We start from the raw sequence: 56,143 nt of genomic DNA on the forward strand, positions 1-56,143 counted from the left end.
CAACACCATGACCGGTCCCGGCACCGACAAGGGCGGTACGTCGCTCGGCCACGGGCTGCTCGAACACCAACGGGCGCTGCTCGACTGGCTCGACGGCCTCCAGACACGCCACCCGGACCTGCTGATCGAGAACTGCGCCTCGGGTGCGATGCGGATGGACTACGCGATGCTGTCCCGACTGCACCTGCAATCGACCTCGGACCAGGAACATCCGTTGCTCTACGCACCGATCACCGCAGCGGCCCCAGCCGCGGTACTACCGGAACAGGCCGGCCACTGGGCCTACCCGATCAGCGGCACCACCCAGGAGGAGTTCACGCTCGCCCTGGTGAACGGCATCCTCGGCCGCCTCTACCTCTCGGGCCACCTCAACCAGATGACGGCCGCCGAACTGGACCTGATTCGATCCGCGCTCGCCGCGCACCGCGCCGTACTCGACGATCTCGACACCCTCGTCCCCGCCTGGCCGCTAGGTCTCCCAGCCTGGACGGACGAGTGGATCGCACTGTCACTCAACGGTCCCGACGTCTCGTACCTAGCCCTCTGGCACCGCGCTCCCGGCCCATCCACCATCACTCTCCCCATCCGCCGAGCAAGGATCGATCCTCATTTCCCCACTCGCCTCACCGACTGGACCTACACCTGGACCGACGACGCACTCATCATCACCACCAACACTCCCGAACCCTCCGCCCGCGTCCTCCGCCTGACACCCACCATGGAGCGAACGTGACCGACTCGTCGCGCGGTCCGGCAACTCCGTCAGCCAGCTCTCGACCAGCTCGACGAACTGCGTCGGGCGCTCGTGATGGAGGAAGTGTCCGCAGCCGTTCCACAGGACGACTCGCGATCCGTACGGCAGTGAAAGGCTGAGGTCCCACGCGGCCATCGAGGGAACCGGCCGGACGCAGAGCAAGGGCCGACTCAACGCCGCGAGCCGCGCGGCAGCGGCCGAACGCGCACCGAAGGCGTCTGGATCCGTGTACATCCCCGCATAGCTCTCGGCCAGCACAGGTCCCGGCGTCGCGAGCAGCTGGTCGCGAACCTCGCCGGTGAGCGTCTCCAACTGACGGAGAGCTGCCTGTGGTCCGTCCTGCCTGAGCGCTGCCAGGCGCTGCCTGAACGTCGCTGCTTCTTCCTCATCCGCGCCGTACGCAGGATCAACGACGACAACCGCTGCGACCAGCTCCGGGTACTCGAGGGCGAGCTCGGCGACGATCTGCCCACCCATCGAGTGCCCGATCGCCACGACCGGACCAAGATCCAGCCGTTCGACGAGCGCCGCGAGGTCTCGTGCGTAGTCCGATGGCCGATACCCGTGCCCGGGTACGGGCGAGCGTCCGTGACCGCGCAGGTCGACCGTGACGACCCGGTGCCGCGCGAAGCTCAGGCCGCTCCAAGCCCGGCCGTCACCACCCCAGCCATGCACGAGCAGCAGCGGGTCACCGGCGCCGGTGTCGGTCAACCAGAGCGGGACCGTGACGGGATCCGTCATCAGGACTCACGAGCTTCGACAACCGCCGTCATGAATGGCAGCATAGTTAACGTTTTCTACGCGGTGCCAGGACAGAAATTTTCGACCGGGACAAAGGGGTGGCGCGTGGCCAGAGTGAGCCTCGGGAACCGTCCGACGGTGAAGGACGTCGCCGCGGCCGCCGGCGTCAGCGCCACGACGGTTTCGAGGGTGCTCGGCGGCACCTATCCGGTGAGCGCCTCGACCCGCAAACGGGTGCTGCGGGCCGTGCAAGACCTCGATTACGTGATCAACGCGCAGGCCCGCGCCCTGGTCGGTGGCTCGACCCGAACTGTCGCGTTCGTGGTCCGCGATCTGGTCGGCCCGTTGTTCGCCTACATCGGGCAAGGCGTCGAGCAGCAGGCCACCGCCGAGGGCCGGCTGTGCCTGGTGTGCACTCATCACGGCGATCCGGACCGCGAACTGGAGATCATCGAACTGATGCGCGAGCAACAGGCCGAGGCGGTGGTGCTGGTCGGCGGCGGACTGCGTACTGCGGAACACATCGAGCGCATGGCACAGATCGCTCGGTCCCTGGAGCGGGTCGGGTCCCGCCTGGTGCTCTGCGGACGTCCGCCGATCGGCCCGGATGCCCCGGCAACCGTCGTCGAGTACGACAACGAAGGCGGAGCGTTCGCGGTGACGAACTACCTGCTCTCGCTCGGTCATCGCCGCATCGCGTTCGTCGGAGCCGCGGAGCCTGAACACACCACCACCAGCGCGCGTTTCAACGGCTTCAGCCGCGCCCACGCGGCACACGATCTGGCCGTCGATCCCGACCTCGTTGTCGGCGGCAACTTCGATCGCGAGTCCGGTTACCGTCACGCCAAGGCGTTGCTGGCCAGGGACACCGGCATGACCGCCGTCATCGGCATCACGGACATGGTCGCGACCGGTGTCCTCGCCGCGCTCCGCGAGGCGGGCCTGCGGGTTCCCCAGGACATCTCCGTCGCCGGGTACGACGACATCCCCCTCAGCGCCGACCTCAGCCCAGCTCTGACGACGGTACGCATCCCCCACGAGGAGCTCGGGCGTGCCGCCGTACGGCTCGCACTCCATCGCGACGAGTACGCGCTGGATCAGCACATGATGCTCGGGACCCACGTGGTGATCAGAGCGTCGACCGCTCCGCCCAACGGTCAGACGCGAAACTAGACTCGGCATGGACGGCACGGGAGAGCGAGGACCATGGCACGCAGGAGTACGGCGGGGACGGGCGCCGACGACCGCACCGTCAGCCGTCGCAAGTCCTCGACCTCCCCCACACTGGCCGATGTCGCCGCGCACGCCGGAGTATCGCCCGCGACGGTTTCCCGCGTTCTGGCCGGCAACTACCCGGTCTCCCGTTCGGCGAACCAGCGCGTCATGCGATCGATCCGCGAGCTCAACTACTCCGCCAACACCCACGCCCGAGCCTTGGCCGGAGTGCAGTCGAAGACCATCGCCTTCATCCTCGCCGATGTCCGCGGGCAGTCTTTCGCGGACGCGGCACACGGGGTCGAGCAGGAGGCGTCACGCCGTGGATGGCTCAGCCTGATCGGAACCACCCAAGGCGATCCGGTGCGTGAGCTCGCCCTGGTGCAACTGATGCGTGAACAGCGCGCCGGCGCTGTGATCCTCATCGGTGGTGTGACCGCTGAAGCCGCTGATTACCGCACGAAGATGAAGGATCTGGCCCGCTCACTACACTCCGCCGGTTCGCTTCTCGTGCTGTGTGGACGACCTCCACTGGGCGAGGACGTGCCCACCGCCGTGATCGAGTACGACAACGAGCAGGGCGCCTACGCGATGACCAGCCATCTGTTGTCCCAGGGCCACCGCCGGATCCTCTTCCTTGCCGGTCCCGAGCGCCAGAGCACCAGCATCCAGCGGCTGTCGGGACATCGGCGAGCCCTCCTCGACTTCGGCGTACCGGACGCCGCGGGGTTGGTTGAGCACGGTGTCTTCACCCGGGCGTCCGGCTATCAGCTGACGAAGGCCAGGCTGACCGCGGGTCAGGACTTCACGGCGGTTTTCGCGGCCACCGACGTCGTGGCCGCTGGTGTCTACGCGGCTGCTGCCGAGTGCGATCTGAGCGTCCCCGGGGATCTCTCGGTGGTCGGTTACGACGACGTCGAGCTGGCGCAGGACCTCCGCCCCCGCCTGACCTCGGTCCACGTGCCTTACGAGGAGCTCGGACGAACGGCGGCGAAGATCGCGCTGGACTCCCAGCACCAACAGCCCGACTGGACCGGAGACCACCGGCTCTTCAGGACCCATGTGGTGGTCCGCGACTCGGTCAGCAGGCTCGGCTGAACGGGCGACCGTTCAGCGCCTTTGCCGCAGGTCAGCCAGCGGCCATGGATCGTGCCGGAGGCGCGCCGTCGAGGATCGCCGCGAGGACGTCCGAGAGCGACAGTTCGGCACCGGCGTGGAGTATGACGCACGGGATCTCATAGGCCGCGAGATACGCCCGCTGGCCGTCGGTGAAGTCGACGTCGATGCCGATGACGCCACGGGTGCCCCGGGCGAAGAGCTGCTCCAGCCACAGCCGGGGTACCGGCTCCCCGGCATCAACCGTGGTGACGACGACGGCCAGCCCCGGCTCCCGGGCGAGCCCGGCCAGGCCGGCGAGAACCTCGCCGGCCCAGCCGTTCCGCTGAGTCGCGACCACAACGTCGACCAGGCTCGACTCGTCGCGCCGGTTGCTCGTAGCACCGGATTCCAACGCGTACCCGGCACGGCGCAGTGCGTCACGCACCCGGGCCCTGGTCGCCGGCGCGACGTCCGGATAGGCGCGCAAGACTTTCGAGACCGTCGAGATCGACACACCGGCGTCGCGGGCGACCACTGCGAGCTTCCTCCGTGGGGCGGACATCGAGAACGACCTCACTGACCCTTGAGATACGCGTTCGCCTGCTTCTCCATCTCAGCCTGAAGGTCGGCGAGTCCGGCCTTGTCGACCGCCTTCTTCAGCGTGTCGAGGCCCTTGTCGACGTCGACCGCGCCGATCCACAACGGATTGCCGTACTGCGTCATCGCCGCGCTGACCTGACTGTCCTGCCGTTTCACCGCGGTCACGTCCGGGACGAACGACGCGTACGGATCGAGGGTGAAGTTGCCGTAGCTCTGCGCCCATTCGAACCACGCATCCTCGGTCGGCGTGATGTCCTTGATCTTGAGCTCGAGCTTCTGTCGCCAGCACAGCGCGTAACCGGGGAATCCGTACTGCGAGAGCTGCTCGAACTTGTCCGGCCCGGCCGGCTTCCAGTCCTTGCCCTCGACACCGTAGCTGAGCAGATCGTGGTTCTCCTTGATGGAGACCCAGTCCTCCAACTGCATCGCGCGCTCGTTGCTCTGTCCTTTGGCGTTCAGGACCACGAAGTTGTCGGCCTGGAAGGTCTGGTTGGGCTTGGCGTCCTTGCCACCGCGCAGTGGTACGACGTTGGCGATCTGCGCCGCCGGGACGGCCTTGCGCAGCGGGGCCAGCGACTGGGACGACAGGCCGTCGGTCATCGCCCACCGGGTCGCGATGCGGCCGGCCTCGAACTGCGAACCGATCGTGCTCGAGTCCACGTTCAGTGCGTCCTTGTTGATGATGCCGTCGAGGTAGTACTGGCGTACCTTGCGCAGCGCGTCGACGACCCCCGGAGCCTCCCAGAAGGGAATCGGCCGGGCCGAGCCGGTGCTCTTGCCGTCCTGCGCCAGGAAGAACGGGAAGGAGCCACCGCTGAAGGTCTGCACGCTGACGTGCGGGTTCTCCCAGTCGTGCTGATTCAGCCAGCCGACCGGCGCGAAGGCGACCAGCAACTTGGGCATGTTGGAGGAGATACCGACCGGCGTGATCTTCTCCTTCTGCTTGACGTCGTACCAGTACTTCTCCAGCTGGTCGTACGTCGAGATCTCGCCGAAGCCGAGCTTGTCCGCCAGGTCCTGGCGCACTGTGAAGTGGTGGAACCGGGCGGCGGAGTTCACCTGTGGGATCCCGTACAGCTTGCCGGACCACTTGTTCTGCTCGAGCAGCTGTGGATCGAGGTTCTTGCTCAGGTTCGGGTACTTCTTGATCAGGTCGCCGACCGGAACCAGCGACTTGCTGGCGACCAGCTGGATCATGTTCAGCCAGCGCGCTTGCAGCGCGGTGTCGAAGTTCTCGCCGGCGGTGAACTTCAGCAGCGCCTGCTGCTGATAGTTGGACCACGCGATGAACTGTGGCGCGATGGTGAAGCCGAGATCCGTCTTGAGCTTCTCGTTGACCTTCGCAAGGACTGCGTCCCAGCCGGTGGGGGCGTCACCGGGCAGCAGCAGCGCGAGTGTGTCTGTGGTCTTTCCGGAGCCGGTCGACGAGTCTCCACAACCGCTCAGACCGAGCATGGCTGCGAGGGACAGGCCACCACCGGCGGCCAAGAAGCCGCGCCTACTGAGGCCGGCTGGAGATGTGGCGGGCACAATGCCTCCTGAAGAGTGGTGGGAACCATCAGCCTTTGGTGGCTCCCAAGGTGATGCCTTTGACGAAGTAGCGCTGCGCGAACGGGTACGCGAGCAGGATCGGGCCGATGGTGACGACCGTGAGTGCGAGCCGGAGCTGGTAGACCGGCGTCGTCTGTTGCGCCGCTGTGGGCAGCATCTGCGAGAACGACACGTTCGAGATCAGGTTCTGCAACAGCAGCGGTAGCGGGTACTTGTGGACGTCCGACATGAACAACAGTGCGGTGAACCACTCGTTCCAGTAGTGGACCGCGTAGAACAGGCCGACGACGGCCAGGATCGGCTTCGACAACGGCAGACCGATCCGGAAGAAGATCTGCATCTCCCCCGCACCGTCGACCCGCGCCGAGTCGAGGATCTCCTCCGGCAACTGGCGGAACGCCGACACCTGGATGAACACCAGGAAAGGTGCCACCAGCAACGGCAGGATCACTGCGAAGTAGCTGTTCTGCAGTTTGAGGTACTGGGTGACCAGCAGGTACAGCGGCACGAGCCCACCGCTGAACAGCATCGGGATGTAGGCGAAGATCGCCAGCGGCCGGCTGACGTACGGCAACCGCCGCGCGATGACCCAGCTCAGCCCGGACGTGAAGCTCAGCGCCAGCATCGTGCCGACGAGGGTGATGAAGATGCTTGCGACGTATGCGCTGACGAGTGTCGGACCGGTGAAGATCAGCTGGTACGCCGCGGTCGAGAACGGGTGTGGGAGCAGGCTGTATCCCTTGACTGCCAGGGTCTGCTCGTCGGTGAACGATCCCGAGACGATCACCCAGAACGGAACCAGGCAGACGAGCATGAACAGGCCGACGCCGACGATGCTGATGACGGTGAACGGTTCCAGGCGACGGGAACGTCGCTTGACCGAGGTGCGCTCGGTCGCCTTGGCCAGGCTCGAGGTCATGGTGGTCACAGCAGACTCGTCTCCTTGGAGTACCGGCGCTGGATCAGCACCGCGGTCGACACCAGAACGAAGCCGACCACCGACTGGAAGAGGCCGATCGCCGCGGTGGTGCCGAAGTCACCGATCTGGCGCAGGGACCGGAAGACGTAGGTGTCGATCACGTCGGTGGTCGGGAACAGCGTGCCGTTGTCCCCGACAATCGCGTAGATCGTGCCGAAGTCTCCGTAGAAGATCCGGCCGACGCCCAGCACCAGCAGGACCGCGGCCGTCGGCTTCAGCAGCGGGAGGGTGATCCGCAGCGCCATCTGCGCGCGGCTCGCACCGTCGATCTGGCCGGCTTCGTACACGTCCTCGGGTATCGACGTGATCGCGGCCAGGAAGATGACGCTCATATAGCCGCCCAGCTGCCAGACCTTGACGAACGTCAGGATCCACGGCCATGGTCCCGGCTCCGTGTACCAGCTGACCGTCGGTAGACCGAAACCGGCGAGCGCGTCGTTGACGACGCCCCCGGATCCCGCGGGCCCCGACAGCAGGACCTGGAGCATGATCGCGATGACGACGGGCGAGACGAAGTACGGGAAGAAGATGGTCGACTGTGCCGCTCGCTTGAAGAAGCGGCCGCGGATCTCGTTCAGCATGATGGCCAGCGTCACTCCGGCGGCGAGCGTCGCGGCGAGGAACAGGACGTTCAGCACGATGGTGTTGAGGAGGATCCGCTGCGCATCGCCGGAGCTGAAGAAGTAGCGGAAGTTGTCCAGCCCGTTCCACGGACTCCCGAAGATGCCCTTGCGGATGTCGAACTCCTTGAACGCCACCACCAGGCCGGCCAGCGGCGCGTAACTGAAGACCAGGAAGAACGCGACCGCGGGCACTGCCAGCAACCCCAGCCAGAGGCTGGAGCGAACAGGGGTCCGAGTGGTCATGGCAAGGGCTCCTTCAGCGGAAGATCTAGAAAGCGCTTTCCATCTGCCGAGAAGGTAGCGCTGGCATCTAGACGTGTCAAGGCGTAGCAATCGTTGTCTTTTGTTCTCAGGCTGCGCGGTCGAGATCGGCAGCGCCGATCCCGAAGCGGAGCGGCTCGCCCGCCACGAACCGGCCCAGCTCATCCGCGACGCAGAGGCCGAGACGCGCAAGTTCGTTGCCGTGCGAGCCGGCGATGTGCGGGGTGACGAACGCGTTCGGCAGCGTGAACAACGGTGAGTCGCCCGGCAGCGGTTCAGGTTCCGTGACATCGAGGACCGCCGTGATTCGCCCGGAGATCAGCTCCGCGGTCAACGCCTCGGTGTCGACCAGTTGCCCCCGCGCGGTGTTGATCAGCGTCGCACCGTTGCGCAGCAGGGCGAGTTCGGATCGCCCCAGCATCTGGTGCGTTTCCATGGTCAACGGGGCGTGCACGCTCACGATGTCGCTGGTGCTCAGCAGTGTCCGGAGATCGACGGCCGGTACGCCGAGATCCTCGGCGTACGGGTCGTACACCTGGACCCGGAACCCGAACGGTTGCAGCAGATCGAGCACCTGCCGGCCGATCCGCGAGGCACCGATCAGTCCGACCGTACGGCCATGATTGCCGACGTGCGAATGGATGTAACCGAGCTGGAAGGTTCGATCGCGGCGATATCGCTCCCGCAGGCCGAAGGCACCTTTGCCGGCGAGCAGGATCGCGCCGAGCGTGAACTCCGCGACCGGCACGGCGTTCGCCGCCGCGGCGGACGAGACCGCGATGCCACGCTCCCAGACTTCGCGGCTCAGGTGACCCTTCACGCTCCCGGCGGCGTGCAGCACGGCCCGCAGCTTCGGGGCCGACTCCAGGAACCGGTGATCGACGACCGGGCATCCCCATCCGGTGACCAGAACCTCCACGTCGGCCAGGCGATCCAGGACCCGAGGGTCGTCGAACCGGTCGACGGGGCCGGCCGGATCGAAGAACGCGAACTGCTCGAGGCGCCGGCGGACGTCCTCGGGGAACAACAGCGGCCAATGCTCAGCGGACATGGCGACGAGCGCCGGCAGTTTTTCGGCTACGGGAGGCATGCCGTCAGGTTGGCATAGAAAACGTTAACTATCAGGGGAGCAAAAATTTCGGGAGCTGCTGCGCGCTGGCGGCCGCGGGGCGCCGGTGCGAGGCTCCGACGCGTCCGATCCCTCCCGCTTCCGGGCCGTCACAACGCTGGAGAGTGTCCCGATGGCTTTTCTGAGATCGACCGTACTGGCCGCCGCCCTCGCGGCGCTGCTCGCAGCCGTCGGCGTCGTACCGGTCGCCGCCACGCCCTCGGCGCCGACCGATGATCGGTTGCCGACGCTGACGCCGGTGACATCAAGCGCCGGCTTCGTCCATCCCGGGCTGGCCGTGAGCGCGTCGTCCCTGGAGCTCGCTCGCAAGCAGACGCGTGCCGGGGTCGAACCGTGGGCCTCGTACTACGCCGCGATGACCGCCACATCGTACGGCTCCCGGACCTTCAGCTCCCGCAACCTGGGGACCGTGGTCGACCGGCCGGCCGGCAGCGCCTTCAATTCGCAGGGCATCGAGTCGCGATTCATCGACGACGCGTTCCGTGCCTATACGCAGTCGATCCAGTACTTCATCACCGGCGATCCGGTCTACCGCGAGAACAGCCTCAAGCTGATCCGGATCTGGGCGCACATGGATCCGAACGCCTACGTCTACTACCCGGACGCGCACATCCACAGCGGCGCGCCGCTGATGCGCATGCTGGCCGCCGCCGAGATCCTGCGCTACTCGACTGTCACCGGACCGGCCGACGACGGTTACGACCTCCGATGGAGCGACAGCGACACCGCGGATCTCACCAGCAACCTGATCGTGCCGCTCACCCAGACGTTTCTCTACCGCAACCGCAACTTCATGGGCCAGCACAGCTACTCGCTGATCGGCGCGATCGCCGGCTACATCTTCACCGACAATCTCGCCCGCTATCGCGAGGCGGTCGAGTGGTTCTCGGTCAACTCCGGCAACCCCGACGACGACACCAACGGTGCGCTCAGCAAGGTCATGCCGGTGATCGCCAAGGACGATCCGCGGAACCCGTACCACAAGTCGTTCGTCCAGTTGCAGGAGATGGGACGCGACCAGGCCCACGCCTGGGACGACGTGACCATGCTGACCCAGCTCGCCCGCGTCATCGACGTCCAGGGAACCGAGCTCGATCCGGTCCGCGGCACAGTATCGACGCGGCGCGACGCGGTCTCGGTCTACGCCTTCGGCGGCAACCGGCTGCTGCGTGGCTCCGAACAGTTCTTCGCGTTCATGATGGGCAAGACGATCCCGTGGATCGACACCACCCAGCGCGGCGGCGTGCTGTCCCAGGCATACCGCGGACGGATCTTCGACCCGACCAACGAGCTCTACACCATCTACAAGCAGAAGCTGGGTCCGGCCGTCGCCGCGGTCGCGCCGAGCATCACCGAACTGGCCACCACCCAGGACGCGGGCGCGCAGTTCTACTGGGGCACTTCGCCGTACAACTTCTGGAACAGCAACCCGGACTTCAACCCGGACTCGTGGCTGTCCTTCCCCGCCTCCATCGCCGGATCGACTCCTCCCGTCCAACACGACGCACTTGTGCAGGCGGAGACACGGACGACTCCCCTCACACCTGGTACGTCGGTTGGCGGCGGGTTCGTCCGCATGCGACCCCGCTCGACCGGCACGACGATCGCCGTACGGACGTTGCTGTACGACAATCGCAATGGCTACAGCCCAGTCGGCGTCCGGATCCGCACGAACGGCACAGCCACCCTGCAGATCCGGAAAGAACAGGGACTCGATCCCTACTACACGCTGACGCTCCCGGACACGCACGGCGCCTGGCGGTACATCACCTACGACATGGACACGAGCAAACTCCGCGGAAGCACCGGCGGTGAGTACCTCGCGTACTACACGGTCGTCGGATCACCTGCGGTCACCGTCGACATCGACGCGATCAACCTTCAGGCGAAGACGCAGCTCTCGCCTCCACGGTTCACGCAAGGCTCTGACGTCCGGCTGCTCGCGATCGCCGGTGAACCGCTCTCTTCGACGCTGCCGGCTGCCGACTCCGACCAACTGTCCTATGCCGCCGGGACGGGGCTACCGGCGGGCGCAACTCTCGACCAGACAACCGGCGCCCTGACCTGGCAGCCGACCGCAGGACAGGTCGGTGATCACGACACGTTCGTCGTCGCATCCGACGCAACCACGGACGCCGTCCTGCGCGTGCGACTGACCGTCAGCGCGACCCGCCACGACGCCGTGAACGCCGCGCTGACGGGATACGACAGCGGTACGACGTACGTCCGATCCGCACGCTCTGCCGTCGACACGGCGAGGGCGGCCGCCGAGGCAGACATCGCAACCGCGGACCCGGCGACCTTCGCAGCAGATCTCGTCACACTGCAGACCGCGGTGGCTCGGCTGGAGAAGCTGACGCCGACCATGGCCGACGACGGCTCGTTCGACTATTGGGGCCGTGCCACCTCCCCATCGCTGTCTCAGGTTGCCCTGGGCAACATGCTTGACGGCGACTTCAACACCATCTCCGGCGACCTGACCGCTCCGGCGATCATCGACCTCGGTGCCGGCTTCCGGGTCACCGCCGACGCATTCGGGCTGCAGGCCCGGTACAACTTCGGCAACCGCACCCAAGGCGCCAACGTGTACGGCTCGAACGACGGCAGGACCTGGACCCTGCTCACGTCGCGCGAGACCACCGACACCTCCGATCAAGGTTTCGCGCTCGAGAAGATCCCGGTCCGCGACGAGGCCAAGGGGATGAGCTTCAGGTTCCTCAAGATTCAGGTCGACCATCCCGGCGTGCCCACGGACCCGGCGTACCCGGGACTGTCGAGCTTCAGCGAGTTCCGGATCTACGGCCAGCGGCTCGAGATGAGTACTGCGATGAACTCGGTGTCGATCGCATCCGACGACAGCGACCCGAAACGCGCCCAGAACCGCGACACCGTCACACTGACGATGACCGCGACCGAACCACTGAGCCACGTCGAAGCCTCGGTCGAGGGTCTTGAAGCTCAGGTCACCGTCCAGGACAGCCGGCACTGGAAGGCGATGGTCACGCTGCCCGACGACGTCGCCTACGGTCGCACGCTTCGCTTCACCGTCGACTACACGACCGTGGCCGGCCAGACCGGCGCAACGATCGTCGACACTACCGACGGCACGTCGCTCGATCTCTGGAACACGCGCGTCCGCACAGTCGAGGTGCAGCAAGGCTGGGTGGTCGCCTCCAGTCCGGCCTTTCCCGGCGTAGGCACTCCGGAGGCCAACGGCTGGCGGATGTTCGACGGGAACCTCAACACTTTCACCGACACGACATCCGGCAACGGATGGGTCTGCGTCACTCCCCCGACCGGCACGAACCTGACCTTCGACACCGTTCGGCTCCACCCCCGTAGCAATCTCCCGGGCCGCGCCAACGGCGACCTCGTCCAGGGGTCGGCCGATGGCGGCACGACCTGGACGACCCTGACCACGATCAACGGCATCACCGACGGCAACCAGTGGTACATCTTCCCGCTGGCCAGTCGGGCGTCGTACCCGATGATCCGCATCACCGACCCACACGGCGGCTTCACCAACCTCGCCGAGGTCCAGCTCCTCGTCGGCCCATAGTCTGCCCCGACCACTACGCGAAAGCCGCCGCGGTGGGCGCTGGGATTCGCCGCAAGATGACCAGCGGGATCGGGCGGTCCGTCCGCGAGCCGAACCGTCCGACATCCGGGTAGCGGGCCACCACCTGCTGCCAGAGCTCGTCGCGCTCGACCCCGCCCGCTTCTGTCGCGTGAACCGCAACGACGTCGGTGCCGATCTCGACTGCGGCGTCCGGATGGGTTCGGAGATTGTGCAGCCAGGCGGGATCGCTCGGCTGGCCTCCGTTGGACGCGACGATGACCACGCGGTCGCCGGCATGGCAGGAATACACCAAGGGCGTGACCCGCCGCGTGCCGGTTCGCGCCCCGACGTGGTGCAGGAGCAGGACGGGCGTTCCAGCCAGGGGCCCGCCCAGCCGGCCGCCGTTCGCGCGGAACTCGGCGACCACCTGGCTGTTGTCCGGACCTGTCATGAGGCGAATCCGTAGGTCAGCGCGACCTTGCCACGGTCGAGCTTCCGCACCTCGAGCAGCTCGGCACTGCGTCGTGGTGAGGTCGCGAACAGCGCGGTGCTGTCCGTACCGGCGACGAGCGGGTACGTGATCAACCGCAGCTCGTCGACCAGGCCGGCGTCGATCAGGGACGCGGCGATGCGCGCTCCACCGACAAGGTAGATGTCCTTGCCCGGCTCCTGCTTGAGCGCGGCCACGTCGTCGACCGAACGCAGGAAGGTCGTGTTCGGCCACGACGTGGTCTGCAGGGTGCTGGACAGCACGTAGTGGGGCGTCTGCTTGATGAAGTCGGCCCACTCCCGCTCGGCCGGCGTCGGCGGCTCGCTGGTGAGCCACGCCGGCGTCTGTGGCTTGGTCTGGATCCCGGTCCAGTACGACTCGTAGCCGGGGTACATGCCTCCGCCGAGCAGGCAGGCGTCGATCTGCGGCGTCAGGCCGTAGTCCTCCGACCAGGCCTCGACCCAGTCGGCGGTGCCGTCCGGGCCCTCCACCTTCGCGTCGAGTGACATCTTCATGGCGGCGATGAGCTTGCGCATTGTGTCCTCCGTCTGTGGTGCGGCCGCCCGTCCGTCGGACGGCCTACACAGACAGACCCGCACCGGTCCGCCGATTCGTCGCGCGCAGCGAAAGTTCTATTCGGACGGCAGTCCGAACGCCGGGAACAGGCCGGGATCCTGGAACGCGACCATGCGCGTAATGCCGGTGGGAGAGACGCTCAGCACGATCACCGCGTGCGGGTGGTGGACACCATCGGGACCGCGCGAGTACACGCCCAGCGCGTCCTGATCGTTGGCCCGGGTCCGGACGGTGCGCAGACCACCAGGCTCGAGCAGCAGGGTGGCACCGAGGAAGCGGGCTGCCGGATCGCGGCCGGCGAACCAGGTCAGCAGCGGCGGCATCTCCAGGACGGCGTCCACGCGCAGCAGCTCGGCGACCGCCGAGACGTCCGCACGCTCGATCGCTGCCGCGAACCGCTCGACGAGTCCACGCCGCTCCGCCTCGCCCGGCTCCGCGACGTCGTCGACGGCCGGCGTCGAGCGGGCCACGTCGGCACGCGCCCGCCGCAGTGCGCTGTGCACGGCGGTCGGGGTCGTCTCCAGCAACTCGGCAACCTCGGCAGCCGACCACTGCAGGACATCGCGCAGGATCAGGACGGCGCGGGACCGCGCCGAGAGATGTTGCAACGCGGCGACGAACGCGAGCCGGATCCCCGCTCGCGACATCGCAACCGCCGCGGGGTCGTCCGGGAGGTCACCGAGGAGAACGTCCGGGTACGGCTGCAGCCACGCCACCTCCGGTCCGGCCACCAAGGGCACGTCCGGGTCGGTGCTCGGTGCGCCGAGACCCGATGGCAGCGGCCGACGGCCACGGCGCTCGATCGCGGTCAGGCAGGCGTTCGTGGCGATGCGATACAGCCACGTCCGAGCCGATGACCGGCCCTCGAAGCCGTCGTACGACCGCCAGGCCCGCAGGTAGGTCTCTTGCACCGCGTCCTCGGCCTCGTCGATCGAACCGAGCATCCGGTAGCAATGCGCGAGCAACTCGCGGCGGTACGTCGCGGTGAGCTCGGTGAACTCGACACTCGTCGTCACAACTTCCCAGGCTACTGGGGCTCAACGCCTCCCCGATCCGACCCGCCTTCACGCGAGTACTCGAACCGCCGCGATCGAGGACGGCCCGATCGTCGAGACCCACGTCTACAGGCCAGGCTTGTTCCCGCCACACCTATAGACCGGTCGACCATTTGCACCGCCAAGTTTCGGACGGCCAGCGCCTCACGCCGGGCGGTCCGCGCCGCGCTCGGCCGCCGGGGCAGGCTTGACACTCCTGCCTCGGGAGTCTCGCAGCAACGCGAGGGCGATCGCGGGGAACACCAGCACCGAGAGCAGTCCGGCGCAGACCAGTGCGGCGGCGGTCACTGGTCCCATCAGACCGGTGACGACGCCGATCTGCGTCGCGGTCACGATGAACGGCAGCGACGTCGCCTGCAGGAGGGCTGTTGCCGCAGTCGCCCGGCCGCCCAGGGTGCGCACAGCCAGGTACGCCGGTACGCCGCGGACGACGAGCAGCGCGATCAGGAACAGCGGGACGCGAGCCAGCGCGGCCGGGTCCTCGAGCAAACCACGCAGGTCCAGCCGCAGCCCACTGGTCACGAAGAACACCGGGATCAAGAAGCCGTAGCCCAGGGCCTCCAGCTTGATCCGGAACCTTGGATGTGACGAGGCGTCCCGATCGACCAAGCCGACGACCGCACCGGCCAGGAAGGCACCGAGGATCGTCTCCAGACCGAACCGCTCGGCCAGCGCGACGAATGCGACCAGCAGTACGACCGCGGCCCGGACCCGGATCTCGGCGGTGGTGTCCTGCAACCGCACCAGCACACTGCCGAGCCGTCGCGACCGTCCGGCGGTAGCGACCGCGAGTCCGGTGACAACTACGAGCAATGCGAACAGACCGACCATCACCAAGCGCTCACCAGCACTGCCGCCCTCGGTCGAGAACACCAGTGACAGCACCAGTACGGCGGCGAAGTCGGCGACTGATGCGGCTGCAATGGTGAACTGCCCGACTGCGGTGTCCGCCTTCCGCGCGTCCTTGAGCACTGGCACCACCAGACCCAACGACGTCGCCGACAGCGCCACCGCGAGCAGCAGTGCGCTGTTTACCCAACCAACTGCCGAGAACACCGCACTGGTGATGCCACCCAGCACGAGTGTGACCAGATAGCCCAGTACGGCGAGACGCAGGACCTGTCCGCGCAGTTGGTGGACGTCGATCTCCAGCCCGGCCAGGAACAGCAGAAAGGCCAGGCCGAGCACGGCGACGATCTGGACCGGCAGGTCGACCTCGACCCATCCGAGGCCGTGCGGTCCGACCACGATGCCCGCCACGATCTCGAGGACCACGGCCGGCACCCGGAGCCGCGGGGCCAATCCGAGCAGCAGCGGCGCGAGAAGTGCGATCAACACGACCGCGAAAAGGTTGGTGAACTCCACATCCGGCATATCGGATCAGTGCCGGCGCACCAGGCGGACGTTACAGCTCAATCCCGCGGGAACGTGCGGAACGCGTCCAGCAAACGGTCGCGAGTCGTGGCCGAAAGGCTCTCCGGCTCGACCTCGCCGACCTCGGCGATCGTACGGCGCATCTGCTCGACGTAGATGTCACAGCCGTCGCAGAGCGCGAGGTGTTCGACGAAACGCTGTTCGGTGTCCGGATCCAGGGCACCTTCGAGGTAGGCGGTCACCAATTCGACCAGTTCAGCGCATGTCATGAGTCGTCTCCGGCCGTGCTGAAGTACCGCTCGAGCCGGCCGCGGACTGCTGCGCGTGCCCGGTGGAGAAGGACGCGCTGATTGGCCATCGAGATATCCAGCAACGCGCACACGTCTTCCGCCTTCTGTCCGTCGATGTCACGCAAGGTCAGCACCACCTGCTGCCGGGCCGGCAGGTTGTCGATCGCCGCTGCCACAGTAGCTCTGACCTCGTGCGCGAGTACCTCGGTCTCGGTGGTCGGCCAGCGTTCCGGAAAGGCCAGCCAGCCGCCCGGATACTGGTCGTCCGGACCTCGGAAGCGGCTCGGATCGACGGTCGGATCGTGGTCCGGTCCGAGGCTGGCCCACGGCATGGTCCGCTGCTCCGCGGACTCTCGCTTGCGAGCGATGTTGACCAGGATCCGGTAGACCCAGGTCCGCAACGACGAGCGGCCCTCGAACCGTTCGATGCCCTGGAAGACCGCCAGCCAGGTGTCCTGCACGACGTCCTCGGCGCTCGCCGCGGTCGACACGAACGAGCGGGCCAGTCGCAGCATCGAGCCTGACCAGCCGTTCAGCAGGCACGCGAACGTCTCCTCGTCCCCGGCCCGCAGCCCGGCGACGAGGACGTCGTCCGCCGGCAGAACCACCCCCACAAGCCGACGGTACAAAAACAACAGGCTCAGCGGTACTCCGGGTTCTCGAAGTCGAAGCGGCAGCCCGCGTCCCACTCGGACCGCTGGTTGCCGTACGCCGGGACGCCGCCGGCGTCCTTCAGCATCCTTGCCAGATGCAACAGGTTCCAGGTCATGAAGGTCGTGTTCCGGTTGGTGAAGTCGTTGTCCGGCCCGCCTGATCCGTCGTCCAGGTACGACGGACCCGGCCCGGCCTCGCCGATCCACCCGGCGTCGGCCTGTGGTGGGATCGAGTAGCCGAGGTGCTGCAAGGAGTAGAGGATGTTCATCGCGCAGTGCTTCACGCCGTCCTCGTTGCCCGTGATCAGGCACCCGGCGACGCGTCCGTAGTACGCGTACTGCCCGTGTTCGTTGAGAATCGAGGAGTTGCCGTACAAGCGCTCGATCACCTGCTTGGTGACCGAACTGTTGTCACCCAGCCAGATCGGCCCGGCGATCACCAGGATGTCGGCCGCCATCACCTGCTCCTGGATCGCCGGCCACGCGTCCGTGGCCCAGCCGTGCTCGGTCATGTCCGGCCAGACGCCGGTGGCGATGTCATGGTCGATCGCCCGGATCACATCGACCTGGACGCCCTGCTTCTCCAGGATCTTCCGGCTGACGTCGATCAGGCCCTCGGTATGGCTGACCGCGGGTGAGCGCTTCAAGGTGCAGTTGACGTACAGCGCGCGGAGGTCGTCGTACTCGGTCATGGTCTCTCCTTGGTGGTCAGAGCAGCTCGGCGTCCTGCTCGACGCAGAGCAGGGCGGGTCCCGTGGCCGCGAACAGGTCGGTCATCGCGTTGTCGAGCTCGCCGCGGCGGGTGACGCGGATCCCGGTCGCGCCGCAGAGTTCGGCGTACGACGCCCAGTCGGGGTTGCGCAGTGAGGTGTGCCAGACGGGGTAGTCGGCGGCGAGTTGTTCCTTGCTGATCTTGCCGAGCGAGTGGTTGTCGAGCAGCACGTGCTTGATCGGGATCCCGTACTTCACCGCGGTCGTCAGCTCGGCCGCGTACTGGCCGAACCCGCCGTCACCGGTCACCGCGACGATCTGTCGCCCGGGCGCCGCCGCCCAGGCGCCGAGGGCGGCCGGATAGCCGAAGCCGATCGAACCGAGGTACCCGGACATCAGCACCGGCTGCCCCTTCGACTCCAGGTACCGGCCGAGCGAATAGGCATGGTTCCCGACGTCGACGGTCACCACCGCGTCCGCAGGCAGGTGCCGGGACAGCGCATCGAACACGGCGGCCGCCGAGACGCCCCGGCCGCGGTCGTCGTTCACCCGTCGCTGCTTCTCAGCACGCCAGATCGCCCAGCGTTCGGCGACGTCGGGCCGCTGGTCCTCCGCCTTGGTGTCCGCGAGCCGGCCGGTGAGAGCGGAGAGGGTGAGTGCGGCGTCGCCGAGTACATCGACGGTCACTGCGTCGAAGCGCCCGATCGCGGCGTGGTGGTCGTCGATCTGCACGATCGGCTTGTACGCCGCGATCCCGGTGTGGTTCGAGAACGACGCGCCCACCACGATCAGCAGGTCCGACTCGTTCATCAGCCAGCTGGCCACCGGCGTGCCGCTGCGACCGAGCACGCCCGCGCCGAGCGGATGGGTGTCGGGGACGAGCCCCTTGGCTTTGAAGGTGGTCAGCACCGGTGCGCGCAGACGCTCCGCCAGCTCACGGACCTCGTCCTCGGCGCCACGTGCGCCGTGTCCGGCAATCAGCACCGGGCGCCGGGCGTCGCGGATCAGCCCGGCGGCCCTGGCAAGGGTGTCCTCGTCAGCGCGGATCCTTCGCCGGGACAGCCGGCCGGTCGGGTCCTTGGCCTTGGCGTCGGCCGGGAGGATCTGCACCTCATCGGGCAGGACGAGGTGCGCGACGCCTCGGCCGTCGATCGCGTGCTTGACCGCCAGCGCCGCGAGTTCGGCGTGATCGCTGCCGGCCTGGACCGCCGTACTCGACACTGCGACATCCTTGAAGACTGCGGTCAGATCGAGGTCCTGGAAGGCGCCGCGGCCGAGCACCTTGGACGGGACCTGACCTGAGATGGCGACCACGGGCGCCTCGTCGAGCTTGGCGTCGTACAGACCGGTGAGCAGGTTGGTCGAACCCGGTCCGGCGATCGCGAAGCACGCGGCCGGCCGGCCGGTCAGCTTGCCGTAGGCGCTGGCGGCGAAGGCGGCGGCACCCTCGTGCCGGATGCCGATGTAGGTCAGCTCACCGCGTTCCTCCGCCCGGCGCATGGCCTCGGCGAACCCGAGGTTGGAGTGCCCGACCATGCCGAAGACATGACTGATGCCGTGGGCAACCAGCGTCTCGACCAGGACGTCGGCCACCGTCCGGGTCCGCTGCGGCAGCTCCGGCAGCTGCACGTAGATGCCATCCTGCCGCTCGTCCACCGGGTACGACGTGACGCTGTCGGAGAAGCCCTCCGGCGGCTCACCGGTGATCGGGTCGTAGTCGTACCCATGCCATGGGCATCGCAACAAACCTTTCTCGATCGAGCCTTCGCCGAGCGGGCCGCCTTGGTGCGGACACCGGTTCTCCAACGCGCCGAGCCGCGCGCCGCACCGGGCGAGCGCAATGCTCCGGCCATCCACCACGACGCTGCGGACCCGCCCGTCCGCCGGTACGTCGACCTCGTCCACTCGATGCCAGTTCGCGCTCATGTAACGTCTCCCACCCTCTGCGACACGGACCCTCTGGATGATCAGTGCCGGCCGTCGGGCAGGCGTTACAGGAGGAATCGCAGCCATGGACGAACGTTCGCTCGCCGTAACCCGCCGGTCCCTGCACGGAGTCGCCGAGTTGGTCCTCGCCGGACCGCAGTACCACCAGGGCGGCGGCATCAGGTTGCGTGTCGTGACGGGAGGTTTCGCCACGGTCGTGTCGCCAGGCCTGCGCGTCGACGGCGACCGGCTGGTAGCGCCATCCGGATCGATCCCGCTCACGGGCAGCTACGCGGACCTGGCCGCCGCGGCCGGAGTCGAGGCCAGCCGCCTCGACGACGTGTACTCCGGCGGGCCCAAGATCTCTCCGGACGACGAGCTGGAGGTGGACCCGTCGGCCGCCCGGTTGCTCGCCGACGCCTTCGCCAAGGGCGAAGACGCACTGCGAGTACTCGCGCCGCAGCAGACACCAGTGCTGTGGCCCGAGCACTTCGACGTCGGCATCAGCGTGGGAGAGGTGAACTACGGTGTCTCGCCGGGTGACGATGCCATCCCCGAGCCTTACGCGTATGTCGGTCCGTGGACTCCGCAGACCGGTTCCTTCTGGAACGTACCGTTCGGCGCGGCGCAACCGATCGCGGCGCTGGACGACGCGTCCGCCGTCGTGCAGTTCTTCCGGGCCGGACGAGACGCGGTTCGCTGACATGCTGATCCATCGCTATGACGGGGAGCAGGAACTGCTGCGCCCGCTCTTCCGAGAGGCCGACGACTCCGAGCAGCAGATCGACACCTACATCGACCTCGGCACCGTGTTCGTGGCCGAGGACGACGGCGAGATCATCGGACACCTCCAACTGATCGCCCGCGACGACACCGTCGAGCTCAAGAGCATGGCGGTCGCCGAGAATCGACGAGGCACGGGCGTCGGGCGGGCCCTGGTTCGAACCGCGCTCGAACACTGCCGGCAAAACGCGACGAGAAGCCTTCTCGTCGCCACCGCGGCAGCCGACATCGGCAATCTGCGCTTCTACCAACGTCAAGGCTTCCGCATGCTCCGCATCGAACGCGACGCGTTCGAGGCATCGACCGGCTACCCCGGCGAAATCGTCATCGACGGCATCCCACTACTCGACCGGGTCTGGCTGAGCCGAGACCTGTCAGGAGAGTCATGAAGACCGGTCGGACACCTCTGTTTTGCGACGCTGACCTGGCGGCGCGTATCGAGCGGGCCGAGGCCGGGCTGATCGAGGCCACCGCCCTCGCCGCCCACCGCCGCCTCGCCGACGGCCGAGGCTTCGTGATTCCGGTGGCAGGCGGACTCGCGAGCTTCGCCGACGACGACTCGCCGTTCAACAAGGTCGTCGGGCTCGGATTCGGCGGCGTACCGACTGCCGACGAGCTCGACGAACTCGAGCACGCCTACGCCGCCGTGGGCGCACCCGTGCAGGTCGAGCTCCCGCATCTGGCCGACCCCGAGATCGGCATCGCCCTCAGCCGTCGCGGGTATCTCCTGGAGTCGTTCGAGAACGTGCTCGGCATCGCCATCGAGAACGCGTACGACGTCACGCTGCCCGACGGAATCGAGATCCGGCGAAGTGGCGAGGATGAACTCGACGCCTGGCTGAACCTGATGGCCGACGCGGTCGCCGTACCCGACACCCAGGGAGTCCCATGGCGCGAGGAGTTTCCTCGCGACACCTACATCGAAGCCGAACGCGACTCTTCCGCGGCCGACATCACCCGCTACACCGCCATCCTGAACGGCGAAATCGCCGGCGGAGCCGGACTCCGGACAACCGACGACGTCGCCCAGTTCGCCGGCGCCGCAACGCTCCCCGCGCACCGCCGCCACGGCATCCAGTCCGCTCTGCTGTTCACCCGCCTCTCCGATGCAGCTACCGCAGGCTGCGACGTCGGCGTGATCACCACACAACCCGCATCGAAATCCCAGCAGAACGCCCAACACAGTGGCTTCAACCTCCTCTACACCCGAGCCGTCCTCGTGAAGCACCTCGATCCCTCCGGCCGCACGGAGTACCTGTGACGGTGCGCTCGCGTGATTGCGCTATTGTCCGCAAGCATGTTCGGCGTGCGAGGTAGGTCGGCCCATCTGGCGTGGTACCGGACCGATGAGGCGGTGGCCGAGGTCGCCTTCCTGCACGGCTTCTCCGACTCCGCGCAGTGCTGGGAGCCACTGATCGGCGCGATGCCAGGGGTTCGGGCGCTTGCGATCGATGCGCGCGGGCACGGCGAGTCCGGGCTTCCGGAGGGCCCGCTCGGCTATCCCGAACTCCGCGACGACGCCGCCCTCGTGCTGTCGAGTCAGCCCCGTGAGGGCGGGGTGGTTGTGGTCGGCCACTCGATGGGCGCGATGTCGGCCGCCTACCTGGCCGCGGCGAGGCCGGACCTCGTCCGTGCGGTTGTGCTGGAGGACCCGCCGACTGGAGAGCCGCCGGCCGACCAACAGGACGAACCGGTGTCCGAACCGCGTTGGCTCGCGGACCTCCGAGCACTCGATCTGCCGTCGCGGATCGCACGCGGCCGATCCGAGGACCCCAGTTGGCCCGATGACGAGCTCGAGCCCTGGGCCGTTTCGAAGGCGCAAGTCAACCCGCATCTGTTCGATCGGCCGTTTCAGAACTCGTCCCCGCTGACCGACCTCCTGGCCGCGACAACGTGCCCAGTACTACTGATCCACGGAGACACCGAACGCGGCTCGCTGATCTCCACCCAGTACGCGGAGCGCTGCGCCCGAGCAGCGGCCGGCGAGTTCCAGGCGGTACACATCCCCAATACCGGCCATTCGGTACGCCGCGACAACCGCCCGCAATACCTCACGGCACTCACCACATTCCTCGACCGGCACCGCTGAGCGCCGGCGCACTCCCGGAGAACGAACTAATGGCTCATGTCATCGCCCGGTCGAGGCCGGTGCAGCATCTGGCCAAGCGCGTCCCCGGAGCCAGCCGACCCCGTCCTGCGTCGAGACATTGTTCAGAGGTTACTGTCGGCCGTCGGGAAGCCGTCGGGCAGCGGAGCGGCAGGCCCCGCGTCGGACGCAACGGTTACGTCACAGTCGAGCCCCAGGCTGTAAGCGGCCATCGAGATCGAGCCGGCGGCATGTCCGTCGACCAAGAGATCGAATGGCTCGTCGCCGGCGAGCCCGGCAGCGTAGAGCAAGGGCAGGAAATGGTCTGGTGTGGGAACAGCCTGGGCGAAGTCAGGGTGGGCGTCGAGAGCGGTTACCTCCGTAGGAGAACCCTCGAGCACCTCGCGTGCAGCCTCGTCGAAACGCAGAGCCCAGTCGTACCCCGAGTCCGGTTTGCGGTAGTCGACTGCGCGCAGATTGTGGACGACGTTGCCGCTGCCGACGATGAGGACGCCCTCATCGCGCAGCGGGCTCAACTTCCGGCCGAGTTCGAGGTGATGGTCGAAGTCCTTGAACGCATTGAGGGACATCTGGACGACGGGAATGGAGGCGTCCGGGAAGGCGTGGAGGAGGACCGACCAGGTGCCGTGGTCGATTCCCCAACTGTCGATGTCCTGCCCCACCCACTTGGGCTTGCAGACGTCCGCCACGAGTTCCGCAACCTCCGGTGCCCCGGGCGCCGGGTACTGCACGTCGAACAGTTCTTGCGGGAACCCGTAGAAGTCGTGGATGGTGCGGGGCCGCGGCATCGCGGTGACTGCGGTGGCGTTGGTGTACCAGTGCGCGGAAATGACCAGGATGGCTCGGGGCCGCGGCACAGATGCCCCGAAGATCCGCCAGGCTTCGGTGTAGCGGTCCGTCTGCAGCGCGTTCATCGGGTTGCCGTGGCCAAGGAAAGCAACGGGCATCCGGGTGTTGTTCACGTTCGTCTCCCCCGGTTCGAGTCCGAGCCCGACCTTACGCCGCACAGTCGCACAGCCGCGCGCCTCGAGTCGACCTTCTGACGGACCAGCTCAGATCCATGCGAGCGGGTCTCATTTGCCTGTGCCGTGGATCAGGCCATCCCAATCGATCGGGGATCGACCCGCCCCACTCTCGCCGACAACGAATGGGCCTGGGTCTCCTGCGGCTCTCGCACCTGATGCCAGCCATGTGGCCATGCCGCGGCGGTTTCGGCGCTCGATCTCATCGAGATACGCCTGGCGTTCCTCTACGATGCGTAGGCGCTGCGCCGGTGAGGTGGCGTTTTGCAGAGCGGAGAAGCTGGCCCGCCATGCCAGGCACAACGCGTCGTCGCTCAGTTCGGACGGCGCAGTGCGGGTAGGTACAACTTGCTCGGGCTCGGCGGTCGAGTTGGGCGTCGGGACAGAATCCGATGATGTTCTGTTGTCGCCTCGCGCGACCGCCTGGGTCGGCGGTGTGGACAAGTGGCCGTGATGTCTGAGCCGGTGCAGGCAGAACCGAATGATGTGAGGCGATCCACCGATCGCCAGTGCCAACAGAAGCGCTGCCATCGGGGCGCCTAATAGCATCCCTAAGCCGATCAATACCACGCAGCCGCCTCCGCTGAGCGCCGCGCTGGTGGCCACCACTCGTCGTCGGTCCGGTGGGAGCCGGGGGTTGTCGTCGCCTTCAGGGATCAGCACGAGCCACGTCAGGAAACCGCCGACGATGGCCGCCATCACCAGCAGTGCGATGGTCATCCCCAGCGACCAGGTGGACGCGACCACCACACCCACCACGCCGAGCAGCCCGCAGAAGAACAACCAGACGACGCGGTAGACGCTCTTGGTGCCTTGCACGACGACCTCCCAGCGGTGCTCTTTCGTTGACTTCGTTACCTACAACCCTTCCTCGATGTGGCGATGACGAGTAGGGCCGCGGTCGGCGAACCTCTCAGCAGCGTGATTTCCGACGCCCGGCAAGATGACTGATCCGGGGTGTGGGAGCATCAGCAACGGCAATCACTCAGCGCCGGGCTCGTTGTGGTCGGGGCCGCAGTGTCTGGGGGGTTGCTGCCAGGTTCGTGAGGTTCGCCAGTACATCCTGGTATGCCTTTTCGAAGCCGGCGATGCCGTTGTCCTCAAGGGTGCGACCTACGGCGGTCATGTCGATGCCGACTGCTGCCAGCCGCCGCATCAGTTCGGCTGCCTGCGGCACACCGCTGTCGACGGTGCGAGCAGTCGTACCATGATCCTCGAATGCTGCGATCGTTGCTTCGGGCAAGGTCGTTACGGTGTCGGGGCCGATGAGTTCCTCGACGTAGCGGGTGTCGCGATCGCTCGGGTTCTTGGTGGACGTCGAGGCCCACAGCGGACGCTGGAGATCCGCGCCCAGGCCGGCGAGCCGGTGCCAGCGGGCAGTGGAGAACTGTTCGGTGAACAACCGGTAGGCCAGCTTGGCCTGCGCGACGGCGGCATGGCCACGCAGGGCTAGCGCCTCGTCGGTCCCGAGTACCTCGAGTCGCTGGTCGACTTCGGTGTCGACCCGGCTGATGAAGAATGAGGCCACGCTGCTGACAGTCGAGGGATCCCCGCCGTTCGCGGTGAACTTCTCCAGCCCGGACAGGTAGGCCTCGATGATTTCGGCGTAACGAGACAGGGAGAACAGCAGCGTCACGTTGATGCTGCTGCCTTCTCCGGTCAGCGTTTCGACGGCGGTGACACCTTCGGCAGTTGCGGGGATCTTCACGAGCAGATTCGGTTGGGCGATACGACGGCGCAGCCAGCGCGCGGCGGCGATCGTGGCGGGCGCGTCGTGAGCCAGTTCGGGAGACACCTCCACTGACACGAACCCGTCGATGCAGTCACCCCCGTCGAATACCGGTCGCAGTACGGCCAGCGCCTGACTGGCGTCGGTGATGACCAACTCCCAGTAGGCCTCGTCCACCGACCTACCGGCCGCCATCAGCGCCGAGAATTGTTCGTCATAGTCGTGGGAGCCGGTGATGCTCCTGGCGAAGATCGTCGGGTTGGCGGTGACGCCTCGGATCCCGTTGTCGACCATGCGCGCGAGGGTGCCGTCACGCAGGTAGGCACGGGTGAGGTTGTCCAGCCAGGGGCTCTGCCCGTAGTAGCCGTAGAGGTGTTCCAGCTTGGTCATCGTGTTCTCGGTTTCCCTGGCATTCGCCGGAGTAGTGGTTGTTCACATGTCCGTGTCGTGGAGTAGGGCGTCCCAGTCAATGGGGGCGCGTCCTGCCGGATCTCCCAGAACGAACCTGCTGGGGTCTCCAGCTGCTCTCGGTCCTGACGCCAGCCACGCGGCCATGCCATTGGCGGTGCGGCGCTCGATCTCGTCGAGATACGCCCGGCGCTCGTCGACGATCCGCAACCGTTGCGTCGGCGAACTGGCCCTTTGCAGAGCCGAAAAGCTAGCCCGCCAGGCCAGGCAGAGGGCTTTGTCGCTCAGGGCATCCGGCGTGACGCGAGGTCTGGCCCCCGATTCTGGTTCGGTCCTCAGGACGGCTGCCGTCGCGGCCCTTGACATGCGGTCGGCACGATCCGGCCGGGCAGGCTGAGGGGCCGAGCTGGCCAGGTGGCCGTGATCGCTCAGCCGGCCAAGGCAGTACTGAATAGCAGAAGGGGATCCTCCGACGATGATGGCCAGCAGCAGCAGCGCTGTCGGAGCGCCCAGCAAGGTACCCAGGCCAATGAAGGAGACCGTGCCACCCGCGCTGAGGGCTGCACTGCGGACCACTATCCGTCGTCGATCCCGCGGATGCCGGGTGGGTCCGTCGGGGTTCACCAAAGCGACCATCGCCACGACTGCGCCCATGAGGGCCGCGAGGACGAGCAGCATGATGACGCTCGAGAGTGACCAGGTGAAGGCCATGAGTGCACCGAGGGCGCTTAGCAGACCACAGATGAACACCCACACGACCCGATAGGCCCTCATGACGTCTTCTCCGGCACCGTGGCGTCGGGTCGGAGGACGACTGATTGGTCCACGACAACCTCCTTGTTCGCAGCTACGACTTTGCCGCTGCCGGCCGACGACCGGTACGGCGCCGATCGGCGAACTGAGGCCGTCCTGATCGCCGAGGTCCGGCAACGATGGGCTGCCTCAGCGGGACACTGCGCCGGGTTGGCTAGGCGCGGGCCTCCGCGCCGTGAGGGAGCTCACGCGCGGGCCATTCGAGAAGTCGTGCGCCGAGGACCGCGATGTGCAGGATGAACCGCTGAGCAGAATCGCCTGGATCGTGGCCCGTCAGTTCCTTGACCTTGGTCAGCCGGTAGGTGACGGTGCGGACCGAGACGTTCAGGCGGCGTGCGGCGTCGGTGGCGACCTCGCCGGCCTCGAAGTACGCCTCGAGTGTCAGCAACAGCGGCTCAGCGCCGCCGCGGGCCAGGGTCAAGGGCGTGAGCACGGCCTGGATGAGATCGACGATGGCGGCCTGATCGCGGACCAGGACGCGGTACACGAGCATGTCCCGTGCATCGACGACCGCGGCGTCGAGTCGCAATCGGTCGGAAAGCGTCAACGCTTCCCGCGCCTCCTCGTAGGAGCGGGCAATGCCATACGCGCCGGGGTAGGGCCGGCCGGTCGAGACGCGCCACTCTCGGCCCGACCGGTGCCGGATCAACGCGTCATGGATCAGAGTCCCCACGTCCTGATTGACAGTGCGCGGTGCCGTGCTGGGGGCGATCGCCGGGACCAACACCACGAGCAGTCCCTCTTTGGTCGCGACGAGCACTTCACGGTCCCCGAAACGGTCGAGAATGAAGAGCTCGAGCATGTTCACGCTCGTGTCGCCCTCCGGTAGCTCGTCGGCGGGGCGGGCCAGGACCACCTGATGCGGCCGGCCGAGGTCGAGTCCGAACGGTTCGGCACGCTCGACGATTCGCGAGACGTCGGGGTCGCCCCGCAGCAGGTCGTCAACCAGTTCGCGGCGCAGCGCTTCCTCCTGCCGGATCAGATGCTGGGTGGCAACCTGATAGCTGTCGACGAGGACCGCGATTGCTTCACCGACAGCATGCAGGACCGCCTGTGCCGACGCCCGGACGGTGTCGCGGTCGCGGTACGGCACGACATCCGGGAGGTCCCTCCACATCCGCCAGGCCGCGGACAGGTACAGGTCAACGACCCGTCCGGCCGGGATGCCCTGTTCGGCAGCGCGACGCCCGAGTTCACGCACGATCGCCAACTCGTGTTCCCGGGGCCGCCTTCCGGAGATGGCAGCATCTGCGAGCAGGCTGAGGTACTCGACCAGCAACTCCAGCGGCGCCTGGGAGTCTCCGGCGGCCGCTTGCGCGATCGCCGTCAGCCACGCTTCATCCGCACTGTTCCCGGCGCCGGAACCCGGCCACCGCAGCCCGCCGGACTCGCTCATGCCGCTCCCCTCGCGCTGGATCGACGCAGGTGCTCGGCCATGTCCCAGTAGAGCATCGTTGCCGGACGTCGGCCATAAGCCCGGTCACAGGTTCGCCGATCACCGCAGTACCTGTCTCACCGCTGGAACGGCACAGTCGAAACCGCAGGGCACCACAGAGCTGAAGCGGAGCGGCGACATGACGAAGGCAACTGCTGTGAACAACCGGGGTCGCCGGCCAGTTCTGGTCGGGGTCGACGGATCGGTGTCCGCGCAGGGCGCCCTGGCCTGGGCCGCCGAAGAGGCGTCGTCGATGCGCTGTCCGCTGCGCATCGTTCATGCCTTCAGTTGGCCGATGACCGGCAACCCCCTGGACATGACATTCATGGAGGCCATGACCTCCGGCTTGCAATCGGCCGCCGAATGGATCCTGACGGAGGCGGAGGCGCATGCGCGCCGGGTGGCCCCCGACATCAAGGTCATCACCACATTGGTCGTCGGTTCTGCTGCGCCGACGTTACTGAACGAGGCGCAGGATGCCGATCTGGTGGTCGTGGGCAGCCGTGGCGTCGGTGGCTTCCACGACCTGCTGGTGGGGTCGGTCAGCGCCACCGTGGCCGCACATGCCCCGTGCCCGGTGGTCGTCGTCCACCCGCACCGAGACGGTGCGGCGTTTACCTCCTCGCCGACCGGGCGGATCGTGGTCGGCGTCGACGGCTCGGAGGTCTCGGCCGCGGCGATCCGATTCGCGTTCCAGCAGGCGGCCCGCCGCGACGTCGGCATCACCGCCGTGCACGCTGCGATGACGACTCGACAGCACCCGTCTCTTCGTGTCCCCGCTGACATCGTCGACCAGATCGACCGGCTACTACTCGCCGAGGCGATGGAGAGCAAGCGCGTGCTCTTCCCCGGCATCGACGTACGGACAAAGCTTGTGCACGGTCACCCGGCCCAGGCGCTGATCGATTCATCGGCCGGCGCAGAACTGCTCGTCGTCGGGTCGCACGGGCGTGGCGGCTTCGCCGGCATGCTACTGGGATCGGTCAGTCAGGCCGTGCTGCAGCACGCCGGCTGCCCGGTCGCCGTGATCCGCCCGCACCGAACCCCGTCCGTCAAAACCTCGTCCGCAGGCCGGCTCCGCCTTGCGATCGCGTCCCCGGACGAGTTGTCGGACCTGAAGGAGCGGTCATGACACCGACGCCACAAGGCCTGCCGGAAAGCCTTGGTTTGCACAGCCAACTGCTCGATCTGGATCCCTCAGAGACCCAGGAGTGGCTGGAATCGCTCGACCAGGTGGTTGACCATGCCGGGCAGAACAGGGCGCGATACCTGCTGCTCAGCATCCTGCAGCGAGCGCTCACGCGGCACGGCGAGCGGCCATGGCCCGGCTAGGTGCGCTGCACCGCGACGAACTTCGGTGCGCGCGCACCGCTTTGACGCTGCCTGACAGGGGCGAACCCGCCGGCGGTGAAGCGTGACGCGCCGAGCTTTCCGGGTCCGCAGGATCTACGATCCGCCCGCGCCCGAGGACGGTATCCGGGTCCTGGTCGATCGCGTGTGGCCGCGTGGGATCCGCAAGGAAGTTGCCGCCATTGATGAGTGGGCCAAAGACGTCGCACCGTCCACGGAACTCCGCAAGTGGTACGGCCATGTCCCAGACAAGTTCGCGCAGTTCGAGGCGCGCTATCGCGACGAACTGGCAGCACAGACCGCACGGACGGCGCTGGATCACCTGCGCACGCTGGCAGAACGCGACAACGTCACCCTGCTGACGGCGACCAGGGACGTGGACCACAGCCAGGCGGCGGTCCTGGCCCGACTCCTGCGGGAGCCACGGTGACCTCGCCGCCCGAACTCATCGGCACGGCGGATCGCTCCGCACGACCTACTGACTGGGACGTTTGCTGATCTGCAGGCCGGGACGACGCCGATGGACGGTCAGATAGGACAGGCCGTCGCTGCCCGCGGTGATATTCCGGGTCGAGCCGTGGGGTAACCAGACAACGTTGCCGTCGGCAAGAACCTGCTCTGCGCCGGGTGTACCGACGGTGCCGCCACCCGCGACGACGACGAGTACGACGTCGAGATCGGGCTCGGTGTGGGTGTCCACGCGCTGCCCGGCGGGTAGATGGATGAGGTTCGCGTCAAGTTGGCGACCCGGCTCGGCAAGCGTCCAGCGAGCACCCGACGGTACGGGCGAATCATTGACGAGTTCGTGCACGTCGGCCAGGACCCGCACCGTCGGCTGCTCAGGCAACGAGTCGACTGGAGCGACCGGCGCCTCCTCAGGCATCCGCTGCAAGCCTGCCGATCCGGACTCGCCATTCCCCGGGTCCGGTCTGCAGGTAGTCCCAACTGAAGGCGCCACGGTGGACGGCCTCGAACTCCCGGCGCAATGGCTTGGGGTCATGGTTGTTGACCAGGATGAACGCCTCTCCGGGCGCCAGTCGCGCATAGCGGGCGAAGACACGCGGGTGACGTCCACCGCGAGCGATGTTCCGCACGTCGATGATCGTCGGCTGTTCGACCTGCTCCCTCGCGAGGTAAGCCCGCAGGTTCGCGGCCAGCAGCGACGGATCCACGCCCGGCAGGCCGGCGAGCGCGGGGAGCAACACCGACTCCTCGATCTGAAGGTGAAGATCCAAGGCCGCCGTGATCGTCACGCCGAGCCTCGCCGCATCGACCGGTTCGGCGGCCGCCAGTTGGTCGATCTGCGCGTCGAGATTTGCCGCTCCGACTCGTAGAGCATCGACCAGGAGTCGCGTCTCGTCATCTCCGGACGCCGGCATGTACAGGTCCTGATCCGCGGTGACCAAGTACCGGCGTACCTCACGTAGGCAGAAGTCCACCAACTCCGCAGATCGCGGGGGATCGCCATCGACAACTGGCTGCGTGGCAGCCAACTCCGCCAGCCCGAACCGCAACCGCGCGTGGGCCTCACGGACCACGCCTCGGGCGATGACGTCCGGATCGGTCTCGGTCGCCTGGATGAAGATCTCCGCAGCCGGCATGTTGCCACTCTCCTCAGGTCTGTTCTTATAATTATTACATGTGATATTTGTAGTAATTACAAGAGTCTGGTGAGGGAGTTCGTTGTGACCTACGTGATCGCGTTGCCGTGCGTCGACCTCAAGGACCGAGCCTGCGTCGACGAATGCCCGGTCGACTGCATCTACGAAGGTGGGCGCTCCCTCTACATCCACCCTGACGAGTGCATCGACTGCGGTGCGTGCGAACCGGTGTGCCCGGTCGAGGCCATCTTCTACGAAGATGACCTACCCGAGCAGTGGAAGGACTACCAGGTCGCGAACGCAGGATTCTTCGACAACCTCGGCTCCCCCGGCGGAGCATTCAAGACAGGTGCCGTTCCCTACGACCATCCCCTCATCGCGGCACTGCCGCCGCAGGATCAGGGAAGCTGACCCCATGACCAGGAATGACCAGACGGCCGACGACCAGCCACGCCGACAGGCATTGCTCGACGCTCTGCGGGGCTCCGACGCTCCACTGGGTGTCACTGAGCTCGCCGACAGACTCGACGTCCATCCCAATACGGTCCGCTTCCATCTCGATGCCCTGGCGACGCAAGGACTCATCGATCGCCGACTCGAGGAACCGACCGGACGAGGCCGGCCTCGGACCGTGTACACGCCACATCCCGGGATGGACCGAGGCGGCCGGCGTCAGTACGACCTGCTGGCCAAAATCCTGCTAGGCCAGTTGTCCACGAGTCCCGATGCGGGCGCCGCTGCCGAGGCCGCGGGCCGCAACTGGGGCGGCTACTTGGTCGAGCACATCCCCCCGTCCCGTCAGCCCGGCGTCGCCGAGGCCACACAGCGGCTGAGTGCGATGATGACCGACCTCGGTTTCGCCCCGGAACCCGACAGCGAGTCAACCGGGCGCATCAGGCTGCGGCACTGCCCCTTCCTGGAGCTCGCCGAAGAGTACTCGTCCACCTTGTGTCCGCTGCATCTCGGCTTGATGCGAGGTGCCCTCACCGAGATCCGCGCACCGATCGCGGCCACCAGCCTCGAGCCGTTCGCCGAGCCCGATGCCTGCATCGTTCACCTCTCCCCCGCCCACAGCCCTGACGTGGACACCGGCCCGCACCAGCATCGGAACAGGAGCACATGATGCACGTCACCAGGATCGGCACCACACCACGACGCCGGGCGCCCCTGCCCGGAGGGCCGACGATGGAAGTACTCGTCGGGGCCGAGACCTCCGACAACATCGCCATGGTTCAGGTATGGATCCCGCCCGGTGGTGGCCTGCCTGAACACGATCACGGGCCCTCCGAGATCGTTCTGGTCCATGTGTCGGGCTCGATCCAGCTTCAGCACGGCGACCAGCAGCACAGACTCGCCCCCGGCGCCGTCGCGCATATCGCTACCGGCGAACGCATCAGCCTGAGCAACCCAGGAACCGAACCCGCCGTCATGATGATCGTTGCCTCACCCCCCGATTTCATCGCGCGAATCGCCGGCTGGCCGGCCGCGTAGGTTTCAGCACGGAGCAGGTCCAGGAGGAACAGTGAACACCGCTTCGGCCGCCGTAGCAGCTGCCGCCGTCTTCGTCTGGCTCGGCATGGTGCTGGCGATCTCCTTCCTGGAGACTCCGCTCAAGTTCCGGGCGCCGGGTGTCACCATCCCGGTTGGCCTCGGCATCGGGCGCGTTGTGTTCCGGGCGCTCAACCGCGTCGAGATCGCCCTGGCCCTGGTGACACTTGCGGCGATCGTCGCCGGCCGGCCGTCCGGCACGGCCGCGGCTTTCACCGCGGCCGTCGTCATCATTCTCGCGGGACAGCTGACCGCCATCCGGCCGCGGCTCAACCGGCGCTCTGACCGGGTTCTGGCCGGAGAGAACCTGCCGCGATCGACTGTTCACCTCTACTACATCGCGTGCGAGGTCGCGAAGGTGCTTGGCCTGGCTGCGCTCGGTATCTGCCTCATGACAGGCTGACTCGCCACCTAGGCCATGACGTGCCCAGCCAGTGGCACCGAGGTGTCCGCGAGCCGATCCGGATCAACGGGTTGCCTGCTGCGGATCAGATCCTCTACCGGCGTGATGCCGTCGTCCCATCGGTTGACGTGCATGCCTGCAACAACCCAGCCGCCGGCCAGCCAGAACGCATGGAATCCCTGGCCGGAGACGTCGCCGCGGGTTACCAATCGATCGTAACCGTCCGGACCGATCCAGCCGGAGAATTCCATCCCGACGTCGTATTGATCGGTGAAGAAGTACGGCAACCGGTCATAGACGACCTGCTGACCGAGCATCGCCTTGGCTGCGACCGACGCCCCACGCAATGCGTTCGCCCAGTGCTCGGTCCGCAGATGTCGACCGTAGAAGGGATGGAACGAATTCGCGGCATCGCCCACCGCGTAGATGTCCGGGTCATTCGTGCACAGCGACTCGTCGACCACGATCCCGTTGTCGCAACTCAGCCCCGCGCGTTCGGCAAGCTCGACGTTCGGGATCGCACCGATTCCCACGACGACGGCATCCGCCGCGAACTCGCAGCCATTGCCGGTAGACACGCTGGTCACGCGATCGGCCCCGTGGAATCCCGTGACGGTCTGACTCAACCGCAGGTCGACACCGTTGCGCAGGTGCAGTCCAGCGAAGAACGCTCCCATCTCGCTGCCGAGCGCTGCGAGTAGCGGCGCCGGCTGCGGGTCGAGGACTGTTACCTGACACCCGGACTCCCGGGCCGCGGCTGCGGTTTCCAGACCGATCCAACCGGCACCCACGACGACGATCCGGCCACCGGCGCCGATCACCTCGCGCAGCCGATCGGAATCCTCGACTCGCCGCAGGTAGTGCACGCCCCCGAGTTCCGCGCCCGGCACTCGAAGCCGCCGCGGAGACGAGCCTGTTGCCAACAGCAACTTCGCGTAGCCGATCCGTTCGCCGGTGTCGAGCTCCACCTCATGGGCGCCGCGGTCCAACGACGTCACCCGCCGCTCCAGCAGCAGATCCACCGCATGCTCGGCGTACCAGGGCTCCTCATGGACGTAGATCTTTGCTCGCTCGTCCTTGCCCAGCAGGTAGCCCTTGGACAACGCCGGCCGCTCGTACGGCAGCTCGCTCTCGTCGCCGACCAAGACGATCCGTCCGGCGAAGCCCTCTTCCCGCAGGGCCTGAGCCGCGGTCGCTCCTGCCAGGCTCGCTCCGACGATGACGTAGGTGGACTGCTCGTTCATGATCACCTTTCTAGTGCTGACGTCTTCCCACAGCCCGTTCAGGAGTTGTGTCGGGCCGGGGCGTATTTGGTGGCGAGTCGCGATAGTGCGAGGGCTGCGACGAGGAGTCCGAAGTCGCGGAGTGCGACGTCGTAGAAGCCTGAGAGGGTGAGCAGGTTGAGGATGATGCCCGCGAGCCAGGCGGCCACCAGGAGGGCTCCGTAGCGGGGGATCAGGGCGACCGCGATGCCGGCGATGATTTCGATGACGCCGATGACGTACATGGCGTCCTGGCCGGAGCCGGGGACGATGTCGTTGATCCAGGGGGCCAGGTAGTCCGGCCAGTCGGTGAGCAGGTTGGCGAACTTGTCCAGGCCGAACACGATCGGCGCCACCGTGAAGACCGTCCGCAGAACAAGGAACGCCTGGTACGCCGGATCGGACAGCGCCTCCCGGCTTGGCGTGCGTGGCTTGTGTACCTCAGTCGTCATGTCCTCACTCCTTCTAAAGTAGATATATTTTGACTTTAGAAGCGAGCACGGTTTTCGTCAATGGGAGTTGGCTTTAGAATCAGTTCGTGGACGAGACCAGAGAAGCCCGGATCTTGGCGGTCGCTACGTTGGAGGAACCGACCCGGCGGCGCCTGTACGACCACGTCGTACGCCAGACCGCCGCCGTGACCCGGGACGAGGCAGCTACGGCGCTGGGTCTGCCGCGCGCTACCGCCGCGTTCCATCTCGACCGCCTCGCCGCCGAGGGGCTACTCGACGTCGTTTACGAGCGTCGCAGCGGCCGGTCGGGCCCCGGTGCGGGCCGACCGGCGAAGCTGTACCGACGATCGGAGCGGCATGTCGAGGTGTCCCTGCCCGAACATCGCTACAACCTGGCGGGAGACCTGCTGGCGGCGGCCATCGAGGACGCCGAGGCCACCGGAGAATCGCCACGAACAGCGCTCGAGCGGCGTGCCCGCCAACTCGGCAACGAACTCGCGGCCGCTGCCCCGGGCACTGCCGGCGCCGGAACCAGTTCCGATGCCGTGATGCGCATCCTCGAAGCGCATGGCTTCGAGCCACGCGTCGATGATCGGGTGATCGTGCTTGGCAACTGCCCGTTCCACACGCTGGCCCAGGACCACACCGACCTGATCTGTGAGATGAACCTTTGCTTGCTCGACGGACTGCTGGCAGGCCTCGACGCCACGCAACTACAGGCCCAGCTCAAGCCGGAGCCCGGCCACTGCTGTGTCCGCCTCGAGCCCAACCCGACATTGGCTTCATAAGCCTGCGCCGCTCCCTCCGTACTGACTTCCGAACGAGGCGACGGTCATTACGTCGAGCCCTCTCCTTCCCCCTCGAAACCGGCGGCCTCCTCAAGGTCCGGATGGTGCAGGTCGAACGCCGGGCTCTCGGACCGGATCCGCGGCAGCCGCTCGAAGTTGTGCCGCGGCGGCGGCGAACTGGTCGCCCACTCCAGCGACCGGCCCCAGCCCCACGGGTCGTCGACGCCGACCTGCGGCGACTTGCGCGACTTGTAGATGTTGTAGAGGAACGGCAGAGTCGAGGCGCCGAGGATGAAGGCGCCGACGCTGGACACCTCGTTCAGGGTCGTGAAGCCCTCGTTGGCGCCGTACGACGCGTAGCGCCGCGGCATGCCCTCGACGCCCAGCCAGTGCTGCACCAGGAACGTGGTGTGGAAGCCGATGAACAGCAACCAGAAGTGCAACTTGCCCAGCTTCTCGTCGAGCATCCGGCCGGTGAACTTCGGCCACCAGAAGTAGAACCCGGCGAACATCGCGAACACGACCGTCCCGAAGACGACATAGTGGAAGTGCGCGACCACGAAGTAGGTGTCTGTGACGTGGTAGTCCAAGACCGGCGACGCCAGGATGACCCCGGTCAGACCACCGAACAGAAAAGTCGTCATGAAGCCGAGCGACCACAGCATCGGGGTCTCGAACGACACCGAGCCGCCCCAGATCGTGCCGATCCAGTTGAAGAACTTCACCCCGGTCGGGACCGCGATCATGAATGACATGAACGAGAAGAACGGCAGACTGACGCCGCCGGTGACGAACATGTGGTGGGCCCACACGGTCGCTGACAGCGCGGCGATCGCCATGGTCGCGCCGACCAGGCCGAGGTAGCCGAAGACCGGCTTGCGACTGAACACCGGCAAAATCTCGGTCACGATGCCGAAGAACGGCAACGCGATGATGTACACCTCAGGTACATGTGGCCGATCAGCTTGTGGTCGGTCGTGGTCAGCCATCTCACGGCTGCCCCGCCAAGTCGGCGGCGTGGTGCCGCTCGTTCGGCGAGTCCGACCCTGGCCGTCACCGACCAAGGACGGTCCTGGTGGGCACCGACGTGCGTCAACTGCTCGTGGAGCGGATCGCTGTCGTCGGCCTGAGCAGTCCCCACGGGCCGACTCACCAGTTCGCCGGCGGGTCGCTGGCCGGGAACGAATCCTCGCCCCACACGTCGACGATGTCACGCGGCAGTCGCAGCGGCGACGTCGCAGGAAGCCGTCGCTGCTCCTCGAGCTCGCGGCGAGACGATTGCGAGCCGGCGGCGTGCCAGTCAGGTGGTCCGCTAGGTGGTGCCACCGGATCCTGGTCGTTCATCGAAACCTCCTCGTCGCCACGGATCGCGGAGCCGCGATGTCCCACGCCTCCGGGTCCGCACGATCCCAACGATGCCGTCCCGCACGCGGAGTGAACACGTGCCCGATCGGCGAAGGGAGATCTCCCTCGTTGCCGGGGATCGGCAACCTCGCATCCTGGCTGAGAATCCGGCCCCGTTGGTGGGCGAAGGACCTCAGGGTCAGGGCTCGATCAGGCCTACCCGGATTGCGTAGCGGGCGAGCTCCAAGCGGTCGCGGAGTCCAAGCTTCTGGAGCATGTTCGCCCGGTGCCGCTCGACCGTTTTGATGCTGATGAACAGAGTCTCGGCGATCTCCTTCGAAGAATGTCCCTCGGCGACGAGTTTGAGGACCTCCTCCTCGCGGGCGGTCAGTATCTGCTCCGGGATCGTCTGACCGAGCCGGACACGGTTCAGGTAGTTGCGGATCAGCGCGTTCACCGCTCCCGGGTAGAGGAAAGGCTCGCCCCGCATGGCTGCGTGGCAGGCCTCTACCAGGTCCCGGTCGGCCACCGACTTCAGCACGTATCCCGCGGCTCCGGCCCTGAGCGCCTGGAAGAAGTACTGCTCGTTGTCGTACATCGTCAGCATGAGGATTCGCAGGTCGGGCCGTCGCGTCGACAGCTCACGCGCAGCCTGCAGGCCGGTCATCCGTGGCATCGCGATGTCGAGAATCGCCAGGTCGATCTCCGTGGACAGGGCCAGGTCGACGGCTTCCTTTCCATCACCGGCTTCGGCGACCACCGTGAGGCCCGGTTTGCTGTCCAGGATCAGCCGGATGCCCCGTCGTACCAGCGCATGATCGTCTGCGAGCAGGATGCGGATCGCTTCCGATGCAGCCATGCTCAGGCTCCGTTCCGCTCGCGAGGCACCACTAGGTTCACCTCGGTGCCACCGGTCGGCGAGGCACCGAGATCCAGTGTGGCGCCGACAAGCAGGGCACGCTCCCGCATGCCACGGATTCCGGCGCCCTCGTGGGCCAGACCGAGGCCGCGGCCGTCGTCACGGATCCGGAGACCTACGACTGCGTCGCTGTGCCGCAGGGAGATCTCAACGCGGGCAGCCTCGGCGTGGCGGGCGACGTTCGTCAGTCCCTCCTGGGCGACCCGATACACGACCAGTTCGGTCTGCTCGTCCAACGCGGGTAGCCCAGGCTGGAAATCGTGAAGTATCGCGAGGCCGGTATGCATGGACAGGTCGGTGACCAGTGCGGTCAACGCACTCACCAGACCGAGATCCTCGAGCACGCCCGGTCGCAGCCGGCGCGCCAGTCGGCGTACTTCGTCGAGGCTCTCCCGGGTCGTCTCCTCGGCGTGTTCCAGGTCCGCGCGCAGGTCGGCGTCGTCCACCCGTTCGGCAGCGTGTATGAGTTCCAGCAAGACAGCGGTCAGGCTCTGGCCGACCTCATCGTGAAGCTCCTGTGCAATCCGTCGACGCTCCGCCTCCTGAGCCGACAGCGCCCGGGTATTGCTGGCCGCACGTTCAGCCTCCAACCGCGCCAGCATGTCGTTGAAGGCTCGGATCAACTGCGAAACCCCACCCTGCCCGGCAACCGGCAGACGCTGCCCGGGTCGCAGCAGATCGACCGTCGCCATCCGACGGCTCAGCCGGTCCAACGGAGCCAGGCCCACCTGCAGTAGTACGGCGTTCGCGATGAGCATGACCACCAATCCGCCCAGCAGCACCAGGGCTTCGGTGAACACCACCGGAACAGACACCGTCACCGGCGCCCACAGCAACAATGCTGTCGCGGCGGCAAGCACCACCGCGTTCAGCGCGAAGATGCGCCAGAACAATGGCACCGAAAGCACCCCTTCCTTCGCTGACGCAGTCTCCTGACTCGGCAGATACAGAGCAGGCGGTGTGCGGGCCATCAGCAGACGTGACACACCATCCAGCCTGCCTGCAACCGCACCGCAAGTCGATCCGGCCTGACACTCATCTGCCGACCGCTACCTGCAGGTCTCCGCGCGCACGAAATGGGTGTCAGGCCCGATGGTCAACGATCGCAGCATCGCCGATGGTGGAGACAGAACCAAAACACGAGCCTCAAGACGGGCGACGCAAGACTGCCGGCGTACGCAATGCCTCCTGATGCGTACGCCGGCCTCCCGTTGCCGTCCCCTTGAAAGGATCCGATGCAAGTGACCACCCACCTGGGCCGCGCCCCGAACCTCACCAAGCACGACGCCCTCCAGCGCCTCGAACACGAGCGCAACTCCCGCCTTGCCCAACTCAGGGCGATCGAGGAGTCCGCACCGCACGCGGACAAGGATCTGCAGGAGGCTCAAACGGCGGCGATCGAGCGGGTGCTCGAAGAGATCGAAGCTGCCGGGGAACGTCTGGCGGATGGCTCCTACGGAACCTGCGGCAGTTGCCGAACCTCCATACCCGTCGAGCGCCTCGAGATCTTGCCGTACGTGCGCTTCTGCGTCGGGTGTCAGCAACGCGTCAGCTGAGCACACCAGGTCTGCGCCCGCCTTCCCGATCGAGCGTTGCCTTCGCCTCCACTCTAGGAGCTTCCGTCGTGGCCCATCAGGTCTCCGCAGTCGACAACAACCGACTCGATCTCGCGGAACTCGCCGTTCTCCGGGCGAGCCTGCACGAAGATCGCCGGTTCCGACTTCAACAACTTCAAGACATCGCCCGGAGCGCCGCCGATATCGTCGAAACGACAAGCTCCCCCGACACCGCGGCGCACAGCGAGATCCGTCACAAACTCGCAGTCGCCGCACAAACCGCGCTGGCCGAAACCGAGGCCGCGCTTGCCCGAATGGACGCGGGCCGCTACGGCGGATGCGGCCGGTGTGGCAGCACCATCGCTCTCCACCGCCTGTATGCCCACCCCCAGACGCGTTACTGCGCGCGGTGTCAGCTTTTCCTCGAGATGCAACGATGAGCGGACTGCGCAGAATGGGGGCAGTCCGTCCGGGCGCCTGGCCATGGAGCCGGCTCCGCCCGGGACTGGCGCTCGATCTCGGCAGCGTGCGTACCCGCGCCTGGGTTCCCCACCATGGCCTGATCGTCGATGCCCCCACGATGACGACATCGCATGCCGGTGTCAGCTATCCCATCTCGCGGGGCAGAGTCACCGACGTGCCAGGCACCGCTCGCATGCTCTGTCGGCTTCTTCTCGGCCGTGCAGATCGCGCACCGCGGCCCGAGCTGATCGTCGTGACGATTCCTGTCCTCTGCCCCGAGGCCGATCGGCACGGAGTCATCGCGGCGGTCGAGATCCTCGAGCCCCGCACCGTCATCACCATTGACGGTGTCAAGGCAGCCGCGATCGGCGCCACGACCGACCTGGCCAGACCTCTGCTTGTCATCGACCTGGGAGCCCAGCTGACAGAAGTAGCCGTCCTGGCAGACGGATCGGTGGTCGAGGCACGCCGCACGCCCCACGGCACGGCTGATCTTCGCACCTCGATGACGGTCGACAATCTCGTCGAAGACATCCGCGACATGGTGGCTGACCTGCTGAGCCATGACTGCGGCCCACAGGTCGTCGACGCGCTCGACAGAGGACCATTGCTGGCCGGTGGTGGCGCCTTGCTCCCGGCCATCACCTACCAACTGTCCAAACAACTCTCATGCATGGCTCAACCAGCACCAGCCCCGTACACAGTCGCCCTCCGCGGCGCGAGTACCGTCGCCCTCGCCGCCCGCCGTCACCCGGGCATTTCCTGATGGTCAGAGCAACGGCTACTGCGTTGAAGAGTGGCCCCCACCGGAGTCGCTACGTCCCTACCGGGATCGCCGGGCCCTCGCGGAACGCTGACGTCCTATCACGGCTGCCATGCCGGGTCGCCACAACCTGTGGGTAGTCCGCCCCACTCTGGTTGTGCCGACCCGGCCGTCTCCAAGGGCTCGGCCAACGCAGCGGTGATGATGCGGGCCCGGCGTTCCCGTTCGGCCTCAGCCTGGCGCGACATCGACCGTCACGTTGTCACGGGTAATGCCGTCCTGCGCGGGGACCGGCATCGTGATGATCTGCATGTTCACCTTCTGCAGCCGATCGGCAATCGGCACCAGTAGCACCAAGCCGGGCTGCCGGATCTCCGGGCGCACCCGACCGAACCGGAACACCACCCCTCGCTCGAACTGCCTGACCACACGAACGCTCATGGCCGCCCCGATCAGGCAGACGACGAATGCCACGAGCACCACGTCAAAGACGATCATTCTTGCTCCGTTGGAAAGGGCTCCGCGGTGTCGTCACCGACGAACCCGCAGGCACAACTGGTTGTGCGGAGTTCCTGCGGCGAGCTTCCGGGCCGCACAGAGCCAATGATCGCGTCGAATGCACGGACTCGGTAGGGGCTCTGTCGGCGAACGCCGAACATGCTCATTGCCGAGTACCGGCAACCTCGCCCGCCGGCTCCGCGCCACGGGTGTAGCCGAAGAGTGCTGAACACAATGCCGCTAGGAGTCGGCCTCCGGCTGGCCGGAAGGCTAGGTTGAAGGAGGCTGTTCAGTTTCTGGAGGTCGCTCGTCAGTCGTCTGCCTCCGAACATCACGCTGCAACAGGTAGCTGTCCGCCATGACAACTGCGTCCGCCTGGCCGGCCACCGCGTGGAAACGCCGCACGGTGGTATCCGACGCGGCGTTGGGATCCGCGTGCACCGGGTCGATCGTAGGTGGCTCCAACGCGGTGGCCCTCTCGTCGGACGAGTGTCCGATGTATTCCTCGAGGAGGTGCACAGTTGCCGGCACTTCCGTACGTATGAGCGCCGCGAAGCTCGGCTGCGTCAGCGGAACCCACCTCAGGCCGGCGCCCGGAGGGTCTGCCTCAGCGCGCGGGCAGGTGTGGATTCACTGCGGGAGTCAGGAACGCGAGAGCGCGGTCGGCCCACTCCTTGCGTGGGGCGCCGAACCTGAGGACCTCGGCGAGGTAGGCGCCGACCAATATGCCGAGCACGGTGTCGGGGTCGACGTTCGCGCGAAGCCGGCCTGTCTTGATGTCGAGGTTCATCAGGTCGGCGAGGGAATTCAACCGGATGGCCAGTCGTGCGCGTACTGCGGCGGTGAAGCTGGGATCGCTGTTGGCGATGATGGCGGCGGTAGCTCCCGGGCCGAGTCGATTCTCAAGGATCTCCTGCAGTGGTGACTCCACTCGCTTCACCGGCGACCGCGACCTCACCAAGGTCCGCGAACTCAACCCGCCGCTGCAGTCCCTCGACGAGTGGCTGGCCAAGCGCAAGGCCGCCTTCAAGCTCGAGCCCACGCTGTAAGACAAACCTGATCGAAGGGAGAGCGTGGTGGAGAGCGCTCTCCTCTTCCTTCGGGTGGTGGGGGGGCGGAGAATGTCGGTAGGTTGCGGATCGGTGGGGGTCCCGGGCCGGAGCTGTGGGGTGCAGCGACCGGAAGTCCGTACCCAGGTCAGGCCAGGTGGCCTGGAGGGGGTTCGATGACCAGGATTCTCGTTGTCGACGACGAGCCCGACCTGCTCGGATTCGTCCGCAGTGCGCTGGAGGCGGAAGGCTTCCACGTGACCACGGCCACGGACGGTACGGACGGGCTCCGCCAAGCCCTCACCGGCAAGCCCGATCTGGTCATTCTCGACCTGCTGATGCCCGGACTCGACGGCCAGGCGGTGCTGACCGCGTTGCTGACCCACGACCGGTCCACCAGGATCCTGGTGCTGTCCGCGACCGAGGACCGGCAGGTGCGGGTCGCCTGCCTCGAGCAGGGTGCGGTCGACTTCTTGGCTAAACCCTTCGTGGTCCGGGAGCTGATCGCCCGAGTGCGGTCGCGGCTGCTGTCGCCCGCACCCGCGGGCGCGCCTTGGCTCCCGGAAGTGCTGCGGGTAGGCGAGATCCTGCTCGACACCAGGACACGACGCCTGCAGGTCGGCGAGCGGACCGCCGAGCTGCCGCAGCGCGAGTTCCTGTTGCTGCAGCACCTGATGCGCAACCCGGACACCGTGTGCTCCCGGCAGGAGTTGCTGTCCGAGGTGTGGGGCTACGACTTCGACCCGGCGACCAACCTGGTCGACGTGTGCGTCGCCCGGCTCCGGTCCAAGCTCCGCAGCGACGTCATCCGGACGGTGCGCAATGTCGGCTATCAGCTACAAACCGCGTGAGAACGCGACGCTCGCCGGGCCGGCGGTCCGGACCGGGCACCGGGTCCGGCTGAGCCGCGGGCGGCTCGTCGACGGCCTGCTGGCCACCTTCATCCTCGTCATGCTCCTGCTGATGATCGGCATGCCCGGTGAGGAGACGATTCCGTACCACTTCCTGTTCCTCAGTCTCACCATCGTGTACGGCTTCCGGGTCTGGCCGCTGTGGCCGACCATCGTGGTGACCGTGGTGGTGACCGGCGCGACCGGGTGGGTGCTCGGGGCGCACGCGCTGAGCGGGATCATCGACCGGGCCGAGCTCGCCGAGGTGCCGTTGATGCCTGCGCTGTTCGTCGCGATGGTCTGGCACGCCCAGCGCCGGGCCGCGGCCTTGCGCCAGGTGGAGCGGATGGCCGACCAGCGCCGGGCCAGTCTCGACCGCGAGCGGGGGTTCCTCCGGGATACCTCACACGCGATCCGCACACCGATCACGATCGCTCGCGGCCACCTGGAGCTGGCCGGCGCGGCGAGGTCGGCGGCGGCCACGCGACCGCACATCGAGGTCGCACTCCGGCAGCTGGACCGGATGTCCGCACTGTCCAACCGCCTGCTGGCACTGGCCCGGCTGGACGCCGGTGAGGAGCTGGACCGCCGGCCGACCGACGTCGCCGCGCTGGTCGGCGAGATCGGCCGGAACTGGACCGCGAACACCGATCGGGTCTGGTCGGTCGAATGCCGGCCGACCGGGACGATGCGCGTCGATCCGGACTGGCTGGAGCTCGCCCTCGACGCACTGGTCGAGAACGCCGTGCACTTCACCGCGTCCGGTGACACGATCCGGCTCGGTTGTACGTCGTCCGCCGGGCAGACCGCGATCTCCGTCGACGACTCCGGACCGGGGATCGAGTCCGACGACCTGCCGTACGTGTTCGAGCGGTTCTGGCATCGGCGTCCGGACCAGGGGCCGATGGGCAGTGGCCTCGGTCTGCCGATGGCCCGTGCCATCGCCGAGGCACACGGTGGGACGTTGCAGGCCACGGCCAGTCCGGACGGCGGCGCGCGGTTCGTGCTGACCATCCCCCACACCGGGTGATGGTCAGCGAACCACCACGTGGCCGACCTGCGCTGAGCCCAGCAACACGGTGACCTTCGTGCCGCGGCGGATCCAGTTGCCCGGGTTCTCGAACACCAGGTAGTACGTCTCCCCCGAGGTGTACTTGCCCGTGTGGGCGTGGTTCATCAGCAGGTCGCGCACGACCAGACCGGTGTCCTCGTCGATCAGTGCGGGCGGTGTGGCTGCGTCGTGCAGGCTGTTCGCCCGGTTGGGATCGAGGACCTGGAACCGTAGATCGAGCAGCCCGCCTCCGCCCGTCACGGCGACGCGAGTGATGCGTACGCCGCTGCGTTGGGCGAGCCCATCGGCGTCCACCGGCGTACGTCCCCAGGCGATCTGGGCCACCGGGGCCGGCGCCGCCGCGGACTGGTCGCTCCGATCGCTCGAGAGGAACCAGACCGCCAGCGCGCCGGCGACCAGCGCCACGCCGGTCACGACACCCAGGCTCCGTGTCAGCCGGCTCATGGCTGGATGAAGACCACCATGCCGCCACCGGTCAGCGGTGTGGGCGACGTGGTGAGCTGAGGACCGTTGGTCAGATGCAGTTGGCGGTTGAACAGCGGGAAGCCGTGGCTGCTGGGCGGAGTGCCCGCGGGCACGACCACGATGGTGTCTTCGGTGGCACCGGCCGGGATCGTCTCCGTACTGGCACTGAACGGGTTCGTCAGCAGTCTGGCATCGCGGGCGACGACCTGCTGGTGTGTGCCGAGCAGAGTCATCGACGTGTTGTCGTAACCGGCATTGAGGTACCGCAGCAGGACCCGTTGACCCGCGGCCGCCGCGATCGGCGGAGTGCCGGGGTACGAGGTCCCGTTGACGAACCAGTACGTCGCGCGGAAGTTCTGCAGGTCGAATGTCGCCGGTGCGGCGTTGAACGCGGGATCCACCGCGGTCAGCACCAGGACGGCTTCGATGTCGTACGCCGTTGTCGCGGAAGCGTAGGCCTGGTTGGTAGTGGTCGTATGCACCAGCAGCGCGCCCGACAGGCCCATGGCCTCCTGGCGTCCGGCGTCACCGCCGCTCTGGTACAGGTAGGTGCCCGGCTGCGCCGTGAAGGACCGGCTGACGGCGGCACCGGGCGCCGCGTCGGTCGGTCCGGGGTCGAACGTCACTCCGGGAATCTCGAACGACAGCACATGTCCGGCGGGCAAGGCGTTCCGGACCGTGATGGTGACCACGTCTCCAGCCGTGACCTCGAGTTTCGGTCCAGGCAGGCTCGCAGTCGCCGTCGCGCAGTTGCCTGGCGTTGTCGGCGTACCGAATCCCCAGATGGGGACTGTGCCACCACCGGGCAGCGGTGCGGTCCCCGGTACGGCGCACAGCTCGATCGCCACGATGGCCGCGGTCGCCGAGCCACCCACACACGTCAGGCCGAACACGGCCAGCACGAGGACCAGCAGGACCCGGGCCCCGCGGTGGACGGTTGTACGCATCGCCGCTCTCCTTTGCCACTCGTGCCCGGTCATGGCGCGTCGTACACGATCTTCATCAGGTCGCCCCAGGTCGAGAACGTCGTCGGCGCGGGTGCGGTGTATCGCTGGGTGTGGACGAGCACTCGGACCTGGCCGGCGTACGACCCGGTGCCGATGTAGGCGCTCGCCGGCCCCGGCAGCGTCCACGTGGAGCTGACGTCCGGGGTAGAGCCGACGCCCTGGGGTTGGGCGGGTGGTGCCGGCAGCGTCGTCCAGCCCGCGGAGGTCGCCGTACTGCAGCCGGCCGCGCCGGCCACCGTCCAGTTGCAGATCTTGACGGTCTGCAACGGCAGGTTGGTGGTGACTGCCGGACAGGTGGCTGTCGTGGTGACGCCACAGTTACGGCCCTCGTAGATCACCTTGAGGTTCGCGCTGCCGGCCGGTACGCCACCGAACGCGCCGTACCAGTCGGTCGCGAGGGCGGTCACGACCGCACCGCTCAGGTGAGTCGCCGCCACTGTGCCGAGTTGACCACGTGTCACCGTCCAGGTGGTGGTCGCCTGGCCGCCGGTCACCTGCAGGACTTCGTTGTCGATGCGAACGAAGTACGAGCCGGTAGTGGGGAATCCGGCGGCCGAGGCGACCGTGATCGACGTCTGACCCGAGGTGGTGGCTGTCGGGCGCGTCGTCGTCTTGGGATTGAGCTGGTAGTAGACGTCGTCGGACTGACCGAGTGCGGCGACCGAGCCGGACTTCAGAGTGGCCCCGATCAGCGAGGACGAGGTCGCTGAGCCGAAGCAGCCACCCGCCGGGTCGACGCGGAGCAGTGTGCCCATGCCGCCGAAGCCCTGGTCGAAGTTGGTGAACTCGTTCAGCGCGTGGCTGTGCAGCGGGAAGTACCACTCACCGCAGGCGTTCTGGGACACGGTGCCGACCGGCAGAGTCCCCTTGTAGCCCAGGTACGGCGATCCGCTGTACCAGGTGTTGCCGTCCTTGAAGAACAGGTTGCGGTAGTTCGGCTGGGCGACCGGCAGCGGGTTCGCGGTCGGGTTCCAGTTGTCCACGTCGTCCCAGCGGAGCAGGAAGTCCTCGGTCTGCCCGGAGCCGATCGTCTCGCCGAAGTGCTCGGTGGACGCGACCAGCCGGCCGTCCTGCGCGATCTGCCGGGTGTGGTTGCCGTGCGGGTGGAACGGGTGGTTGACCGCACCGACGTTGATCATCCGGATCAGCGCGGGGCGGTTGTCGGCGGCGGAGTTCGGCTGGAGCCGGACCAGTGCGCCGTACGGCTGGTTCGGCAGCAAGGCGGAGCCGTTGTCCTGGATGGTGTCCGGGAACTCGCGGCCGTTGATCGCGAAGTACCGGTTCCGCAGCGCGTTGACGTCGTACGTGCCGCCGACCTCGACCGCGTGGTGCAGGTCGGGGTCGATGTCGCTGAGCAGCAGCAGGTACTCGCGGCTCGGTGCGAACTGGGTCGCCGCGTCGGCGTAGGCGAAGTCGTCGCCCAGCGTCGGCCGGACGATCAGCGCACCGGCCAGGCCCATCTCGAGTTGCTTGGCGACGTCCGATCCGCTCTCGTACAGATAGGTCCCGGGCTGGCCCGCGGTGAACGTGTAGGTGATGTCAGCACCCGCGGCGACCTCGGTGGTGAGCAGGCCGGCGCTGCCGGCGCTCGGGGCTACCGTGCTGTCCTGGCCGGGGAAGACGATGGAGGTTGCCTCAGGCAAGTTGTTGTGCAGGTTCACGACCACCGTCTGGCCCTGCGTCGCGCACAGCACCGGTCCGGGACTCTGGAAGTGCCCGCCGGCCGGCGAGTAGCTCCACATCAGGACACTGTTGCCGTCCGGCGTGTCGATCGTGCCCGCGGACGCGACCAGGTCGAAGGTCCGCGTCGAGCCCACTACCGTGCCCGGCGTACAGATCATGCCGATCGGTGCGACAGCCTCGGGCTGCGCGCTGGCGCTCAGCGAGGCGATCGGGACCAGGAGACCGGCGGCGAGCGCCAGACCGGCCAGTGACCGGCGGATGCGGGGCAAAGTACTGCGTGTCATCGTCGCCTCCTGCTCAGACATAGGTCTGGCTCACGACGGTCTGCGCCGGCAGCGGGGTCAGATACACCCGTACCTCGGTCATCATTCCGCTCGGGCCGGGTGCGCCGAGGCTGGACAACCTGCGCCAGTCCCGGTTCTTGAAGAAGTAGACGTTGTAGCTGCCACGCCCGTCGCTCCCGGACGGTCTGGCCGCGGAGTACGCCGGTGCGTCGAACAGCACGTCCCGCGCCTCACCCGGACCGATGTACAGCGTGTTCGTCCAGTACGACGTGTCCGTGCTGCCGTTGCGCAGCAGAGACGCATCCTGGCCGATCACGTGCATCGGGATGCCGGGCAGCTGCATCGCGTGCTGCTGGTAGCCCAGGTTCGCCAGTCGGAGCAGGACCCGGTCCCCCGGATTCACCTGGATCAGAGCGGAGTTCGGCAGGCTGTAGTCGGGGGCATCGTCGTAGTTCGGGTTCGGTGTCGCGATCCGCAGGGTCGGCGGCAGCGACAGGTCGTCGTTCGGCAGTGTCGTCTGCGGGTAGCAGCGTCCGTTCAGGACGAACCACTGTGGCTCGTAGTCGGTGGCGATCGACTCCTGGATGTCCCGGTCGCCGTCGTGGAAGTTGCTCCAGTACTCGTTGAGCAAGATCGCGAAGTGCCGGTGGTAGCCGGTAGACCCGTCACCGTCGTTGTAGGCGAACCGCGAGAACCCGCCGACCGTCGTACCGTCCTGGAGCGGGCGGACGAAGACGATGCCGGTCATCCCCATCTGAACGTGCTCGACGTCTTCGAAGTGACAGTGGTACATGTACGTGCCCTCGCGGTGCGGGCGGTAGAAGTACGTCAACTGCTTGCCGATCGGCACCGCCACCGAGACCTCGGGGACACCATCGTTCAGTGGCGACGGTACGTCGAAGCCGTGCCAGTGCACGGTGTGCGAGTCGGTCAGATCGGGCCGCTGGACCAGGCCCAGGTTGGTCAGCGTGATCTTCACGTCGTCGTTCTGCTTGACGTCGATGGTCGGCGCGCTGGTCTGGGCATGGCCCTTGTACTGCGTGATGAGCTGGTCCACCGTGGCCGACGGGTTCACCGGGATGAACCCGAAGATGTACAGCGGATCGTCCTCACGGCCGGGCGCCGTGACGTAGCCGTCCGTGGCGGCCAGCGCCAGGGTGGTCGTGGCCGCCGCGGCGGCGCCGGTCCCGCGGACCAGGCCGGCGCCGACCCCGCCGAGGGCGAGGGTGCCCAGCGCACCCAGGCCGGTGGCCTTCAGGAAGTCCCGGCGTCCGAAGCCGGTCGGGTGCGAGCTCATCGCGTCCTCCTGCCGAGGCTGATAGGTGCTCATGGGAACGGGATCGGGACGCCGGGCAGCTCGTCCGCGCCCAGGTCCCACGGGGTGAGGATCCGGAGCGTGCGCAGCTGCGGACGGAACTGGCTGTCGTAGTCGCCCAGACCGCCGTTCGTCGCCGGGCTTCCGGTCGGGGCCGGGACCGCACCCCCGGTGCACGCCGCGAGGTTTGGTACTGGTGCGGGCGTGTTCGAGCAGCGGACACCACGGTCCAGCAGCGGGCTGGTGGCCAGCAGGTGGTAGTCACCGGTCAGCCCGACCGGCGGGTCGGCGCCGGTGATGGTGACCGCCGCGGTCTGCGGATCGAGCCGCGACCCGGACACCGTCAGCTCCAGCGTGAACGGGGTGACGAAGGCCGGGGCGGTACCGATCAGGTTGCCCTGGCCGCCGGGTACCGCGTGCAGGACGCCGTCCGGTCCGAGGATCTGCCCGTTGGTCAGGTCGGAGTACCGCGGGACGAACGTGTCGGCGTTGTTCGTCGTACCGTGCACCTCGAAGTCGATGAAGCCCTGGTCCACCAGCGTGGAGCCCGGGCCGAAGCCGGTCAGGGTGAACGCGTTGTTGTTCCAGAAGATGTCGTTGAACTGGGCCACCGGGCGGGAGAAGTCCGGCCGGGTCGCCGCGTTCGGGTACTGCGCGACGTACCGGGCGTCGTTCTGCCAGAGCGGATCGTTGCCCTCGGAAGCGAGTCCGGCCGAGTGCGGCTCGCCGATCGCGGAGTTCTCCGACGAGGCGGTGGCCACGTTGTTCGCCACGGTGTTGTTGATGATCCGGACGTTCGAGGAGTCGTCCAGCATCATCGCGCCGCCGATGTCGGCCGACCCGTTGTCGACGATCATGTTGTCGCGGATGTTGATCACGCCGTCGAGCGCGTCGAGGACGAACACGCCACCGCCGTCGTCACCGGAGTAGTTGCTCTGGATCAGATTCTTGTCCAGTGACACCTGGCCCGTGCCGTCGCCGAGCCCGCCGCCGACCGGCAGTTCGGACTCGATCGCGACGCCCGCGCCGGAGTCGACGGAGTCGTTGTAGTAGATCTGGTTGTCGTGGATGTTCCCGCCGGTGCTGAGCCCGATGTGGGAGATGCCGGCGCCGTAGTTGACGCTGAAGTTCGAGCAGACGATGTTGCCCGTGACCTCGTAGTTGTTCGAGCCGTAGAAGATGCCGAGCCCACCGGCCTGGGTCAGGCCGCCGTTGCCGAGCAACCGGTTGTTCGCCACCTTCACGGTGAAGTTGTGGCTGGCGTGGTCGTACGGCTGGCCGATCCCGATGCCACCGGCAACGACGCCGGCGTTGTTCTCCAGCACGTTGTTGGTGAGCTGCTCGTTGTTGATCGACGCCTGCAACTGGATGCCGCCGGCACCTTCGCCCGAGCCACCGGTCATCAGGGCGACACCGTCGATCCGGGACCGGTTGAACTCGATCTGGTTGACCGCGGTCGTCGTACCCGCGAGGTCGTACGCCGTCGCCGTCTTCGCGACCACGGTGACATCGGCACCCCGCAGGACGGGATGGGCCGCGTCGACGTACGGAGCGTTGGCCGCGATGGTGGCGTCGTACGCGGTCGCGTTCTGCTGGAAGTAGCGGCCGTCGATAACCGAGCCGAGGACGTGGAAGCGCGGGTCCTCCGGGTCGCGGGCCTGGAACTCGTGCGCTCCGATGATGCCGCCCGGGCCGACGCCCTGGATCTTCAGCGGCTTCCAGACCAGCACGTTCTCGTTGTACGTGCCGGGCTTCAGCACCAGCAGGCTGCGTGCCGGGGCGGCGTCGATGGCGGCCTGCAGTTGGTGACCGGTGAGCGTCGGCGCGGCGACGTTCACGACGTTCGGGTTGTAGTTGATGCCGCCGGACGATCCGGTGACGTGGACGGTGATGCCGTTCGCTGTCGGCACGCCGCCGTTGGCGTTCGACGTGATCAGGGTCAGATGCTTCGGTCCCGGCCTGAACGTCAGGCCGAAGGCCGGGATGCGGATCTGGACCTGATCGGGTACGCCGGTGGTCCCCGAGGTACCGGGTGTCCAGCTGACGATGCCGCCGTTGGCCCGGGTCAGCGTCACCGACGAGCCGGTGCGGTCGTCGGTCAGGGTTGCCCGGACTCCGGTCGCGCCGGTAGCGGTGCCCTGCGCGCCGATGAAGTCGGCCTGGATCGTCATCACCTGGCCAGCCGTGCGAACGGGAGTGTCGACCTGCAGCAGTTCGGGTCGTGCCGGTACGGCGGGATCCTCACAGCCGGTGCCGGAGATCGGGTCCAGCGGCAAGTCGAGCTGGGTGGTCAGACCCGGCCAGGCCTCGGCCGGAGTCGTTGCCGTGAGCAAGTTCGGGTTGTAGGTGGGGTTCGGTGCCGTCTTCGAGCCGGGGTCGTCGACCTTGACGAGGTACATCCCGGGGCACGGTCCCTGTGGGATCGGGCAGTTGAGGGTCTCGGTGGACGGGACCAACGCCTCGAACGAGCCGTCCGGGCTGGTCTTCACCGTGGTGAGCAGCCGCCAGTTGTTGGCGTCGTACGGCAGGTTCACGTTGCCGCCAGGGCCGGCGGTGTCGACCCGGGCGTAGATACCGACCGGGATGTTGCCGATCGGCCGCGGCTCGCCGTACCACGGCGACTGCGGGTTGCGCTCGAAGTAGATGTCGTTGAACACCTGGCCGACCAACCGGCCGGGCTCGGCGACATCACCGGTGCGGGTGTCGGCCGGGTCCGTCCCGTTGGGGTCGGTGCGGAAGTTCGTCATCAGGTTGAAGTCGGCGTTGGCGTTCTGGCTGTTCTGCAGCACGACCAGGCGCTTGTCGCACAGCGGTGCGTGCGCACCGGCCACGCCGAAGTAGTTGCTCCGGGTCACCAGGGTCGACTGGTCGATCACGTGGTCGTCACCGGTGCACGGCGGCGGCGGGATGGCCGGCGTGAAGTGGTTGCCCAGGTCAACGTTCACGTCCTCTTCGCGGACCGGGCGGTACAGGCAGCCGGTGCCGTCGCCGGGGAGTGAACCCTTGGCGTGGCTGACCCGCTGCGAGGCGCCGGCCGGGTTGCACTCCCGGCTGTCGGTGGTGTCGGTCGGCATCACCACGTGGGTGATGTAGGTGCCGGCCACCAGCGCGGTCGGCTGGGTGTTGCCGGTGCACGTGCCGTCGTCGGCGGTCAGGTCGTAGCCGGTCGGGCAGTAGTCGGCGAAGGCGTAGCCGCCGTCGAACGCGCCGTCCTTGGTCTGCTCACCGGTGATCGGGACCTCGAGACAGTTCGGCCCGATGTCCGGGTTGAGGTCCGCACTGATGTCTGCGCCGGCCGCATTGCGAACCGAACAGCCAGGCGCGTACGTTGCCGGGTCGGTCGGCGGCGTACCACTGGGCTGGACCCAGTGATCAGTGACGTACTTGTTCACGATCACGTCGTCGGCGGTGTTCGGCAGGCCGTCCGTGCCGAGCGTCTCCAGGTACACGGTGACGTCGGGGATGGCCGGCTCGTAGTCCTCGTGCGCCTGGAAGCGGGCGTCGAACTCGTTCCGGGTGGTCGAGAAGTAGGTGATGCCGACGATCTGGCCCGGCGTACCGGCCGGGTAGTCCGTCTTGCCCCAGTCGACGGTGGCGCGGTGGCCTTCGGTCAGCAACTGGTTGGTGAGCAACGCCCCGCCGAGGTCGGTCGGGATCGGCGTGACCACGCTCGGGTCGAACTCGTCGTGCTGCGACGCGCCGCTGACCCCGAAGCGGGCGAAGCCCTGCTCGTTGACGATCCAACGACCCAGCGGACCGCCTTCCGCGGTCGGGTACTGGTAGTAGCCCGAGGGATCGGTGAAGGTGGCTTCCTTGATCGAGCCGTCCCGCCAGCGCTGGTCCATGTCGGTGTTCGCGATACCTGGCTCACCGGGATCCCTGATCTGGTTGCCGTTCAGGTCCTTGTAGACATGACCGTCCAGCCAGCCGAACCAGCGGGACACGCCGACGCCGTGCTCGTCCGGGTGGATCGGGTCGGGATCCTCGACCGCGACGGTCCCACCGGCGGGGACAGTGACCGGCAGGATCCGCATGATGTAGCTCAGCTGCTCGTCCCACAGCGACAGGTTGTAGCTGCCGGCCGGCACGTTCTGGATGTCGAAGTTGCCGTCGCCGTCACCCTGGCCGATGAACACGGTGCGGTCGGTGCTGCTGTCGCTCAGGGCAACGAACGGGTTCGCGACCGGCTCGCCGAGCGTCAACTGGTCGAACGGAGGCCAGCCCTGCCAGTTGCGCGCCGTACCGGTGATCTCGCCGGTGCCCGGAGTCGCGAACGGTTGTGGTGCGCAGACGAAGCCGAACCAGTACGCCGTCCGTGCTGTCGGCGGCTCCCACAATTGCTCGCCGGGCGCACCGGTCCCGTCGGCACCCTCTTCCGTCGGCGCCTGCAACTGCAGACCGCCGTCGATCGTGGTGGTTTGGTACCAGCGGCTGTCGGGATCACTGTTGCACGGGCGGTCCGGTGGATGGACGTCGATGAAGTACGTCGCCGGACCGAGGTTGTCGACCAGGCTGAAGCCGTCGCCGTTGGTCAGGCAGAGTCCACCGCACAGCGGCTGGTTGTTGTAGTCGACCGTGACCGCGTTGTGGGTCTGTTCCTCGAGGCCGATCTGGAACCCGGACAGGCCGGCTTCCTCGGTGTCGGGAGCGCCGTTCGCCCAGGCGTTGTCCTCGAACACGAAGACGCGGATCTTGCCGAGTGGCAGCGGGTGCTCGTCGCTTTGCACGGTCAGGTCGACGCGTGCGGTCAGTGATCCGTCCGCGGCGGCGTCGGCGGGCAGGTTGATGTACTTGCCCCACATCTTGTGGTCGAGCGCGCGCACCGAGATCAAGTATCGCCCGGCCGGCAGGGTGACCGTGGTGCGGGTCTGGTCGCCTTCGCGGACGATCGGGCTGTTGCTCTCGGTGTTGAGCGCCTTCGGGTCGTTCGGCAGCTTCGTGTTGTCGAGGTTGATGATGTAGCTGAAGTTCGCCAGCGGATTGCCGGTGGGGAAGTCGCGCGCGTCGACGGTGACCGAGCAGCCCGCCGCGGGACAGGCGGCAGCCGCCTGGGCCTTCGGCACCGATCCGGTGAGGGCGGCCAGCCCGGGGAGGGTGGCGGCGATCAGGCCGAGGACCGCGACCCGGGCCACCACCGCCCGGGTACGGCGGATCAGCCGGAACGGTCGACCGACACGGTTGGTCGAAGCTGCAGACATCAGAACCACCCTCCTGGCGGCACGACCTGAGCAGGCTGCCGCCTGGCGCCTGGACATCTGTGGGTGATCATCCGGCCGTCCGGCGCGTCCGGCGGGTTCCATGACGGCTCTGTCATCCGCAGGTCATCCGGCGGTCATCTGCCCGCGCTCGGCGGATGACGGCCCGGTCATGAAATGACGGTCGCGTCATGAACCGGAGCAGACCGGCGCGACGGTTCCTATCGTCGAACTGCCGGCGCGGTGTCCCAGGATCCAGGCAGTGTCCCAGGATCCAGCACAGGGCCGGCAGTGAGGGGGAGCCAGTGCGGCGCCGCTGTCTGCTGATGCTTGCCGGCGTGCTTCTCCTCTGCGCACTGCCGTCGGTCGCGGTCGCACACACCGAACTGGTCCGGTCAGACCCGGCCGACGGCACCGTGCTCGCGGAGTCCCCCGGGCTGGCCCGGCTGTGGTTCAGCGGCGATATCGCGGCGGCCCGCAGTACGGCGCGTCTGGTCGACGAGCACGGCGTCACGGTTGCCGGAACCGAGGTCGTCAAAGGCTCTGGCGATCCGCGGGCGATCGCGGTCGAACTGCCCAGCCTGGCAGTCGGCTCGTACGGCCTGCTGTGGGTGGCCGTGTCGGCGCGCGACAGTCATACGACCAGTGGGACCGTGACCTTCGCGATCGGGCACTCCGGAGCCTTGCTGCCGGCAACTGCATCCGGTGACTCGGGTGGTTTGGTCGGGCGGTGGATCTGGCTGCTGGCGCTGGCTGGTGTGGTTGGGCCGGTCGCGGTGGCTGTCTTCGTTCTTCGCCGGCCGATGGACCCCACCGCGGTTGCTGCGCGCCGTCGGCTGGTTGTGACGGCTCTGGTGTCCGCACTGATCGCGATGGCCCTGCAGCCGTCGTTGGCTCGCGTGATCACGCTGATCGTCTTCTGCTTGCTGGTCGCGCTGGTGCTGATCGGGCGACTGGCTCACGCGGCTCTCTTGTTGCCGCTCGTCGTACTCGCGTGGCTCGAGGCTCTCGGCAGTCATGCGGCCGCTCTGCCGGAAGGACGGCTCTTCGCGTTACTTGCTGATGCCGTCCACGCGTTTGCCGGACTGCTGTGGCTGGGTGCGGTTCCTGCGTTGCTCGTCGTCTTCTGGCGTCGCCCTCGCGGGGAGCTGGCGCGACAGCTCAGAGGGCCGTTCTCAGTCATGGCGGCGGGCAGTGTCCTGCTCGTCCTGGCGTCCGGGCTCTACAGCGCAGGTCTCGAGGTCGCCACGCCCCGCAGCCTCGTCGCCACGTCGTACGGCCGGCTGCTGCTGGTGAAGACCGGGTTGCTCGCGACTATCGGCGTCCTGGGGCTGCTGAACGCGTGGCGGTTGCGCCGGCGGTCCGTCCCGGTTCGCACGATCGCTGTCGAGAGCGGTGTCGGAGCAGTGCTCTTGGTTGCGGTCGCGGCCCTGGTCGGGTCGGCTCCCCCGGTGAGTCCGCCGTCCGACGTCGCCTCCGCGGTGACGCGCACTGGCTTCGTGTCGGATCTGGTGGTCACGGTGTCAGCGACCCCGAACCGACCGGGAGTGAACTGGTTTACGGTGCTCGCGGACAGCAGTCGCCGGCCCGCACCGGCTCCGCTTGCGAGTGTCGACCTGCGCATCGGCGATCAGACCGTCGTACTGCAGCGGCTGACCACGACTCGCTACTTCGCTACGTATCGGGCCGGTACGGCGGGTGCCGTGCGGATGGTCGCCGTACTGCATCGGGGTGGTCAGGAGTACGCCGTACCGCTCGACTGGCAGGTGTCGTCGCCTGCGGTCCGGCCGGCGCCGGGGCGGAGGCTGGCGCCGTACACGGATGTCGCGGCGTTGTTGCTGCTGGAGCTTGGGGTCGTGGCTGGTGCTTGGTGGCTCGTTCGGGGTCCGGGAGGTTCACGATGAGGTCTGTAGCGGTTGCAGTCGTCGCATCGCTGGCATTGTCCGGCTCGGCGTTCGCCGCGCCGGTGTCCGATCCGTTCGTCGACGTCATCGTGGTGATGAAGTCGCAGGCGGCCCCCACGATCGCCACGCCGGATCGGCGGGAGCGGATTCGTCAACTGGAGAAGGCGTTGCGGGACCATGCCAACACGACGCAGCGCGGTGCCCGCGACCTGCTCGCCGTACGGCAGAAGCAGGGCCGCGTGACGTCGGTCGTGCCACTGTGGATCACCAACGCGATCGGCGCCCGGGTGCGCGCGAGTGTGGCAGCCGAGTTGGCGCATCGGCCGGATGTCCGCGAGGTCCGGCCCAGTACGACGATTGAGGCACCGTCCGCGGCCGCTGCGACGACTGTGGAGCCGAATCTCACCCAGGTGAACGCACCGGCACTGTGGGACCTCGGCTACCGCGGTCA

General features: G+C 67.3%; 56 protein-coding genes and 2 pseudogenes (1 of these 58 cut by a window edge). 24 read left to right on the top strand and 34 right to left on the bottom strand.

Annotation, left to right across the window (positions count from 1 at the left end; translation table 11 throughout):
- On the top strand, positions 1–733 hold a 733-nt coding region (locus AB0E63_RS25625), incomplete at its 5' end, for an alpha-galactosidase (RefSeq protein ID WP_360371141.1).
- 60 nt (positions 734–793) lie between these two features.
- On the opposite strand, the pseudogene AB0E63_RS25630 reads toward AB0E63_RS25625, so the two are convergent.
- Positions 794–1,495, bottom strand: a pseudogene (locus tag AB0E63_RS25630) (alpha/beta hydrolase); the annotation flags it as partial.
- A gap of 105 nt (positions 1,496–1,600) precedes the next feature.
- On the opposite strand from AB0E63_RS25630, the gene AB0E63_RS25635 reads away from it, so the two are divergent.
- A complete protein-coding gene (locus AB0E63_RS25635) occupies positions 1,601–2,668 on the top strand; it encodes a LacI family DNA-binding transcriptional regulator (RefSeq protein WP_360371144.1) in 1,068 nt (355 codons plus the stop codon).
- Positions 2,669–2,701: 33 nt separating this feature from the next.
- A complete protein-coding gene (locus AB0E63_RS25640; protein WP_360371147.1) occupies positions 2,702–3,808 on the top strand; it encodes a LacI family DNA-binding transcriptional regulator in 1,107 nt (368 codons plus the stop codon).
- Between the two features lie 31 nt (positions 3,809–3,839).
- Here AB0E63_RS25640 and AB0E63_RS25645 read toward each other — a convergent pair whose 3' ends face one another.
- The 5 genes from AB0E63_RS25645 to AB0E63_RS25665 all read right to left on the bottom strand — a co-directional run bounded on the left by AB0E63_RS25645 (position 3,840) and on the right by AB0E63_RS25665 (position 8,912).
- Positions 3,840–4,370 carry a LacI family DNA-binding transcriptional regulator gene (locus AB0E63_RS25645; protein WP_360371150.1) on the bottom strand — a complete coding sequence of 177 codons (531 nt, stop codon included), beginning with the start codon at positions 4,368–4,370 and terminating at the stop codon, positions 3,840–3,842.
- An 11-nt stretch (positions 4,371–4,381) separates the two neighbouring features.
- Positions 4,382–5,938: a DUF3502 domain-containing protein gene (locus tag AB0E63_RS25650; RefSeq protein WP_360371153.1), complete on the bottom strand. Its 1,557-nt coding sequence runs from the start codon at positions 5,936–5,938 to the stop codon at positions 4,382–4,384.
- Positions 5,939–5,966: 28 nt separating this feature from the next.
- A complete protein-coding gene (locus tag AB0E63_RS25655; RefSeq protein WP_360371156.1) occupies positions 5,967–6,887 on the bottom strand; it encodes a carbohydrate ABC transporter permease in 921 nt (306 codons plus the stop codon).
- Positions 6,884–7,804, bottom strand: a complete 921-nt coding sequence (locus tag AB0E63_RS25660) for an ABC transporter permease subunit (RefSeq protein ID WP_360371159.1) — start codon at positions 7,802–7,804, stop codon at positions 6,884–6,886. Before AB0E63_RS25660 ends, AB0E63_RS25655 begins: the two co-directional genes overlap by 4 nt.
- 106 nt (positions 7,805–7,910) lie before the next feature.
- Positions 7,911–8,912, bottom strand: a complete 1,002-nt coding sequence (locus AB0E63_RS25665; protein ID WP_360371162.1) for a hydroxyacid dehydrogenase — start codon at positions 8,910–8,912, stop codon at positions 7,911–7,913.
- Between the two features lie 151 nt (positions 8,913–9,063).
- Between AB0E63_RS25665 and AB0E63_RS25670 the strand changes: the two genes are divergently transcribed.
- Positions 9,064–12,510 (top strand): putative Ig domain-containing protein, encoded by a 3,447-nt coding sequence (locus AB0E63_RS25670; protein ID WP_360371165.1) that lies wholly within the window; start codon positions 9,064–9,066, stop codon positions 12,508–12,510.
- A 13-nt stretch (positions 12,511–12,523) separates the two neighbouring features.
- Here AB0E63_RS25670 and AB0E63_RS25675 read toward each other — a convergent pair whose 3' ends face one another.
- The 8 genes from AB0E63_RS25675 to AB0E63_RS25710 all read right to left on the bottom strand — a co-directional run bounded on the left by AB0E63_RS25675 (position 12,524) and on the right by AB0E63_RS25710 (position 19,585).
- Positions 12,524–12,961, bottom strand: coding sequence for a nitroreductase family deazaflavin-dependent oxidoreductase (locus AB0E63_RS25675; protein WP_360371168.1), 438 nt, complete (start codon positions 12,959–12,961; stop codon positions 12,524–12,526).
- Positions 12,958–13,536, bottom strand: coding sequence for a dihydrofolate reductase family protein (locus AB0E63_RS25680; RefSeq protein WP_360371171.1), 579 nt, complete (start codon positions 13,534–13,536; stop codon positions 12,958–12,960). Before AB0E63_RS25680 ends, AB0E63_RS25675 begins: the two co-directional genes overlap by 4 nt.
- 96 nt (positions 13,537–13,632) lie before the next feature.
- A complete protein-coding gene (locus AB0E63_RS25685) occupies positions 13,633–14,592 on the bottom strand; it encodes a sigma-70 family RNA polymerase sigma factor (RefSeq protein ID WP_360371174.1) in 960 nt (319 codons plus the stop codon).
- 183 nt (positions 14,593–14,775) lie between these two features.
- Positions 14,776–16,005 carry a cation:proton antiporter gene (locus tag AB0E63_RS25690; RefSeq protein WP_360371177.1) on the bottom strand — a complete coding sequence of 410 codons (1,230 nt, stop codon included), beginning with the start codon at positions 16,003–16,005 and terminating at the stop codon, positions 14,776–14,778.
- 38 nt (positions 16,006–16,043) lie between these two features.
- Complete coding sequence (locus AB0E63_RS25695; protein ID WP_360371180.1) at positions 16,044–16,274, bottom strand: zf-HC2 domain-containing protein; 231 nt, start codon at positions 16,272–16,274, stop codon at positions 16,044–16,046.
- Entirely contained in the window at positions 16,271–16,909 is a 639-nt protein-coding gene (locus tag AB0E63_RS25700; protein ID WP_360371183.1) for a sigma-70 family RNA polymerase sigma factor, read from the bottom strand. The genes AB0E63_RS25695 and AB0E63_RS25700 overlap by 4 nt, the downstream gene beginning before the upstream one ends.
- Positions 16,910–16,935: 26 nt before the next feature.
- Complete coding sequence (locus tag AB0E63_RS25705; RefSeq protein WP_360371186.1) at positions 16,936–17,640, bottom strand: flavodoxin family protein; 705 nt, start codon at positions 17,638–17,640, stop codon at positions 16,936–16,938.
- 16 nt (positions 17,641–17,656) lie between these two features.
- Positions 17,657–19,585 carry a thiamine pyrophosphate-binding protein gene (locus AB0E63_RS25710; protein ID WP_360371189.1) on the bottom strand — a complete coding sequence of 643 codons (1,929 nt, stop codon included), beginning with the start codon at positions 19,583–19,585 and terminating at the stop codon, positions 17,657–17,659.
- Positions 19,586–19,670: 85 nt separating this feature from the next.
- Here AB0E63_RS25710 and AB0E63_RS25715 point away from each other — a divergent pair, with 85 nt between their 5' ends.
- The 4 genes from AB0E63_RS25715 to AB0E63_RS25730 are packed head-to-tail and all read left to right on the top strand — an operon-like array spanning position 19,671 to position 22,457.
- Positions 19,671–20,288, top strand: coding sequence for a hypothetical protein (locus tag AB0E63_RS25715; protein WP_360371192.1), 618 nt, complete (start codon positions 19,671–19,673; stop codon positions 20,286–20,288).
- Between the two features lies 1 nt (position 20,289).
- The gene (locus AB0E63_RS25720) at positions 20,290–20,757 is read left to right on the top strand and encodes a GNAT family N-acetyltransferase (protein ID WP_360371195.1); all 468 of its coding nucleotides are present in this window, start codon (positions 20,290–20,292) and stop codon (positions 20,755–20,757) included.
- The gene (locus AB0E63_RS25725; RefSeq protein ID WP_360371198.1) at positions 20,754–21,629 is read left to right on the top strand and encodes a GNAT family N-acetyltransferase; all 876 of its coding nucleotides are present in this window, start codon (positions 20,754–20,756) and stop codon (positions 21,627–21,629) included. The genes AB0E63_RS25720 and AB0E63_RS25725 overlap by 4 nt, the downstream gene beginning before the upstream one ends.
- 36 nt (positions 21,630–21,665) lie before the next feature.
- Positions 21,666–22,457 carry an alpha/beta hydrolase gene (locus AB0E63_RS25730; RefSeq protein WP_360371201.1) on the top strand — a complete coding sequence of 264 codons (792 nt, stop codon included), beginning with the start codon at positions 21,666–21,668 and terminating at the stop codon, positions 22,455–22,457.
- 122 nt (positions 22,458–22,579) lie between these two features.
- On the opposite strand, the gene ygiD is transcribed toward AB0E63_RS25730, so the two are convergent.
- The 5 genes from ygiD to AB0E63_RS25755 all read right to left on the bottom strand — a co-directional run bounded on the left by ygiD (position 22,580) and on the right by AB0E63_RS25755 (position 27,843).
- Complete coding sequence (gene ygiD / locus AB0E63_RS25735) at positions 22,580–23,437, bottom strand: 4,5-DOPA dioxygenase extradiol (RefSeq protein ID WP_360371204.1); 858 nt, start codon at positions 23,435–23,437, stop codon at positions 22,580–22,582.
- Between the two features lie 111 nt (positions 23,438–23,548).
- Entirely contained in the window at positions 23,549–24,316 is a 768-nt protein-coding gene (locus AB0E63_RS25740; protein WP_360371207.1) for a hypothetical protein, read from the bottom strand.
- Between the two features lie 166 nt (positions 24,317–24,482).
- Positions 24,483–25,616, bottom strand: a complete 1,134-nt coding sequence (tal, locus tag AB0E63_RS25745; protein ID WP_360371210.1) for a transaldolase — start codon at positions 25,614–25,616, stop codon at positions 24,483–24,485.
- A gap of 42 nt (positions 25,617–25,658) precedes the next feature.
- Positions 25,659–26,345: a hypothetical protein gene (locus AB0E63_RS25750; RefSeq protein WP_360371213.1), complete on the bottom strand. Its 687-nt coding sequence runs from the start codon at positions 26,343–26,345 to the stop codon at positions 25,659–25,661.
- Positions 26,346–26,601: 256 nt separating this feature from the next.
- Positions 26,602–27,843, bottom strand: coding sequence for a helix-turn-helix domain-containing protein (locus AB0E63_RS25755; RefSeq protein WP_360371216.1), 1,242 nt, complete (start codon positions 27,841–27,843; stop codon positions 26,602–26,604).
- A gap of 178 nt (positions 27,844–28,021) precedes the next feature.
- Here AB0E63_RS25755 and AB0E63_RS25760 point away from each other — a divergent pair, with 178 nt between their 5' ends.
- The 3 genes from AB0E63_RS25760 to AB0E63_RS25770 all read left to right on the top strand — a co-directional run bounded on the left by AB0E63_RS25760 (position 28,022) and on the right by AB0E63_RS25770 (position 29,662).
- Positions 28,022–29,014, top strand: a complete 993-nt coding sequence (locus AB0E63_RS25760; protein ID WP_360371219.1) for a universal stress protein — start codon at positions 28,022–28,024, stop codon at positions 29,012–29,014.
- Positions 29,011–29,214, top strand: a complete 204-nt coding sequence (locus AB0E63_RS25765; RefSeq protein WP_360371222.1) for a hypothetical protein — start codon at positions 29,011–29,013, stop codon at positions 29,212–29,214. Before AB0E63_RS25760 ends, AB0E63_RS25765 begins: the two co-directional genes overlap by 4 nt.
- An 82-nt stretch (positions 29,215–29,296) precedes the next feature.
- On the top strand, positions 29,297–29,662 hold the full coding sequence (locus AB0E63_RS25770) for a DUF488 family protein (RefSeq protein ID WP_360371225.1): 366 nt from the start codon (positions 29,297–29,299) through the stop codon (positions 29,660–29,662).
- A gap of 45 nt (positions 29,663–29,707) precedes the next feature.
- Here the strand turns inward: AB0E63_RS25770 and AB0E63_RS25775 are convergent, their stop codons facing one another.
- A complete protein-coding gene (locus tag AB0E63_RS25775; RefSeq protein ID WP_360371228.1) occupies positions 29,708–30,115 on the bottom strand; it encodes a hypothetical protein in 408 nt (135 codons plus the stop codon).
- Positions 30,108–30,833 (bottom strand): DUF2249 domain-containing protein, encoded by a 726-nt coding sequence (locus AB0E63_RS25780; protein ID WP_360371231.1) that lies wholly within the window; start codon positions 30,831–30,833, stop codon positions 30,108–30,110. The genes AB0E63_RS25775 and AB0E63_RS25780 overlap by 8 nt, the downstream gene beginning before the upstream one ends.
- Positions 30,834–30,917: 84 nt before the next feature.
- Between AB0E63_RS25780 and fdxA the strand changes: the two genes are divergently transcribed.
- The 4 genes from fdxA (at position 30,918) to AB0E63_RS25800 (ending at position 32,784) form a co-directional block, all read left to right on the top strand.
- A complete protein-coding gene (gene fdxA, locus AB0E63_RS25785) occupies positions 30,918–31,244 on the top strand; it encodes a ferredoxin (RefSeq protein ID WP_360371409.1) in 327 nt (108 codons plus the stop codon).
- 4 nt (positions 31,245–31,248) lie between these two features.
- A complete protein-coding gene (locus tag AB0E63_RS25790) occupies positions 31,249–31,956 on the top strand; it encodes a helix-turn-helix domain-containing protein (protein ID WP_360371234.1) in 708 nt (235 codons plus the stop codon).
- Positions 31,957–32,018: 62 nt separating this feature from the next.
- The gene (locus AB0E63_RS25795; RefSeq protein WP_360371237.1) at positions 32,019–32,324 is read left to right on the top strand and encodes a cupin domain-containing protein; all 306 of its coding nucleotides are present in this window, start codon (positions 32,019–32,021) and stop codon (positions 32,322–32,324) included.
- A gap of 31 nt (positions 32,325–32,355) precedes the next feature.
- Positions 32,356–32,784 (top strand): hypothetical protein, encoded by a 429-nt coding sequence (locus AB0E63_RS25800; protein WP_360371240.1) that lies wholly within the window; start codon positions 32,356–32,358, stop codon positions 32,782–32,784.
- An 8-nt stretch (positions 32,785–32,792) separates the two neighbouring features.
- On the opposite strand, the gene AB0E63_RS25805 is transcribed toward AB0E63_RS25800, so the two are convergent.
- Together AB0E63_RS25805 and AB0E63_RS25810 are read right to left on the bottom strand one after the other, a co-directional pair.
- The gene (locus tag AB0E63_RS25805) at positions 32,793–34,028 is read right to left on the bottom strand and encodes an FAD-dependent oxidoreductase (RefSeq protein ID WP_360371243.1); all 1,236 of its coding nucleotides are present in this window, start codon (positions 34,026–34,028) and stop codon (positions 32,793–32,795) included.
- Between the two features lie 38 nt (positions 34,029–34,066).
- Positions 34,067–34,498 carry a DoxX family membrane protein gene (locus tag AB0E63_RS25810; RefSeq protein WP_360371246.1) on the bottom strand — a complete coding sequence of 144 codons (432 nt, stop codon included), beginning with the start codon at positions 34,496–34,498 and terminating at the stop codon, positions 34,067–34,069.
- 86 nt (positions 34,499–34,584) lie between these two features.
- Between AB0E63_RS25810 and AB0E63_RS25815 the strand changes: the two genes are divergently transcribed.
- Complete coding sequence (locus AB0E63_RS25815) at positions 34,585–35,286, top strand: helix-turn-helix domain-containing protein (RefSeq protein WP_360371249.1); 702 nt, start codon at positions 34,585–34,587, stop codon at positions 35,284–35,286.
- A gap of 47 nt (positions 35,287–35,333) precedes the next feature.
- On the opposite strand, the pseudogene AB0E63_RS25820 reads toward AB0E63_RS25815, so the two are convergent.
- The 4 genes and pseudogenes from AB0E63_RS25820 to AB0E63_RS25835 form a co-directional block, all read right to left on the bottom strand.
- Positions 35,334–36,233 (bottom strand): annotated as a pseudogene (locus AB0E63_RS25820) (cbb3-type cytochrome c oxidase subunit I); the annotation flags it as partial.
- A gap of 202 nt (positions 36,234–36,435) precedes the next feature.
- Complete coding sequence (locus AB0E63_RS25825; protein ID WP_360371253.1) at positions 36,436–36,630, bottom strand: hypothetical protein; 195 nt, start codon at positions 36,628–36,630, stop codon at positions 36,436–36,438.
- 199 nt (positions 36,631–36,829) lie between these two features.
- Complete coding sequence (locus tag AB0E63_RS25830; RefSeq protein WP_360371256.1) at positions 36,830–37,489, bottom strand: response regulator transcription factor; 660 nt, start codon at positions 37,487–37,489, stop codon at positions 36,830–36,832.
- A gap of 2 nt (positions 37,490–37,491) precedes the next feature.
- Positions 37,492–38,535: a HAMP domain-containing sensor histidine kinase gene (locus AB0E63_RS25835; protein WP_360371259.1), complete on the bottom strand. Its 1,044-nt coding sequence runs from the start codon at positions 38,533–38,535 to the stop codon at positions 37,492–37,494.
- A gap of 255 nt (positions 38,536–38,790) precedes the next feature.
- Between AB0E63_RS25835 and AB0E63_RS25840 the strand changes: the two genes are divergently transcribed.
- The 3 genes from AB0E63_RS25840 (at position 38,791) to AB0E63_RS25850 (ending at position 40,333) form a co-directional block, all read left to right on the top strand.
- Complete coding sequence (locus AB0E63_RS25840; RefSeq protein ID WP_360371262.1) at positions 38,791–39,105, top strand: TraR/DksA C4-type zinc finger protein; 315 nt, start codon at positions 38,791–38,793, stop codon at positions 39,103–39,105.
- A gap of 68 nt (positions 39,106–39,173) precedes the next feature.
- Entirely contained in the window at positions 39,174–39,545 is a 372-nt protein-coding gene (locus AB0E63_RS25845; RefSeq protein WP_360371265.1) for a TraR/DksA C4-type zinc finger protein, read from the top strand.
- Positions 39,546–39,685: 140 nt separating this feature from the next.
- On the top strand, positions 39,686–40,333 hold the full coding sequence (locus AB0E63_RS25850) for a rod shape-determining protein (protein ID WP_360371412.1): 648 nt from the start codon (positions 39,686–39,688) through the stop codon (positions 40,331–40,333).
- Positions 40,334–40,561: 228 nt separating this feature from the next.
- Here the strand turns inward: AB0E63_RS25850 and AB0E63_RS25855 are convergent, their stop codons facing one another.
- Entirely contained in the window at positions 40,562–40,828 is a 267-nt protein-coding gene (locus AB0E63_RS25855) for an SPFH domain-containing protein (protein WP_360371268.1), read from the bottom strand.
- Positions 40,829–41,435: 607 nt separating this feature from the next.
- A complete protein-coding gene (locus tag AB0E63_RS25860) occupies positions 41,436–41,618 on the bottom strand; it encodes a hypothetical protein (RefSeq protein ID WP_360371271.1) in 183 nt (60 codons plus the stop codon).
- Between the two features lie 25 nt (positions 41,619–41,643).
- On the opposite strand from AB0E63_RS25860, the gene AB0E63_RS25865 reads away from it, so the two are divergent.
- The 3 genes from AB0E63_RS25865 to AB0E63_RS25875 all read left to right on the top strand — a co-directional run bounded on the left by AB0E63_RS25865 (position 41,644) and on the right by AB0E63_RS25875 (position 43,797).
- Entirely contained in the window at positions 41,644–41,877 is a 234-nt protein-coding gene (locus tag AB0E63_RS25865) for a hypothetical protein (RefSeq protein ID WP_360371274.1), read from the top strand.
- Between the two features lie 176 nt (positions 41,878–42,053).
- Complete coding sequence (locus AB0E63_RS25870; protein ID WP_360371277.1) at positions 42,054–42,728, top strand: response regulator transcription factor; 675 nt, start codon at positions 42,054–42,056, stop codon at positions 42,726–42,728.
- A complete protein-coding gene (locus AB0E63_RS25875) occupies positions 42,700–43,797 on the top strand; it encodes a HAMP domain-containing sensor histidine kinase (RefSeq protein WP_360371279.1) in 1,098 nt (365 codons plus the stop codon). Before AB0E63_RS25870 ends, AB0E63_RS25875 begins: the two co-directional genes overlap by 29 nt.
- Before the next feature lie 3 nt (positions 43,798–43,800).
- Here AB0E63_RS25875 and AB0E63_RS25880 read toward each other — a convergent pair whose 3' ends face one another.
- Genes AB0E63_RS25880 through AB0E63_RS25900 form a run of 5 tightly spaced genes read right to left on the bottom strand, consistent with a single transcriptional unit; the run spans position 43,801 to position 53,791 of the window.
- On the bottom strand, positions 43,801–44,283 hold the full coding sequence (locus AB0E63_RS25880) for a hypothetical protein (protein WP_360371281.1): 483 nt from the start codon (positions 44,281–44,283) through the stop codon (positions 43,801–43,803).
- Complete coding sequence (locus tag AB0E63_RS25885) at positions 44,280–45,251, bottom strand: multicopper oxidase domain-containing protein (protein WP_360371283.1); 972 nt, start codon at positions 45,249–45,251, stop codon at positions 44,280–44,282. Before AB0E63_RS25885 ends, AB0E63_RS25880 begins: the two co-directional genes overlap by 4 nt.
- A 29-nt stretch (positions 45,252–45,280) precedes the next feature.
- Positions 45,281–47,278, bottom strand: coding sequence for a multicopper oxidase domain-containing protein (locus AB0E63_RS25890; protein WP_360371286.1), 1,998 nt, complete (start codon positions 47,276–47,278; stop codon positions 45,281–45,283).
- Between the two features lie 13 nt (positions 47,279–47,291).
- Entirely contained in the window at positions 47,292–48,575 is a 1,284-nt protein-coding gene (locus AB0E63_RS25895; protein ID WP_360371289.1) for a multicopper oxidase domain-containing protein, read from the bottom strand.
- 29 nt (positions 48,576–48,604) lie between these two features.
- Complete coding sequence (locus tag AB0E63_RS25900) at positions 48,605–53,791, bottom strand: hypothetical protein (RefSeq protein WP_360371292.1); 5,187 nt, start codon at positions 53,789–53,791, stop codon at positions 48,605–48,607.
- A 302-nt stretch (positions 53,792–54,093) separates the two neighbouring features.
- Between AB0E63_RS25900 and AB0E63_RS25905 the strand changes: the two genes are divergently transcribed.
- Positions 54,094–55,692, top strand: coding sequence for a copper resistance protein CopC (locus AB0E63_RS25905; protein WP_360371295.1), 1,599 nt, complete (start codon positions 54,094–54,096; stop codon positions 55,690–55,692).
- On the top strand, positions 55,689–56,143 hold the start of the coding sequence (locus AB0E63_RS25910; protein ID WP_360371298.1) for a S8 family serine peptidase. Its footprint extends 1,732 nt past the window's final position; 455 of the gene's 2,187 nt are visible here — the first part of the coding sequence; its start codon is at positions 55,689–55,691; its stop codon lies beyond the right edge, outside the window. The genes AB0E63_RS25905 and AB0E63_RS25910 overlap by 4 nt, the downstream gene beginning before the upstream one ends.

It is taken from the genome of Kribbella sp. NPDC026596 (assembly GCF_040638415.1).
Classification (GTDB): Bacteria; Actinomycetota; Actinomycetes; order Propionibacteriales; family Kribbellaceae; genus Kribbella.

Bases quoted from the DNA above. Each gene is read 5' to 3' on its own strand.
- AB0E63_RS25865 (WP_360371274.1), top strand. From the start codon at position 41,644: ATGGCCAGTCGTGCGCGTACTGCGGCGGTGAAGCTGGGATCGCTGTTG.
- AB0E63_RS25660 (WP_360371159.1), bottom strand. From the start codon at position 7,804: ATGACCACTCGGACCCCTGTTCGCTCCAGCCTCTGGCTGGGGTTGCTG.
- AB0E63_RS25765 (WP_360371222.1), top strand. From the start codon at position 29,011: ATGACACCGACGCCACAAGGCCTGCCGGAAAGCCTTGGTTTGCACAGC.
- AB0E63_RS25690 (WP_360371177.1), bottom strand. From the start codon at position 16,005: ATGCCGGATGTGGAGTTCACCAACCTTTTCGCGGTCGTGTTGATCGCA.
- AB0E63_RS25810 (WP_360371246.1), bottom strand. From the start codon at position 34,498: ATGACGACTGAGGTACACAAGCCACGCACGCCAAGCCGGGAGGCGCTG.
- AB0E63_RS25715 (WP_360371192.1), top strand. From the start codon at position 19,671: ATGGACGAACGTTCGCTCGCCGTAACCCGCCGGTCCCTGCACGGAGTC.
- AB0E63_RS25825 (WP_360371253.1), bottom strand. From the start codon at position 36,630: ATGAACGACCAGGATCCGGTGGCACCACCTAGCGGACCACCTGACTGG.
- AB0E63_RS25895 (WP_360371289.1), bottom strand. From the start codon at position 48,575: ATGAGCTCGCACCCGACCGGCTTCGGACGCCGGGACTTCCTGAAGGCC.
- AB0E63_RS25680 (WP_360371171.1), bottom strand. From the start codon at position 13,536: ATGCGCAAGCTCATCGCCGCCATGAAGATGTCACTCGACGCGAAGGTG.
- AB0E63_RS25720 (WP_360371195.1), top strand. From the start codon at position 20,290: ATGCTGATCCATCGCTATGACGGGGAGCAGGAACTGCTGCGCCCGCTC.
- AB0E63_RS25885 (WP_360371283.1), bottom strand. From the start codon at position 45,251: ATGCGTACAACCGTCCACCGCGGGGCCCGGGTCCTGCTGGTCCTCGTG.
- AB0E63_RS25705 (WP_360371186.1), bottom strand. From the start codon at position 17,640: ATGACCGAGTACGACGACCTCCGCGCGCTGTACGTCAACTGCACCTTG.
- AB0E63_RS25665 (WP_360371162.1), bottom strand. From the start codon at position 8,912: ATGCCTCCCGTAGCCGAAAAACTGCCGGCGCTCGTCGCCATGTCCGCT.
- AB0E63_RS25805 (WP_360371243.1), bottom strand. From the start codon at position 34,028: ATGAACGAGCAGTCCACCTACGTCATCGTCGGAGCGAGCCTGGCAGGA.
- AB0E63_RS25790 (WP_360371234.1), top strand. From the start codon at position 31,249: ATGACCAGGAATGACCAGACGGCCGACGACCAGCCACGCCGACAGGCA.
- AB0E63_RS25900 (WP_360371292.1), bottom strand. From the start codon at position 53,791: ATGTCTGCAGCTTCGACCAACCGTGTCGGTCGACCGTTCCGGCTGATC.
- AB0E63_RS25730 (WP_360371201.1), top strand. From the start codon at position 21,666: ATGTTCGGCGTGCGAGGTAGGTCGGCCCATCTGGCGTGGTACCGGACC.
- AB0E63_RS25755 (WP_360371216.1), bottom strand. From the start codon at position 27,843: ATGAGCGAGTCCGGCGGGCTGCGGTGGCCGGGTTCCGGCGCCGGGAAC.
- AB0E63_RS25870 (WP_360371277.1), top strand. From the start codon at position 42,054: ATGACCAGGATTCTCGTTGTCGACGACGAGCCCGACCTGCTCGGATTC.
- AB0E63_RS25695 (WP_360371180.1), bottom strand. From the start codon at position 16,274: ATGACATGCGCTGAACTGGTCGAATTGGTGACCGCCTACCTCGAAGGT.
- AB0E63_RS25675 (WP_360371168.1), bottom strand. From the start codon at position 12,961: ATGACAGGTCCGGACAACAGCCAGGTGGTCGCCGAGTTCCGCGCGAAC.
- AB0E63_RS25760 (WP_360371219.1), top strand. From the start codon at position 28,022: ATGACGAAGGCAACTGCTGTGAACAACCGGGGTCGCCGGCCAGTTCTG.
- AB0E63_RS25850 (WP_360371412.1), top strand. From the start codon at position 39,686: ATGACGACATCGCATGCCGGTGTCAGCTATCCCATCTCGCGGGGCAGA.
- AB0E63_RS25775 (WP_360371228.1), bottom strand. From the start codon at position 30,115: ATGCCTGAGGAGGCGCCGGTCGCTCCAGTCGACTCGTTGCCTGAGCAG.
- tal (WP_360371210.1), bottom strand. From the start codon at position 25,616: ATGACCAAGCTGGAACACCTCTACGGCTACTACGGGCAGAGCCCCTGG.
- AB0E63_RS25750 (WP_360371213.1), bottom strand. From the start codon at position 26,345: ATGGCCTTCACCTGGTCACTCTCGAGCGTCATCATGCTGCTCGTCCTC.
- AB0E63_RS25830 (WP_360371256.1), bottom strand. From the start codon at position 37,489: ATGGCTGCATCGGAAGCGATCCGCATCCTGCTCGCAGACGATCATGCG.
- AB0E63_RS25710 (WP_360371189.1), bottom strand. From the start codon at position 19,585: ATGAGCGCGAACTGGCATCGAGTGGACGAGGTCGACGTACCGGCGGAC.
- AB0E63_RS25875 (WP_360371279.1), top strand. From the start codon at position 42,700: ATGTCGGCTATCAGCTACAAACCGCGTGAGAACGCGACGCTCGCCGGG.
- AB0E63_RS25855 (WP_360371268.1), bottom strand. From the start codon at position 40,828: ATGATCGTCTTTGACGTGGTGCTCGTGGCATTCGTCGTCTGCCTGATC.
- AB0E63_RS25725 (WP_360371198.1), top strand. From the start codon at position 20,754: ATGAAGACCGGTCGGACACCTCTGTTTTGCGACGCTGACCTGGCGGCG.
- AB0E63_RS25890 (WP_360371286.1), bottom strand. From the start codon at position 47,278: ATGACACGCAGTACTTTGCCCCGCATCCGCCGGTCACTGGCCGGTCTG.
- AB0E63_RS25880 (WP_360371281.1), bottom strand. From the start codon at position 44,283: ATGAGCCGGCTGACACGGAGCCTGGGTGTCGTGACCGGCGTGGCGCTG.
- AB0E63_RS25670 (WP_360371165.1), top strand. From the start codon at position 9,064: ATGGCTTTTCTGAGATCGACCGTACTGGCCGCCGCCCTCGCGGCGCTG.
- AB0E63_RS25795 (WP_360371237.1), top strand. From the start codon at position 32,019: ATGGAAGTACTCGTCGGGGCCGAGACCTCCGACAACATCGCCATGGTT.
- AB0E63_RS25780 (WP_360371231.1), bottom strand. From the start codon at position 30,833: ATGCCGGCTGCGGAGATCTTCATCCAGGCGACCGAGACCGATCCGGAC.
- AB0E63_RS25645 (WP_360371150.1), bottom strand. From the start codon at position 4,370: ATGTCCGCCCCACGGAGGAAGCTCGCAGTGGTCGCCCGCGACGCCGGT.
- AB0E63_RS25860 (WP_360371271.1), bottom strand. From the start codon at position 41,618: ATGAACCTCGACATCAAGACAGGCCGGCTTCGCGCGAACGTCGACCCC.
- AB0E63_RS25640 (WP_360371147.1), top strand. From the start codon at position 2,702: ATGGCACGCAGGAGTACGGCGGGGACGGGCGCCGACGACCGCACCGTC.